This is a genomic window from Sphingomonas sp. CCH10-B3 (assembly GCF_001556185.1).
In the GTDB taxonomy this organism is placed as follows: domain Bacteria; phylum Pseudomonadota; class Alphaproteobacteria; order Sphingomonadales; family Sphingomonadaceae; genus Sphingomonas; species Sphingomonas aquatica.
In genome coordinates, this window is record NZ_LSIJ01000026.1 from 1 (window position 1) to 56,479 (window position 56,479).

Below are 56,479 nucleotides of genomic sequence, written 5' to 3' on the forward strand. Positions count from 1 at the left end.
GATCTGGAGGAGGAGGGGGAGGAGGAAGAGGGGCATCAGGTCGTCTCCGTCATGCTGAACTCGTTTCAGCATCCACCGTGCTGCGAGCCATGTGCTAGCCATAGTGACAATGAGCAAGCAGCCTTGCACCTATATTCTGGCGAGCGGCCCGCTGGGAACGATCTATGTCGGCGTGACGTCCGACCTGATGGCGCGTCTGCACCAGCACCGCGCTGGCCAGGTGCTGGGATTCACGTCGCGCTATGGCGTGATTCGGCTGGTTCGATACGAGATGTTCGATGACATGGTTTCCGCGATTGCGCGCGAGAAGCAGCTGAAGCGCTGGCACCGGGATTGGAAGATCAACCTCATCGAATCGGAGAATCCGCATTGGGATGATTTGGCGGTGGGTCTGGGGTTTGATCCGATACCGGCCCGTCCTCCCCGCCCAAGGGGCTGACGGACACGCAAACGACGATCGTCATGCTGAACTTGTTTCAGCATCCACCGCGCAACGGGCATTGGCGGGAGTGGTGGCACATTGGACCCTGAAACAAGTTCAGGGTGACGGCGGGGGTGGATGGAGCATTGTCACACCCTCACATCCGGAACACCCCGAACCGGGGGGCGTCCGCAATCGGCGCGTTGAGGCAGGCGGCGAGGCTCAGCCCCAGCACATCGCGCGTCTGCGCCGGATCGATGATCCCATCATCCCATAGCCGCGCCGTCGCGTGCCAGGGGTTGCCCTCGTCCTCATATTTCTGCCGGATCGGGGCCTTGAACGCCTCGGCCTCCTCCGGCGTCCAGGTCTCCGCGTCGCGGTGGACCGTTGCCAGCACGCTCGCCGCCTGTTCGCCGCCCATCACCGAAATCCGTGCATTGGGCCAGGTGAACAGGAAGCGTGGCCCGTAAGCCCGCCCGCACATGCCGTAGTTCCCCGCGCCGAACGACCCGCCGATCAAGACGGTGATCTTGGGCACGCTCGCGGTCGCCACTGCCGTCACCAGCTTGGCGCCGTGCTTGGCGATCCCTTCGGCCTCATATTTCCCGCCGACCATGAAGCCCGAGATGTTCTGGAGGAACAGCAAAGGCACCCGGCGCTGGCAGGCGAGTTCGATGAAATGCGCGCCCTTCTGCGCGCTCTCGCTGAACAGCACGCCGTTGTTGGCGAGGATCGCGACCGGCATGCCCCAGATATGCGCGAAGCCGCACACCAGCGAGGTGCCGTAGAGCGCCTTGAACTCATGGAACTCAGACCCGTCGACCAGCCGCGCGATCACTTCGTGCACGTCGTACGGCGCGCGCACGTCCTGCGGCACGATGCCGTAAAGTTCGTCAGCGTCATATTTGGGCGGGCGAGGGTCCTTGAACCGTGTCTCGACTTCGCTCGACACTAACGGGTTGCCCAAATGCGAAACGATGTCGCGCACGATCGTCAGCGCATGCTCGTCATTCTCGGCGACGTGATCGACCACGCCCGATTTGCGGCCATGCGTGTCGGCGCCGCCCAGCTCCTCGGCGGAAATCACTTCGCCGGTCGCGGCCTTCACCAGCGGCGGCCCGGCAAGGAAGATCGTGCCCTGCCCGCGCACGATGATCGTCTCGTCGGACATGGCGGGCACATAGGCGCCGCCCGCAGTGCAGCTGCCCATCACGCAGGCGATCTGTGGAATGCCGAGCGCCGACATATTGGCCTGGTTGAAGAAGATGCGGCCGAAATGGTCGCGGTCGGGGAATACCTCGGCCTGATGCGGCAGGTTCGCCCCGCCCGAATCGACCAGATAAATGCACGGCAGCCGGTTTTCCTGCGCAATCTCCTGCGCGCGCAGATGCTTCTTCACCGTCAACGGATAGTAAGTGCCGCCCTTCACCGTCGCATCGTTGCAGACGATCATGCACTGGCGGCCCGACACGCGGCCGATCCCGGCGATCATGCCCGCGCCCGGAATGTCCTCGCCATACACCTCATGCGCGGCGAGCTGGCCGATCTCGAGAAACGGCGAGCCCGGATCGAGCAGCCGCTCGACGCGGTCGCGCGGCAGCAGCTTGCCGCGCGCCGTGTGGCGCTCGCGCGACTTCTCGTTGCCGCCCAGCGCCGCCTTGGCGACATCGGCGCGCAGCCGCTCGGCCAGCGCGCGGTTGTGCGCGGCATTGGCGCGGAACAGGTCGCTCTCGACCGAAATTTTGGTGTCGAGCACCGGGGCGCTCATGCGGCTTCCTCTCTGCTTTCGTAGCGCCTGACTAGCCTTGCCGATCGCGGTTGGGAAGCTGGCGCGCGCCGCGCGGCCGGTGTAATCCCGCCGTCACAAGATCAGGGAGAAACAGGATGAAGCGTCAGGCAATTTTGGCAGCGATGCTGCTCGCAAGCGCAGGCGCGGTGGCGCTGGCGGCACCGGGCAAGGCGCCGGTGACGCTGCCGGCCGGCGTCGACACCGCCGGCATCGACAAGAGCGTCAAGCCGGGCGACGATTTCGACGCTTATGCAAACGGAGCATGGCGCGCCAAGACCGAGATTCCCGCCGATCGTGCGTCGACCGGCGCGTTCCTACAAGTCGTCAATCTCGCCGAAGCGCGCAACCGCGCGATCGTCGATGCCGCCATCGCCGCCAAGGCCGCGCCCGGCAGCGACCAGCGAAAGATCGCCGACTATTACCGCGCCTATACCGATACTGCGGCGATCGAGGCACGCGGCCTTGCGCCGCTGAAGCCCGAGCTCGACGCCATCGCCGCGCTCGCCGACAAGCGCGCGCTGTCGGCAATGCTCGGCGCCGATGTGCGTGCCGATGTCGACCCACTCAACGCGACCAATTTCCACACCGCGCATCTGTTCGGCGTGTTCGTCGCGCAAGGGCTGGAGGCGCCGACCAAGACCGTCCCCTATCTGTTGCAGGGCGGGCTCGGCATGCCCGAGCGCGACTATTATCTGTCGACCGAGAAGGAAGCGGTCGCTACCCGCGCGGCTTACCGCGACTATGTCGTCAAGATCTTCACGCTGGCGGGGATGAGCGATCCGGCGGCGCGCGCCGACCGGGTGATCGCGCTCGAAACCAAGATCGCGACCGCGCATCTCGACAATGTCGCCGCGCAAGACGTGCACAAGGCGAACAATCCCTGGCAGCGCGCCGATTTCGATACCAAGGCGCCCGGGATCGACTGGAACGCCTTCTTCGGCGCGGCGCAGCTCGGCAGCCGGCAGGACTTCATCGTCTGGATGCCCGATGCGACGACGAAGCTGTCGGCGCTGGTCGCGAGCGAGCCGCTGGCGAGCTGGCAGGACTGGCTGGCGTTCCACCATATCGACGCAGTGACGGCGGTGTTGCCGAGCGCGTTTGATCAGGCATCGTTCGATTTCTACGGCAAGACGCTGTCGGGCACGCGCCAGCAGCGGCCACGCGACAAGCGGGCGCTCGCCAGCGTCAACGCCAATCTCGGCGATGCGGTCGGGCGGATTTACGCCGCGCGCTATTTTCCCGCGTCGTCGAAGCGCGACATCCAGACGATGGTGACCAACATCCTCGCCGCGTTCGACAAGCGCGTCGCCGCGCTCGACTGGATGGCGCCTGCGACCAAGGCCGAGGCGCGCAACAAGATCAGGACGATGCGCGTCAGCATCGGCTATCCCGAACGGTGGCGCGATTATGCGGCGCTCGAAATCAAGGCCGATGATCCGGTCGGTAACGCGAAGCGCGCCCAGCTTGCCGAATATCGCTGGCAGCTCGCCAAGCTGAACGCGGCGCCCGACAAGGGCGAGTGGTGGATGTCGCCGCAGACGGTCAACGCGGTCAACTTGCCGCTGCAGAACGCGCTCAACTTCCCGGCGGCGATCCTCGAAGCGCCGATGTATGACCCGAAGCGCGATGCCGCCGCCAATTACGGCTCGATCGGCGCCGTGATCGGTCACGAAATCAGCCACGGCTTCGACAATCTGGGTGCCGGATTCGATGCGAGCGGGCGCATGCGCGACTGGTGGACGCCGGCTGACTTTGCCCATTTCAAGGAGCAAAGCGCGGCCCTCGTCGCGCAATATAGCGCCTACGAAGCGCTGCCGGGGCTGCGGATCAACGGCGAGCAGACACTGGGCGAGAATATCGCCGATGTTGCCGGGCTGGCGGCGGCCTATGACGCCTATCATGCATCGCTGAAGGGCAAGCCCGCGCCGGTGATCGGCGGGCTGACCGGCGACCAGCGCTTCTTCCTCGCCTTTGCGCAGGCATGGCGGTCGAAGATGCGCGATCAGGCGCTGCGCGGGCAAGTCGCAACCGACGGGCATTCGCCCGCCCGCTTTCGCGCGCTGACGGTGCGCAATCAGGATGGCTGGTACAAGGCGTTCGGCGTCAAGCCCGGCGACAAGCTGTATCTGGCGCCCGCAAAGCGCGTGAAGGTCTGGTAAGCCTCAAGGGTAGGAGGCGCGGCGCTTGCCAGCACGCTGCGCCTCGCTTACCACCTGTAGCAATCGCTACAGGGAGAGTCGCTCGTGACCGGATTTCGGATTCTGCTCGTCGCCATCTTCGTGCTGATCACCGCCTACACGCTGCCAGTGATTGCGCAGCATGGGATGGGACTGGTGCCGCTGTTCTTTGGCGCGATCGGCGAGATGGGCTGGCAGGGGCAGTTCAACGTCGACTTCGCGTGCTTCCTCATCCTGTCGGGACTGTGGGTCGCGTGGCGCCACAATTTCTCCGCCGTCGGGCTGGCGCTGGCGCCGGTCGCGAGCCTGGGCGGCGCGACCTTCCTGTCGATCTATCTGCTGGTCGTCAGCTTTCAGGTGCGCGGCGATATGGCGGCACTGCTGCTGGGTGAGCGTCGGGCAGCAGCGCTCGGCCGCTGACTCACCCCGCGCCGATCAGCTCGCGGCCGATCAGGAAGCGGCGGATTTCGTTGGTGCCCGCGCCGATGTCGTAGAGCTTGGCATCGCGCAGGAAGCGTTCGACCGGCCATTCCTTGGTATAGCCCGCGCCGCCCAGCGCCTGAATCGCCTCAAGCGACACCTTCACCGCATTCTCGCTCGCCAGCAGGATCGCGCCGGCGGCGTCGAAGCGCGTCGTCTTGCCCGCATCGCACGCGCGCGCGACTGCATAGACATAGGCGCGGGCCGAATTGAGCGCGACATACATGTCGGCGACCTTGGCCTGGATCAGCTGGAACTGGCCGATCGACTGGCCGAACTGCTTGCGGTCGCGGACATAGGGCAGCACCACGTCGAGGCACGCCTGCATGATGCCGAGCGGCCCGGCGGCGAGCACGGCGCGCTCGTAATCGAGGCCCGACATCAGCACGCCGACGCCGCCATTGGTCGGCCCCATCACATTCTCGGCGGGGACTTCGCAATCCTCGAACACGAGTTCGGCAGTGTCCGACCCGCGCATGCCCATCTTGTCGAGCTTTTTCGACACGCTGAACCCGGCCATGCCCTTTTCGATCAGGAAAGCGGTGATCCCGCGCGATCCCGCCTCGGGCTCGGTCTTGGCATAGACGACGAGCGTGTCGGCTTCGGTCGAATTGGTGATCCAGAATTTGGTGCCATTCAGCACATAGCGGTCATTGCCGCGCCGCTCGGCCTTCAGCTTCATCGACACCACGTCCGACCCTGCGCCCGCTTCGGACATTGCCAGCGATCCGACATGCTCGCCCGAAATCAGCTTGGGGAGATATTTGGCCTTCTGTTCGGGCGAACCCCAGCGGCGAATCTGGTTGACGCAAAGGTTGGAGTGCGCGCCATAGGAGAGCCCGATCGACGCTGAGGCGCGGCTGACTTCCTCCATCGCGACGCAATGTTCGAGATAGCCGAGGCCGAGCCCGCCCCATTCCTCCTCGACAGTGATGCCATGCAACCCGAGCGCGCCCATCGCGGGCCAGAGCGAGCGGTCGAACTTGTTCTCGGCGTCGATCGCGGCGGCCTTGGGCGCGATTTCAGCGCCCGCAAAGCGCTGGGTCGTCTCGCGGATCATGTCGGCGGTCTCGCCGAGCGCGAAGTCGAGCGTCATGTCCATCTTGTCCATCTCCGTTCGCCCGAACTTGTCGTCGGGCCGCATTTCCTTTCTAACCCCCTGACGAAAATGCGACGCTTCGACAAGCGCGACACCGAGGGGGACGATAAATTTGGCCAGCCTGTTCCGAACCAAAGCGATTCTGACGGGCGATGATCAGCCCGAGCATCATCGGCTGGCGCGCACGCTCGGCTGGCCTAGCCTGGTCGCGCTCGGCGTCGGCGCAATCGTCGGCACCGGCATCCTGACGCTGATCGGCGTGGGCGCCGACCGGGCGGGGCCAGCGGTCCTGCTGAGCTTTGTCGTCGCGGGTGCGATCTGCGCGTGCGCGGCGCTGTGCTATGCCGAAATGGCGACGATGATTCCGGCGTCGGGCAGTGCCTATACGTATAGCTACGCGGTGCTGGGCGAGATTTTTGCCTGGGTGGTCGGGTGGAGCCTGATCCTCGAATATTCGCTGGTCGTGTCGACGGTGGCGGTCGGCTGGTCGGGCTATGCCGTGGGTTTCCTGCAAGGGCTGGGGGTAACGGTACCGCCGGCACTCGCCAACGGCCCTGCGCTGGGCGGCGTGGTCAATCTGCCCGCGGTCGCGATCATCGCGGTGGTGGCCGGGCTGTTGATGCTCGGCACGCGCGAAAGTGCGCGGCTCAACATGGTGCTGGTCATCCTGAAGATCGCGACGCTGGCGCTGTTCGTTATGGTTGCGCTGCCCTATTTCGACGCCGCCAATTTCACGCCGTTCGCGCCACGCGGCTATGGCAGCGTCGCGGGCGACGGCGGGGTCAAATACGGCGTGATGGGTGCCGCGGCGATCATCTTCTTCGCCTTCTACGGATTCGATGCGATCTCGACCGCGGCCGAGGAAGCCAAGCGGCCCGAGCGTGACCTGGCGATAGGCATCATCGGCTCGATGCTGGCGTGCACGGCGATCTATCTGGTGGTTGCGGCGGTTGCGGTCGGCGCGCTGCCGGTGTCGCAGTTCGGCAAGAGCGCCGAGCCGCTCGCGCTGATCCTGCGCTCGATCGGGCAGGGCGGCATTGCGACGGTCGTGGCCGCCGCCGCGGCGATTGCGCTGCCGACGGTGCTGCTTGCCTTCCTCTACGGCCAGAGCCGCATCTTCCTGGTGATGGCGCGCGACGGCTTCCTGCCGCAGGGACTGGCCAAAATCTCGGCGCGGGGCACGCCGGCGCGGATCACGGCGCTGACCGCCGTGCTGGTCGCCATCGTCGCGGGGCTGATGCCGCTCGATGAAATCGCAAGTCTTGCCAATGCCGGCACGCTGATCGCGTTCATTGCGGTCGCGGCCTGTGTCTTGGTGTCGAGAAGACACGAATCGGACACCAAGCGACCGTTTCGCACGCCATTTGCGTGGTTTGTCGCGCCGGCCGCGATTCTTGGCTGCATCTATCTGTTTACCAGCCTCCAGACCAAGACACAGATTTCGTTCGTGATTTGGAACGCAGTCGGCCTCGCCGTCTATTTTCTGTACGCCCGGTCGCGCGCCCACGCTGGCAGCGCCTGACAAAATCAATTACGGATTTGTGTCGAGCGAGGTTAAGGGGAATTAAGATGATGCAGGGGGAGACCTCGCGGCGCGCGCTGATCAAGTCGGCGGTGGCCTGTGGCGCAGCGATGGGGCCGCTGGGTCTGCTCGGCGGCTGCTCGAATGACCTCGGCAGCGCCTCGGCGCTCAGCGTGGTGCCCGAGGCCAAGGGCGTCAGCTTCGCCGCCGCGGCCACTGCCTCCAAAGCCCAGACCGAAACCGAATATTGGTCGGCCGCCGTCGGCCAGACCTTCAAGATCACGGGCCCCGAAGGTCCGATGTACGGCACGCTGACCTCGGTGGTGGCGCTCGCCATCGAGGGTGAGCGTCCGGCAGATCTGCGGCCGCAGCCGATGACGGCGGTCTTCACTTTCGATCGCCGCGACAATCCGCTCGGCGAGCTGGTTTATGCGCTGGTCAAGGGCAATGAGAGCGAGTCGTCGCTCTATCTGCAGCGCGGCGGTACCGTCGAGGCGCCGACGCTGGTCGCGCAGTTCAACTAGCCGCGCCGCTCAGCGCGCCCGGCTTCGCGCGAGGCCGATCAGCGTCACTACACCGATCGCCATCCACGCGATGTTGAGCGCCGCCGACGGCAGCGCGCCGTGCCAGCCGCTGTTGAGGATGAAGCCGGCCGCGCCAACGACGTTCATCCACTGGAACGTCGGCGACCGCCCGTCGAGCCGCCCGGTCGATACCAGCAGATAGGAAGCGAGGATGAGCAGCGCGGCTGCCCATCCGACGACTTCGATGAGCGTGTTCACGCTCATCCTTCCCAGCTTCGCCCATCGACGTGGCGGATGTCGATCGCTTCCCAGATGGCCGGGTCGAACAGGCGCAGGTTCACGCCCATGCGATCATAGGCGGGATCGATCGCGCGCCAATGCGTCGTCGATCCGCAGCGCGGGCACCAATGGGTGGCGAGCGCGGGCTCTTTCAGGTCGGCGCGGATATAGCGGCTGGTCTCGCCGGTAATGACGACGTTAGCGGGCGGGAAATATCCCCACAGGCCGCCGCGAGTGACGCAAAGCGAGCAATTACAGTCGTTGAGATAATCCGGCGCGGCCGGAATGGTGATTCCGACCGCGCCGCAATGACAGGTGGCGGAAAGCGCTTCGCTCACGCCCCCGCGAGGTTCCTCAGCACATAGTGCAGGATGCCGCCGTTGAGGAAATATTCGAGCTCGTTGATGGTATCGATCCGGCACTTCGTCAGGAACGTGCTGGTGGTGCCGTCTGCGCGCGTCAGAGTGACCTCGACATCCTGACGCGGTTTCAGTTCAGCGACGCCGGTGATGGTGAAGGTCTCGGTCCCGTCGAGGCCGAGCGTCTTGCGATCGGTGCCTTCGGCGAACTGGAGTGGCAGCACGCCCATGCCGACGAGGTTCGAGCGGTGGATGCGCTCGAAGCTCTCGGTGATGACCGCGCGCACGCCGAGCAGGTTGGTGCCCTTCGCCGCCCAGTCGCGCGACGACCCGGTGCCATATTCCTTGCCCGCGACGACCACGAGCGGCGTGCCGTCGGCCTTGTAGCGCATCGCCGCGTCATAGATCGGTATGACTTCACCGGTCGGGATGTACTTGGTCACACCGCCTTCGATGCCGGGCGTCATTTCGTTCTTGATGCGGATGTTGGCGAAGGTGCCGCGCATCATTACCTCGTGGTGGCCGCGCCGCGCGCCATAGGAGTTGAAGTCGGCCTTCGAGACCTGATGCTCCTGCAGAAACTTGCCCGCCGGGCTGTCGGCCTTGATGCTGCCGGCGGGCGAGATGTGGTCAGTGGTGATCGAGTCGGCAAACACCGCGAGCGGGCGCGCGTCGATGATGTCGGTGACGGGGGCGGGCGTCATCGTCATGCCCTCGAAATAGGGCGGGTTGGCGATGTAGGTCGACCCTGCGCGCCAGACATAGGTGTCTGATCCGGTCACGTCGATTGCCTGCCACTTGGCGTCGCCGGTGAAGACCTGCGCATAGCGCGACTGGAACATGCCGCGGTCGATGTTGGCGTCCATCACCTGGCGGACTTCGGCATTGGTCGGCCAGATGTCCTTCAGATACACGTCGGTGCCATCGGTTGCCTGGCCGATCGGGGTCGCGACGAAATCTGTCGTCACCGAGCCCTTCAGCGCATAGGCAACCACCAGCGGCGGGCTGGCGAGGAAGTTGGCGCGCACGTCGGGCGATACCCGGCCTTCGAAGTTGCGGTTGCCCGACAGCACCGAGGCAGCGACGATGTCATTGTCGTTGATTGCTGCCGAAATCGCGGGCGCAAGCGGTCCCGAATTGCCGATGCAAGTCGTGCAGCCATAGCCGACGAGATTGAATCCGATCGCGTCGAGATCGGCGGTCAGCCCGGCCTTGTCGAGATAGTCGGTGACGACCTGCGATCCCGGCGCGAGCGACGTTTTGACCCAGGGCTTGGGCTTCAGCCCCAGCGCATTCGCCTTGCGCGCGACGAGCCCGGCGGCCACCAGCACCGAGGGGTTCGACGTGTTGGTGCAGCTGGTGATGGCGGCGATGACAACGTCACCGTCGCCGATGTCATGATCCTTGCCCTCGACCGCGACGCGCTTGGGTTCGGCATGCTTGTAGACGCCGGACAGGTCGGCGTTGAACACATCGTCGACCTGCGTCAGCACGACCTTGTCCTGCGGGCGCTTCGGCCCTGCCAGCGACGGCACCACCGAGCCCATGTCGAGCTCCAGCGTGTCGGTGAAGACCGGATCGGGCGCGTCGGCGAGGCGCCACATGCCCTGCGCCTTGGCATAGGCTTCGACCAGCGCGATCTGCTCGTCGCTGCGGCCGGTGAGGCGCAGATAAGTGAGCGTCGCGTCGTCGACCGGGAAGAAGCCGCAGGTCGCGCCATATTCGGGGGCCATGTTGGCGATCGTCGCGCGGTCGGCGAGGCTGAGCGCGTCGAGGCCGGGGCCGTAGAATTCGACGAAGCGCCCGACCACGCCCTTGGCGCGCAGCATCTGCGTCACGGTCAGCACCAGATCGGTCGCGGTGATGCCCTCGGCGAGTGTGCCGGTCAGCTTGAAGCCGACGACTTCGGGGATCAGCATCGACACCGGCTGGCCGAGCATTGCCGCTTCGGCCTCGATCCCGCCAACGCCCCAGCCGAGCACGCCGAGGCCATTGACCATCGTCGTGTGGCTGTCAGTGCCGACGCAGGTGTCGGGATAGGCGATCGCGTCGCTGCCGTTTGCCGACGACCACACCGCCTGCGCGATGTTTTCCAGGTTTACCTGGTGGCAGATGCCGGTGCCCGGCGGCACCACCTTGAAATTGTCGAGCGCTTTCGATCCCCATTTCAGGAATTCATAGCGTTCGTTGTTGCGCGCATATTCGAGCTCGACATTCTCCTCGAATGCCTTGGGCGTGCCGAATTCGTCGACCATCACCGAGTGATCGATCACGAGGTGCACGGGCACCAGCGGATTGATCTTCTGCGCGTCGCCGCCAAGCTTGGTGATCGCGTCGCGCATCGCCGCGAGATCGACGACGCAGGGGACGCCGGTGAAGTCCTGCATCAGCACGCGCGCCGGGCGATACTGGATCTCGCGGTCGGGCGCCTGCGGGTTCTTCTGCCAGTCGACCAGTGCCTGAATGTCCTCGACGCTCACCGTCTTGCCGTCTTCGAAGCGCAGCAGGTTTTCGAGCAGCACCTTCATCGAAAAGGGCAGGCGGCTGACGTCGCCGAGCTTTTCGGCCGCTTTGGACAGGCTGAAATAGCTGTAGCTCTTGCCGCCCGCGTTCAGCGTGGCGCGGGTGTTCAGGCTGTCCTGTCCGATGGCGGTCATGTCCGACTCCTCTATGTTTGGCCCGGATGCGGCGGGGAGGCGGCAGGAAGCCGCACGCGCGCGGGCGTCGATCGCGAGCGCCTTAGCAAGCAGTATCGCGAGGGGGAAGGGGCGCGCGGAAGCTAGAACAACCTAGTTCGTATCTCTCTTCAACCGTTCGTGCTGAGCTTGTCGAAGCACCGTTCTTCTTTTGCGAGCCGCGGGCAGAAGTAGGACGGCCCTTCGACAAGCTCAGGGCAAGCGGTTGGATAGCGCATCCGGCAAAGCGCAATCCTAGGAAAGAAACGCCGCCCGGCTGTCGTCACGGTGGCGCGCGAGATAGGTGAGGAAGGGCGTGCCGCCGGTACCGGTCTCGCCATCGCCGCCCGAAGTCGCGGCCTGCGCGCTGATGTAGGTCGCCGCCAGCCGCAGATGCGCGGTGCGGAATTGTGCAAGTTGCGTCAGGCAGGCGTTATAGGCGTCGCGCAAGGGGGCGCTGGTTGCGGCGACCTCGCGCACCTTGCTCGCCCGTAAATCCTCGATGAAAGTGCGGTGGCGTGGCGCGCGATAGCCGTGGATTTCGTCGAGGAACGCGCTAAGCGCGCTCGCGCCGTGCGGCACGCCGAGCGCGGCGTCGATCGCGGGCACGATGCTGCTCTGCGAGCCGGTCTGGCCGCGCAGGGACACGGGCCTGCCGCCGAGCGTCGCGACGCCTTCATAAATCAGCCCGTCGCCCGGCCAGCCGAACAGATAGGGCCGCACGCGGTGATAATAGACATGCGGGTCGCACGCCGCCGCCATCGGCTCGAGCCCGGCATTGATCGCCCCGAGGGCCATTTCCATGCCGCCGAGCAGCGTCTCGACTGCCGGCCCATCCTGCCTGTCCGCCGCGTTGACCAGATCGACGGCGGTTTCCAGCGCGCGGCCCGCAATCGCCTCGATCGCGACATGGACCAGAATGAAGCCGCTCTCGTCGCGACCGCCCGCAAAATGCTGGTCGATTGCCAGATTGCCGAGCGTGATCTCGCCCGCCTTGTCGAGCCGGAACCAGTTATCGAGCACATAATGCTGATAGGTCATGATCGGCTTGAGCCCGAGCCGGTCGGCAAGCGCCACCAGCGGCACCGCGAGATTGGCGGGCAGCCGGGCGGTCGGCTCGGCCTCCCCCCACACCCAGGCCTGCGCGAGAAAGCCGTAGCGCAGCATCGCGACGCCCGCCTCGGCATCGTCGGCAGCAGCGATGAAGTCGGCAATGTCGGGTGTGGGCACTCGCGCGAGCCAATGCCGCACGCGCCCGGTGGCGAGATAGTCGGGCAGCATCGCCGCAGCGTCCTCGACCGCGTCGAAATCGGGCGGCAGTGCGACTTCGTCGATTTCGTGCGGCGACAGGAAGCCGTGGCTGGCCGAGAGGCCATAATGGTCAAGCGAGCGCATCGCGCGGCTCTAGGCCTTCAGCGAAAGGGCAGCAACGCTTCGTAGTCGAACCCGGGCTCGGCGCCGACCGCGCAGACGCCGTGGCGCAGCAGGAAAGCGTGGCGGACGATCTCGCCCTGCTGCTCGATGCCATAGCGCTCGAACGGGCGCCCGGGCTGGATGCGGTAGCGATAGCGGCAGAAGGGATGACGCTGGAGCGGCAGGAAAAGGCCGTTCTGATGCTGCCAGACATGCACCAGCTCGTGGATCAGCAGCCCCTGCTCGCCGAGCGAGCCCGCCGCGAAATCGTCGCGATAGCCAGTGCCGAGCGGGTGGAAATGGACATTGCCGAGCGGTGCCATCACGGTTTCGCGCGGTTGGAAAAAGGCCCATTTACCGCGTACGATCCGCGGCTGCGCATAATCGATCGCGTCGCCGAACATGCTGCGGGCAAGCGCGACTTCGCCCAGCGTCAGCGGGCGCCCCTTCATTTGGGCGGCGGATCGCCCGCTGCGATCACTGGCGCTTCGACTTCGATCCGCTCGTTGTTCGAAAAGGTAAAGACCAGCGTCATCTTGCCGCCGGCCTGCACGCTCTTGTTGATGTCGTACAGCATGACATGCTTGCCGCCGGGGGCGAATTTGAGCGTGGCCTTGGCCGGCACCGGCACTTCGCCGATCGGGGCCATCGATGCCATCCCGCCTTGCGACATGCTTTCGTGCAGCTCGCTTTTGACGACGCGCGGCGACGTGACGCTGATCAGTGTCGCTGCGTCCTTGCCGCCGTGGACCGTGAAATAGGCGACACCCGGCCGTCCCGCGACCGCCGGCAGCCGGACATAGGCACCATCGACGTAGAGCTGGGCGGGCTGGCCGCAGGCCGTGACAGCAGCAAGCGGCACGGCGGCGAACAGGAGCGTGAAGGCGGGGCGCATCGGCCAGTTATTCCCGAATGTGGATTTCGACCCGATTCTTCTAGGCGGGCGCCAATCTTGCGGCAAGCAAAAGCCCCCCTATATCGCGGACATTGGACACGGCGCTCGGGGGAACTGGCGTCGTGACGAAGCAGACATTCATTTGGATATGGGGGCCGACGGAGGACCATGGCTAAAGTTATCGGTATCGATCTTGGGACGACCAATTCTTGCGTTGCAGTGATGGAGGGCGGCAAGCCCAAGGTCATCGAAAACGCCGAAGGCGCGCGCACCACGCCGTCGATCGTCGCCTTCGCCAAGGATGGCGAGCGGCTGATCGGCCAGCCGGCCAAGCGCCAGGCGGTCACCAACCCCGACAATACCGTATTCGCGGTCAAGCGCCTGATCGGCCGCCGCTTTGATGATCCAATCACCAAGAAGGACACCGAACTGGTGCCCTATCACATCGTCAAGGGCCCGAACGGCGACGCGTGGGTGAAGGCCGGCGGCGAGGATTATTCGCCGGCGCAGATCAGCGCCTTCACGCTACAGAAGATGAAGGAAACCGCCGAGAGCTATCTGGGCGAGACGGTGACGCAGGCGGTGATCACCGTACCGGCGTACTTCAACGACGCGCAGCGCCAGGCAACCAAGGACGCCGGCAAGATCGCGGGCCTCGAAGTGCTGCGCATCATCAACGAGCCGACCGCGGCGGCGCTCGCCTATGGGCTGGAGAAGCAGGACGGCAAGACGATCGCGGTCTATGACCTTGGCGGCGGCACGTTCGACATCTCGATCCTCGAAATCGGCGACGGCGTGTTCGAAGTGAAGGCGACCAACGGCGACACCTTCCTGGGTGGCGAGGATTTCGACAACAAGCTGCTCAACTTCCTGTCGGAAGATTTCAAGAAGGCCGAAGGCATCGACCTGACCAAGGACAAGCTTGCGCTGCAGCGGCTGAAGGAAGCGGCTGAAAAGGCCAAGATCGAGCTGTCGTCGGCAGCCACCACCGAAGTCAACCTGCCCTTCATCACCGCCGACCAGAACGGGCCGAAGCACCTCGTCAAGTCGATCACCCGCGCCGATCTCGAGCGGCTGGTCGACGACCTGATCCAGCGCACGCTCGAGCCGTGCCGCAAGGCGCTGGCTGACGCTGGCGTCAAGGCGAGCGGCATCGATGAAGTCGTGCTCGTCGGCGGCATGACCCGCATGCCCAAGGTGCGCCAAGTTGTGAAGGACTTCTTCGGCAAGGAACCCCACTCGGGCGTCAACCCCGATGAAGTCGTGGCGATGGGTGCCGCGATTCAGGCAGGCGTGCTGCAGGGCGACGTCAAGGACGTGCTGCTGCTCGACGTGACGCCGCTGTCGCTCGGCATCGAGACGCTGGGCGGCGTGTTCACGCGCATGATCGACCGCAACACGACGATCCCGACCAAGAAGTCGCAGACCTATTCGACTGCCGACGACAATCAGCAGGCAGTGACGATTCGCGTGTTCCAGGGCGAGCGCGAAATGGCCGCCGACAACAAGCTGCTCGGCCAGTTCGACCTCGTCGGTATCCCGCCGGCGCCGCGCGGCGTGCCGCAGATCGAAGTCACGTTCGACATCGACGCCAACGGCATCGTCAATGTGTCGGCGAAGGACAAGGGCACCGGCAAGGAACAGCAGATCCGCATCCAGGCCTCGGGCGGCCTGAGCGATGCCGACATCGAGCAGATGGTCCGCGATGCCGAGCAGTTCGCCGAAGAGGACAAGAAGCGGCGTGACGCGGCCGAGGCGAAGAACACCGCCGAAAGCCTGATCCACACGACCGAGCGCCAGCTGGCCGAGCATGCCGACAAGATCGACGCGACGCTGAAGGGCCAGATCGAAACCGCACTGCGCGAAGCCAAGGCCGCCGTCGAATCGGGCGATGCCGAGGCCATGAAGACCAAGTCGGGCGAGTTGCAGCAGGTTGCGATGAAGCTCGGCCAGGCGATTTATGAAAAGCAGGCGCAGGCCGATGCCTCGCCCGCTGCCGATGCTGCCCCCGAGGCACCCAAGGAAGACGTGGTCGACGCCGAATTTTCGGAAGTCGATGACACCAAGGCGTAACAGCTTGGAACGCACCGACCGTTATCCCGGCCTGCGCCGGGATGACGGGTTCGAGGGCGGGGGCCATCGATGACATCTCAGGTCGATTATTACGAACTGCTCGAATGCGAGCGTGGCGCCGATGATGCCACGCTGAAATCCTCATACCGCAAGCTCGCGATGCGCTGGCATCCCGATCGCAATCCGGGCGACCACAGCGCCGAGGCGAAGTTCAAGGCGATCAACGAAGCCTATGATTGTCTGAAGGACCCGCAGAAGCGCGCCGCTTATGACCGCTTCGGCCATGCCGCCTTCCAGCAGGGCGGTGGCGCGGGACCTCAGGATTTCAGCGGCTTCAGCGATATCTTCGAGAATATCTTCGGCGAATTCATGGGCGGGCGCGGTGGCGGTCGGCCGTCGGCGCAGCGCGGGGCCGATCTCCGCTATGACATGGAAATCACGCTAGAAGACGCCTTTCATGGCCTGTCGCGCGAGATTACCGTCGATGTGTCGGGCGTTTGCGATCCATGCGGCGGCAGCGGCGCGCGGCCCGGCACCGCGGCGCGAACCTGCACCACCTGCGGCGGCATGGGCAAGGTGCGCGCGCAGCAGGGTTTCTTCGTGGTCGAGCGAACCTGCCCTAGCTGTCACGGCATGGGCCAGGTGATCGCCGATCCCTGTCCCAATTGCCGGGGCGAAGGCCGCGTCGACAAGACCAAGACGCTGACCGTCAACATCCCGCCCGGCGTCGACGAAGGCACGCGCGTGCGGCTGACCGGCGAAGGCGAAGCGGGGATGCGCGGCGCGCCACCGGGCGACCTCTATATCTTCCTGCACGTCGCCCGGCATGCGATCTTCGAGCGCGAAGGGACCACGCTTTATGCGCGCACGCCGATCAGCTTCACGACGGCTGCGCTCGGCGGCACGGTGACGATTCCGGGCTTCGACGGCGAGCATCACGAAATCCGGATCGCGCCGGGGATGCAATCGGGCCGCGAATTGCGCCAGCGCGGCGCCGGCATGCCGGTGCTGCAGGGGCGCGGTCGCGGCGATCTGGTGGTGCGGATCGAAGTCGAGACGCCGACCAAGCTGACGCCCAAGCAGCGCGAACTGCTCGAAGCCTTCCGCGCGACCGAAACTGGCCATGAATGCCCGCAAACGAGCGGTTTTTTTCAGAAAGTGAAGACCGCACTCGGCGGTTGAAATGCCGCGCCAACCCGCCCCTTTTTGCAAAAAGGGGCGGAGGGCCAGTGACTAAAGGGTGAAAACTCCAGCCACCAGCACAAGGCTCAGCAGGGTCAGCACGGTGCTGCCCGCTGCGTCGACATAGCGCATGATGGGTCTCCAAGGCCGGACAATACCGGCTGCGCAACAATTGGCGATCGTTGCGCGCTCTTGCAATTTTATTACACGAAATCGCACTTGCGTCTGATGCATTACCCAGAATGGGCCGATTAACCCTGTCCGTTAGAAGGGTGATGACAATGATCTGCGCATCCATTGTCCACCGATGTCATCGGGTGGGCAGGGGATTTTTTCCGTGGATTTCAACGGCCGGGACTATCAGAGCGACGATTCATTCCTGCAGGGCGACTGGCGCGCACCGGGGACCGGGGGACGCGTCGCCGCGCCACGACCAGCGCCGCGCGCGAGCCTGGGCCCGGCCGCGCTGCACCTCGGCGCGCGCCGCGCCTCGGTCGCGCAGGAACGCAATCGTGCGCGCGAGATCGTGTCGGTCGCCAAGGAACAGATCACCTCGACGTTCGAGGATGTGCGCTTTGGCCGCAACATCAACGTCAAGGCGCTGTGGCCGCTGGTGAGCAGCATCACGGCGTCGGTCGAACGCCATGCCGGCGCGATCATGGGGGTGACGCGGATCAAGGACCGGCACGAGTACACCTATCTCCATTCGGTCGCGGTCTGCGGCCTGATGATCAACCTCGCACGGCGGATGAACATCGATCCGTCGTTGCATCACACGATCGGCCTCGCGGGGCTGCTGCACGACGTGGGCAAGGCGCGTATCCCGACGACGTTGCTCGATAAGGCGGGGCCGCTGACAGCGGAGGAAACCGCCGTGATGCGCACGCATTGCGAACTCGGCCACGATATTCTGACCAGCGGCGACGATCGCTTGCCTGACCTTGTGCTCGATGTGGTGCTGCACCATCACGAACGGCTCGACGGCACTGGCTATCCCGACTTCAAGGATCGCAACAGCCTGTCGACCTATGCGCGGATGGCGGCGATCTGTGATGTCTATGACGCGGTCACCTCGGCGCGGACGTACAAGGCGGCATGGTCGCCGGCTGAGGCGATCGAGTGGATGGCGTCGGAACCGGGCCAGTTCGACCCGCAGATCCTGAGCGTGTTTTCGGGGATGATTGGCATCTTTCCCGTCGGCGCAATGGTGCGGCTGCAAAGCGATCGGCTGGCGGTCGTGCTCGACGATCCCGATGGCGATCCGCTAACGCCGCCGGTTTGCCCCTTTTACTGCATCATGAGCAAGCAAGCCTTGCCGTGGCGCCTGTCGCCGCCGGGGATGGACCCGATCGTCGGGATCGAATCCCCCGATCGCTGGCGGCTGACCAACTGGAACGAAATGCGCACCGCCATTCTGTCGCATTTCGAAGCGAGCAACTAAGGCGGTCCGGGTGCGTGCGCGATGATCCCTTCGGCGTGCGATAAGCCGCCGATCTGCCCAGAATTCCGCGCTTTTGCGACTAAAGGATGATGGTTGCGCCCCCTGATCCGGGGCGCATTTTAGTTAATGGTTAGGCGCCGCCGCCTAGATCGGTTGATGAGTTTTTCACCATCCGACAGGGTTGCACAACGTGAGCGCCGACCGTCAGAATCTTGATCCTTACAGCACGCTCATTCCCGCCGACTGGCGGCCGCTGACCCAACCCATCGCCAGCGCGCTCGCACCGCAAGCCCTGGCCGAAACGGCCTTGCCGCCGCCGCCGGCGCCGCGGCTGCACATCACCTCGCGCCGCAGTACGGTGGCGCAGGAGCGCGCTCGCGCCCGCGAGATCGTGGCCGTCGCCAAGGGGCGCATCAAGGCAGCCTTTGACGATGTCCGCTTTGGCCGGGCGCTCGACGTCGAGCCGCTCTGGCCGATCGTCAGCGGCATCGCTGCATCGGTCAAGCGCCATCCGGGTGCCGTGATGAGCGTCATCCGCATCAAGGACCGCGACGACCATGTCTATATGCACTCGATTGCGGTGTGCGGGCTGATGATCAACCTTGCGCGGCGGCTCGGGCTCGATCCCGCGCTCGACCATGATATCGGCCTGGCGGGGTTGCTGCACGATGTGGGCGAGGCCATGGTGATGCCGCAACTGTTCGTGAAGCCCGGCCCGCTCACGCCGAAGGAAACCGATATGGTGCGCGGCCACTGCGCGATCGGGCACCAGATTTTGAGCGCGGGCGAGCGACTGCCGCCGATCGTGCTCGACGTTGTCCTTCACCACCATGAAAAGCCGGACGGCAGCGGCTATCCCACCGGGCTGGGCCGCGACCGGCTGTCGCTGCACGCGCGGATGGCGGCGATCTGCGATGTGTATGACGCGGTCACGTCGCCGCGCGCGCACAAGGATGCTTGGTCACCGGCGCGCGCGCTCGAATGGATGACGAGCGTCCCCGACCAGTTCGATCCGCAGATCCTGACGGCTTTTGCCGGCATGATCGGCATCTTCCCGCCGGGTACGATGGTCCGCCTGCAAAGCGGGCGGCTGGCGATCGTGCTTGACGATCCCGATGCCGATCCGACCAAGCCGCCGGTCTGCCCCTTTTACTGCATTATCACCCGCCGGGCGCTGCCGTGGCGCTATTCGCCATCTTCGTTTGATCCGATCGTGGGGATCGAGCGGCCGTCGCGGTGGAATTTTCCCGATTGGGAGGACGTGCGCGAGGCGATCCTCGCCGAATTCGCACCTCCGACGCTCGACGAGTAAGGCCCGGGGGCGCACGCCCGATCAGTCGCCGAAGACGCGCGCGAACACGGCATCGACCTGCGCGAAGTGGTAATCGAGGTCGAAGCGCGCGTCGATCTCGGCGGACGTCAGTGCCGCCGCAACCTGCGGATCGGCCTTGAGCAGGTCGCGCAGCGACAGCGCGCCGTCGGATTCCCACACCTTCATCGCGTTGCGCTGGACGAGCGCATAGGCATCTTCGCGGCTGACGCCTGCCTGCGTCAACGCCAGCAGCACGCGCTGCGAATGGACGAGCCCGCCCATCCGGTCGAGGTTGGCCTGCATCCGCGCCGGATAGACGACGAGCTTGTCGACCACGCCGGTCAGCCGCGCGAGCGCGAAATCGAGCGTGATCGTCGCATCGGGACCGATATAGCGTTCGACCGACGAATGGCTGATATCGCGCTCGTGCCACAGCGCGACATTTTCGAGCGCGGGCGTTACATAGCCGCGCACCATCCGCGCAAGGCCCGTCAGATTCTCGGTCAGCACCGGGTTGCGCTTGTGCGGCATTGCCGATGAGCCCTTTTGCCCGGGCGAGAAATATTCCTCGGCCTCGAGCACTTCGGTGCGCTGCAGGTGGCGGATTTCGGTGGCGAGACGTTCGATCGACGACGCGACGACGCCGAGTGTCGCGAAGAACATTGCATGGCGATCGCGCGGGATGACTTGTGTCGAGACTGGCTCGACGCTGAGGCCAAGCTTGGCGGCGACATGCGCCTCGACGCGCGGGTCGATGTTGGCGAAGGTGCCGACCGCGCCCGAAATCGCGCAGGTCGCGATTTCGGCGCGTGCCGCCACCAGCCGCGCTCGTGCGCGCTGGAATTCGGCATGATAGCCGGCGAGCTTGAGCCCGAACGTGACGGGCTCGGCGTGGATGCCGTGGCTGCGCCCGATCGTCGGCGTCAGCTTGTGCTCGAAGGCGCGGCGCCGGATCACATCGAGCAGCGCATCGACATCTGCGATCAGCAGGTCGCTTGCGCGCGCGAGCTGCACCGCCAGTGCGGTGTCGAGCACGTCGGACGAAGTCATGCCCTGATGCATGAAGCGGGCTTCGTCGCCGACCTGCTCGGCCACCCAGGTCAGGAAAGCGATCACGTCATGCTTGGTGACGGCCTCGATCGCGTCGATCGCGGCGACGTCGATCGCCGGTTCGGTCGCCCACCAGCGCCACAACGCGGCGGCAGCTTCCTTCGGTACCACGCCCAGCTCGGCAAGCGCGTCGGTGGCATGCGCCTCGATCTCGAACCAGATGCGAAAGCGCGCCTCGGGCGACCAGATCGCGGTCATTGCCGGGCGGGAATAGCGGGGAACCATCCAAAATCCTCTGGTGTTCGAAGCACGGCTCGTCGCGCCAGCGCAACAGGCGCGCGACCAGCCGCCCCCTAGCAAAGCCCAGCCGCCGTAACAAACAACATTGTTGCGCATCAATTTGGACAGTCCTCAGTTCTATTCGCGAGGGCAGTCGAGAAATGACCGAGCCTTCAGCGAATATTGCTGAAACATGAACGGAGAAGAGTTATGATTAAGTACGGTCTTCTTGCCAGTGCCATGCTGATCGCATCGCCCGCGCTGGCACAGCGGGCGCCAACAACAGCGCCCGGTTCGACGCCGACGGCGCCGACAACCACGGATGGCATGCCGCAGACGGCGCCGGTGCAAACCAGCCCCGGTCAGACGGCCACGCCGCAGTCGACCGACGCGATGCCCGCCACAGATCAGGCGGCGCCGACATCGCCCGAAGCCAAGGTTGCGCAGGTGGTCGAAGCCGATTTTCCGACCTATGACAAGGATGGCGACGGCGCGCTCAGCAAGTCGGAATTCGGCGCCTGGATGGCATCGCTGCGCGCGAATGACCCGGAAGCCAAGCCCGGCAGCGCCGCGCTGAAGAAGTGGGTCGACCAGGCGTTCGTCCAGACCGACACCGACAAGAGCAAGTCGGTGTCGAAGACCGAACTGGCGAGCTTCCTTGTCCAGGGTCAGGGTCAGGCCCAGGGCTGATCCCGGCCCTAGCGCATCCTTCCAACACCGGGGCCGCATGCAGGGCGCATGCGGCCCCATTTGGCGCAGGTCGCACCAATCCTGGCGTGCCCCAATTCGCGTTCGCACAATTATTCGCTCAAATCTGATCGCCGAGTGAATTTTGCGTCAACCGCAGGCTGATCGCCCAGCGTCATTAGTGATTTGATAACAGGGTTGAATCTCACGAACTGCCAGACTGTGTCGCTGAACTGTCGCTCGATGATCACCGATCAGTCAAGGTTGTGCAGCGCAACATTCACATGGCGTCCCCAAGGGCTGCAGCGTCCAAATGGGGGAATCACCAATGAATGTTCGTCGCTTCGCTATCGCTTCGCTCATGCTGTCGACGGCCAGCATCGCGCACGTCGCCAAGGCCCAGGTTGCACCGGCGAACGAGGATGCCGAAAACGGCACCGAAGTGATCGTGACGGCGCAGAAAGTCGAACAGCGCGCGGTAGATGTGCCGATCACGATTTCTGTCAACACTGGCCCCCGGCTGCGCGAACTGGGCGTGTCCGACCTGGACGAACTGTCGAATTTCGTCCCCGGCCTGAACATTCAGGAACAGAGCGCCAACAACCCCGGCGTTGTCATTCGCGGTATCACGTCGGACAGCGGCTCCGCCCAGCAGGGGCCGCGCGTGACGCTCTACTACAACGGGGTCGACATCTCGCGCTCGCGTGGTTCCTATCAGGCGATTTTCGACGTTGATCGCGTCGAAGTCATCAAGGGGCCCCAAGCCACCCTGTTCGGGACCGCTTCGGCGGTCGGCGCCATCAGCATTATCTCTGCGAAGCCCCAGAGGGGCGCTTCGGGTGCACTGACGCTCGGCTATGGCAATTTCGATGCAAAGCTCGCCTCGGGCTTCGTCAACTATGGCGGAGACACGCTCGGCGTCCGCTTTGCAGGCGAGTATAAGAACCGCGACGGCTATGTGCGCAATCTCTCGACGGTACAGCGCGACCTGTATTCGCAGGATCAGTTGGGACTGCGCGCTTCGCTCCGCTACCAACCGGTCGATGCGTTCACGCTCGATTTCGTGGCCACCTATGATCGGCAGCGCAACGGCGGCACGCCGTTCATTTCGAGCCGTCTTCCGACCGAAGCTGGCCCGCCCAATCCCTTCGGCCCGGCCAATCTGAGCGGCTCGCCACGCTCGGCTGCCGATCTTGGTGCGCCGCTGCTCGGCCTGACCCGCAACGTCTATGATGCCAATCTGACGGCGTCCTATGACTTTGCCCCGGGGTGGAACTTCACGACCGTCAACGGTTTCCGCCGCTTCGACAGCCTCGAAATCTTCGACGCCGACGGGTCGCGAGCGACTTTTCTGGAATTCGCCGAAAACGCCTTTGGTTATCAAGTCAACCACGAAGGACGCTTCACCTATAAGGATTCGCACATCCGCGCGGCATTTGGCTGGAACTACTTCCGCGAAGACAGCGAGCAGGTCGTACCCTTTTCGACCAACGAACGCGTGTTCTTCGCTTGCCTAGGCGGTGGCCTGGGGCCGACGTGCGTAGCGGCTAATGGCACGGTACCTGCCGATGCCCAGACGCCGATTTTCTACCGTTCGGTATTCGGCAACGGTGGCCGCAACGACACTTATTCGGTCTTCACCGACATCGCCTGGACGCCGACGCCGCGGCTGGAACTGACAGCGGGCGTGCGTATCCAGATCGAAAAGCGCCGGTCGACCTTCTTCGCGACTGTGCCGCGTTCGGGCCTCACCGGCGGTGCGTCCGTGATCCCGGGGCAAGTCGACACACGCGGCCAGACCTTTCAGGCAGAAGATAGCTTCACGGCCATCCTGCCGCGCTTCAACGCGCTTTTCCGGCTGACCGACGACATCAACCTCTACGCGACGATCTCGAAGGGGCGTCGCTCGCCGGTTGTGCAGCTCGGCGCGGCATCGACCCCCGCCGGTCCGGTCCCGGCGCTCACGCCGGTCGGCGAAGAAGTCGTCTGGAACTATGAAGGCGGCATCAAGGGCCGGGTTGGCCCAGTGTCGGGGTCGCTCGGCATCTATTACCAGCAGTATTTCAACTTCCAGGTTTCGGTGCAGCTGCCGACCGGCCAGACGGTGACACAGAGCGCCGGATCGGCCAACAATCTGGGTGTTGAAGCCGAATTGAACCTGAAGCTCGCGTCGTGGGCGAACCTGTTCGGCAATATCGGCTACATCAGCGGCGGGATCGACAATGTCGCTGCAAATGGCCGCTTTGCCGGCAATCGCTTCCGCTTGCAGCCCGAAATTCAGCTCGCCGGCGGCTTCACGATCGATGCGCCGATCGGCGGCGGCGTGCGCGTGTTTGCGACGCCGACCGTCACCTATCGCAGCCGGTTGTTTTTCGAATTGCCGAACAATCCGCTGATCGCGCAAGGCCCGGTGACCCTGCTCAACGCCCGCGCCGGGTTGAGCTTCATGGATGGCCGGTACGAGGTGTCGGCATTCATCCGCAACGCGACCAGCGAACGCTATCTGCTGGACGCGGGCAATACCGGCGGCGCTTTCGGCGGGGCGACGCTGATCCCCGCTGAACCGCGCTTCTTCGGGGGCCAGATCACCGCAAAGTTCTGATCGGGGCACGGGCCGGGCGTTTGCAGCGCTCGGCCCTGCCGATCAGAGCAACCCCTGCGCGCGCAGGCTGACATGGCCCTGCGCGCCGACGATGATGTGGTCGTGAAGTGCAATGCCCGGCACTTTCAGCGCCGCCGCAATCGACCGGGTGAGCTCGATATCGGCGCGGCTCGGTGACGGATCGCCGCCGGGGTGATTGTGGACGAGGATGATCGCTGCCGACCCAAGCTCGATCGCGCGCTTCAGGATTTCGCGGACATGGACGGCGGCCTCGTCGATGGTGCCCTGCGCCACCACTTCGTCGCGAATCAGCATGTTGCGGGTGTTGAGGTGGAGGACGCGGACGCGCTCGACCGGGTGGAAGGCCATGTCGGCGCGCAGATAATCGAGCAGCGCCTGCCAGTTGGCGATCACCGGCTTGGCTGCGACATCGGCACGGAGCAGCCGCTGCGCAGTCGCCTGGACAATGCGGATCGCCGCGACCGATGTGTCGCCCATGCCCTTGATCCGCAACAGCGATTCGGGTGAGGCCGCCATCAGCCCGCCGATCCCGCCGAATTCGGCGAGCAGCGCCTTGGCAAGCGGCTTGGTGTCGCGGCGTGGTATGGCGAGCGCGAGCAGATATTCGATCAGCTCATGATCGTGCAGCCCTTCGCCGCCATGATCGACCAGCCGCTGGCGCAGGCGTGCGCGGTGGCCGTGATAATCGGGCGCCGCCGGGTCGGCCCCGTTCCGATCGGCGGGAACAGTCATGCAGGTTCGCGAATTAAGCCTTGTCGGCTGGGGTGGCAATTGCGCGATGGCCGGGCAGGGCTATGGTGGCAGCGCCGAAGGACGTGGGAGCAAGCGTGACCGAATCGACCGGGGTGGTCCCGCGCCGCAACAGGCGCGCGCGCTGGATGGGCGGTTCGCTGGCTGTGTTGGCGCTAGCGGCGGTGGGGTTGTGGATCGAACGACGGCCGATCGCCACGCATTTCGTCGATCGCGAGCTCGCCCGTCGCGGCGTTCCGGCGCGCTATGCCATTGCCGACATCGGCGTGCGGACGCAGCGGCTGACCGATGTCGTGATCGGCGATCCCGCGCGACCCGATCTGGTCGCGGACTGGGTCGAACTGACGACCGATGTCTCGCTGGCGGGGGCCAGCGTCTCGGCGGTACGTGCGGGCACGGTACGCGTGCGCGCGCGGTTCGCGGACGGTCGACTGAAGCTTGGCGCGCTCGACCGGCTGTTGCCGCAGACGCCCGGCAAGCCCTTCGCCCTGCCGCAGATTGCCGTCGATGTCGCTGACGCGCGGCTGCGGCTCGAAACACCGGCCGGGATCATCGGCGCCAAGCTCGCCGGGCGTGGGCGGCTCGACAATGGGTTCAGCGGACGGCTGGCACTGATTGCCGATCGGCTGGGGGATAAGGACTGCACGGCCCAGCGGGTCGCGGCGCTGCTCGCGGTGCGGATCACCGAGCGGCAGCCCGGCATCACTGGCCCGGTGCGCGCCGGCACGGTGACCTGCGCGGGCATCGCAGCAACCGGGGCGGTGACGGACATCGACGCGCTGCTCGACGCCCGGCTCGATCGGTGGCGAGGGCAGGGGCGAGTCGCGCTCGACCGCGTGCAGGCGCGACAGGGGCGGCTGAGTACGCTGGCCGGTGCGATCGATTTCGACGGTGGTCCGAAACGGACGGCGGGGCGGCTCGACCTGCACTCCGGGGCGGCCGACACCGCCGACGCGCGCGCGGCGGCGCTGCGGCTGACCGGGCAATATCATGTCGGCACGGCGGGCTATGGCTTCGACGGCACGGCATCGGCGCAGCATGCCGCTCTTGGCCCGCGCTGGCTCGCTGCGCTGTCGCGGGCAAGGGCGGCGGGGCAGGGCACGCCGGTCGGACCACTGCTGGCGCAGGCGGCAAGCGCGACATCGGCGGCAGCGCGCGACTTTGCGGCCAGTGCCGATGTGCGGTTGACCGGCGCGGGCAGCGACTTTGCGCTCAACCTGGCCAATGCCGATCTCGCCAGCCGCACCGCGCTCCGGGCGACGCTCAACGGCGGCGAAGGCGTCGCGATCGATTCGCGCGGCATTCGCGTCGATGGGCTGTTCGCGCTGACCGGGGGCGGCTTGCCGGGCGCGGTGATGCGGCTGTCGCAGGCGAGCCCGCGCGCACCGATTCGCGGCAGCGGTTTCGTGCGCCCCTATGCGGTGGGCGACGCGCGGCTGGCGCTCGGCGATGTCGATTTCAGTGCGGCGCCGGGTGCGACCCGGATCACTGCCAATGCCGTGCTGAGCGGCCCCTTGGCCGATGGGCGCGTCGAAGGCGCGCGGGCGCCGATCGAGGCCTATTGGAACGGCCGCAGTCTGCGGATCAACCCGGGCTGCACTGCGCTTGCTTTCGAATCGCTGCGGGTAGGCTCGCTCGCGCTCGACGCGAGTCGGCTGAAGCTGTGCGCCGAAGGCGATGCGCTGGCGCGGATCGACGGCAATCGGGTGAGCGGCGGCTTGCGGCTGGGCGCGACGCAATTGAAGGGGCGGCTGGGCGGCAGCCCGCTGCTGCTGACTGCCGCAAGCGCGCGCTACGGCCTTGCCGACAACCGCTTTGCGGCGACCGGACTTGATGCACGGCTGGGTGCCGATGACCGAGTGACGCACATCGCGGCCGCCGCCTTCGACGGGGCGCTTGCCGATCGCGGCGCGGCGGGCAGGTTCAGTGGCGCCAGCGGCGCGATCGCCAAGGTGCCGCTGTTACTGAGCGGAGGCACCGGCGGGTGGCGATTCGACGGCAAGACATTGGCGCTAGATGGCGCGCTGCAGGTGGCGGACGCCGACCCGGAGCCGCGCTTCTACCCGCTCGACACCCGCGACGTCGCGCTGACGCTGGCCGACAACCGGATCGCGGCGACGGGCACGCTGACGACGCCAGCCGGTGGCACGACCGTCGCCCGCGTCACGATCGCGCATGATCTCGACAGCGCAAGCGGCCATGCCGATCTCGTGGTGCCCGGGCTGCGCTTCAGCGAAGCATTCCAGCCCGACAAGCTGACGCGCTTCACCTACGGTGTCGTTGCCGAAGTGAAGGGTGACGTCACGGGCGCGGGTCGGATTGCATGGACGGGCGACTCGGTGACGAGCGAGGGCGTGTTCCGAACGCCGGGCATCAATCTCGATGCTGCCTTTGGCCCGGTTGAGGGACTGGCAACCGAGATACGGTTCACCGACCTGCTCAATCTGGTCAGCGCGCCGGGGCAGCAAGTGGCGCTGGCGAGTGTCAATCCGGGCGTACCCGTCGAAGGCGGCGTCATCCGCTACCAGACGCTCGCCAACCAGCATGTCCGGATCGAAGGCGGGCGCTGGCCGTTCGCCGGCGGCACGCTGATTCTCGAACCCGCCGAGCTCGATCTGGCGATCAGCGCCGAACGGCGGTTGACCTTCCGGCTCGAAGGGGTCGACGCGGCGCAATTCCTGCAGGAGCTTGATTTCAAGAACCTAAGCGCGACCGGCACGTTCGACGGGGTGCTGCCGATCATCTTTGACGCCAAGGGCGGGCGGATCGAAGGCGGCGAGCTCAACGTCCGTGAAGGCGGCGGGACGATAGCCTATGTTGGCGAGGTGACTCAGGAGAACCTTGGTTTCTGGGGCAACACGGCGTTCCAGGCGCTCAAGTCGCTACGCTACAAGCGGCTGGCGATTGCCATGAACGGTGCGCTCGCGGGCGACATGATCACCGAAGTGCGTTTTTCAGGCGTCAGCCAGGGCGCGGGCGCCAAGAGCAATTTCCTGATCCGCCGGCTGCAGAAGCTGCCCTTTCTGTTCAACGTGCGGATTCAGGCGCCTTTCCGGCAATTGTTCGACCTGTCCGATCCGGGCGGCTATGCACGCCGGGTATTGTCGGAAAGCATGTTAGCGCCGGAGACGAGCGCCGCACCTGTTCAGCCGCGCGCAAGCGAGCCTGTGCCAAAGGGGGAGACGAAATGAAACGAGCGAGCATGGCAATGATGGCCGGTTTCGGCACGGGACTAGCGGCGGCACTTGGCGGCTGCGTCAATGTCACGGCACCCGACAAGCCGATCGTCATCAACCTCAACATCAACGTGACGGCGCAAGTGGTGCTGAAACTCGATGGTGAGGCCAAGAAGGTAATCGAACAGAACCCGGGGATTTTCTGAGATGAACAAGATCCTGATTGCAGCGCTTGCAGCCCTGGTCGCGGCCGCCCCCGCCACCGCGCAGCGCGATCCCGCTTATGCCGATGCACGCGCCAAGGGGCAGGTCGGCGAACAGCCCGACGGCTATCTCGGCATCGTCGGCACGCCCACCGATGACCTGCGCCGGATCGTCAGCAACATCAACATCCAGCGCAAGGCCGCCTATACCCGCGGCGCGGCGGATGGGGGCACCGTCGAGCAATTCGCCTTCGTGTCGGGCTGCAACCTGATTCTGAAGACCGTGCCCGGCGAAAAATATCAGGCGCCCGACGGCAGCTGGCACACCCGCACCGACGCCGCGCCTGAGCGCGACCCGCGCTGTCTGTAAGCACGAACCGGGCGAATTCCGCCCGGTTCGGCGCTGCGGTTGACTTGGCAGATTGGGCTTTCTAAACGGGCGCCGCAACGCGGGGCTTGGGCTTCCGCGTAGCTCAACCGTCGCCCGCACCAATGCGCGGCGGCGTTTCTTTATCAGGATGGGCTGTGAGCTTCGCGTTGGCCGATAATCGCCAGAACGGACATGACGACCTCGACGCCCGGATTGCGCGCGCCAAGGCCGAGCATCTGCGCCCGTCGGCGAAGGACAAGCTGGCGGAAACGCGCGGCTGGTCGGTCGCGATCGAATTCGTCGGCATGGTGCTGGTGTCGGCGGCTATCGGCTACGGCATCGACACTTACGCCGGGCTCGGCACGCGTCCTTTTGCGATGATCGCGATGCTGGTGCTAGGCTTTGCCGGCGCGGTCTATCGCACCGTCCAGGATTCGCAGAAGTTCGACGCTGCGCCCGACAACGACAAGAAGGATTGAGGCGACCGATATGGCCGGCCCGATGGAACAGTTTGCGCTCAAGGTGATCACGCCGCTTGCGGTTGGAGGCTATGACGTCTCGTTCACCAACTCGTCGCTGTGGATGGCGGTCGCGACGGTCGCGATTGCGGTTTTCCTGTTCGTCGGCACCGCGCGGCCGCAGCTGGTGCCCGGTCGCTGGCAGGCGGCGGTCGAATATCTCTATGATTTCGTGCGCAACATGCTCGACGAAAATGTCGGGCCCGAAGGGCGCCGCTATGCGCCGCTGATCTTCACGATCTTCATTTTCGTGTTGGTGTGCAACCTGCTCGGCCTGATCCCCTGGGTCGGTGCCTTCACCCCGACCAGCCATGTGTCGGTCACGCTGGGGCTGGCGATGATCGTCTTCGTGACGGTGTGCGTCGTCGGCTTCGCGCGACACGGCCTGCACTTCTTCTCGCTGTTCTGGCCGCATGGCTCGGGCGTGGCGCTCGGCGCGTTCGTGTTCGTGATCGAGATCCTCTCCTTCCTCAGCCGCCCGTTCACGCTCGCCATCCGACTGTTCGCGAACATGACCGCGGGCCACGTGCTGCTGAAAGTGTTCGGCACGTTCGTCGTCGCGCTCGGCTCGTTCGGGGCGCTGCCCTATGTGTTCGGTGTGCTGCCGCTCGCGGTGAACGTCGCGCTGTCGGCGCTCGAAGTGCTGATCGCGGTGGTGCAGGCCTATGTGTTTGCGCTGCTCGCGTCGCTGTACCTCAACGACGCGGTCAATCTGCACTAAGATTTTGTTCTGTTTGTTGTTTTCAAGCGAAAGGTTATCGAAATGGACGTTGGTTCGGCAAAGGTTATCGGTGCAGGTCTGGCCGCAATCGGTGCGGGTCTCGCTGCGATCGGCGTGGGTTCGATCTTCGGTCAGTATCTGAACGGCGCGCTGCGCAACCCTGAAGCGGATGCCAAGATGGGCGGCCGCCTGATCTTCGGCTTCGCGGTGACCGAAGCGCTCGGCCTGATCGCGGCCGTCGTCGCGCTGGCGCTCGCCTTCTCGTAAGAGCAGCGCTCGCCTTTCGACCCCAGCTTTTGGAGAGGCCGCCCCGGCCATGCCGCAGTTCGATTTCACTCATGTCTTCTGGCCGCAAATCGCGTGGCTGGCCGTCTTCTTCGTGATCCTCTACTTCGGGGTGGTCGGTCCCACTTTACCCAAGCTGGGCAAGGTGATGGGCGAGCGCGAAGCCAAGGTCATGGGTGACATCGCCTCGGCAGAAGCCGCCAAGGCGACGTCCGACCAGCTGGCGGCCGATTACCAGGCGGGCGTGACCGCCGCGCAGGACGAGGCGCGCGCGCGCCTCGCCAAGGCGCGTTCGGATGCGGCAGCAGCACTCGACCAGAAGCTGAAGAGCGCCAATGCCAAGATCGACACGGACACCGAAGCGGCGACCGCAGCACTCGCCGACGCCCGGGCGAAGGCAATGACGGAGATCGAGGCCGTGGCAGCCGATGCTGCGGCGTCGATTGTCGAGAAGCTGACGGGCGCGCGCCCGGCCGAGCCGGTCGCGGCCGATGCCGTGCGCGCGGCGCTGGCATAAGGGGCGGATGCGATGATGACATTGATCCTCGCGGCCGGCGGTGCCGCCCATCACGAAGAACATGGCCCGACGCTGCTCGGCCTCAGCGCCGAAGGCTGGGTCTATGTCGGCCTGACGATTTTCATTCTGCTGGCGATCTTCGTCGCCAAGGCGCCGCAGCGGATCACGCAGGCGCTGGATGCGCGGATTGCCGACACGCGGCGTCAGCTCGACGAAGCGGCGCGGCTGCGCGCCGAAGCCGAGGCCCTGCTTGCCGACGCCAAGGCCCGTAGCGCCGCGAGTGCCGGCGACGCGGCGGCGATCATTGCGCAGGCCGAGGCCGAGGCGCAAGCAATGCTCGCCAAGGCCGAATCGGATGCCAATGATCTGGTCGCGCGGCGTACCAAGATGGCCGAGGACAAGATCGCTGCCGCCGAACGCGGTGCGATTGCCGAGGTTCGTGCGGTTGCTGCGCGGGCGGCTGCGACCGCTGCGGGCGCGATCATTGCCGGACAGCATGGCGCAGATGCCGACCGCGCGCTGGTCGATCGCACGATTTCTGGGTTGTCGCGCCCCAATTAAGCGCGGGCGGCGCCGAATTGCGCTGGCGTTGGCGATGAAAATCGGGTGAGATTGCGGCGCGGTTATTTCGTGACCGTTCCTAGCACCCCGAGGATTGTATGAAGCTTATCGCCCTTGCCGCGCTGGTCTCGATCGCCGCGACCCCTGCTTTCGCTCAGACTGCCCCGGCGCCCACCACGCCGGCGCCCGCCACCGCTGCCACGGCAGCGAAGTTCAACCTCGACACGCCGATCGAGCAGCTCGTCGCCGACGAAAAGGCGAAAGCGGTCCTGATGACCGTGCTCGGCAGCGACATCACGCAGAATCCCTTCTACGATCAGATCAAGGCCATGAGCTTTGCGCAGGTACAGCCGCTCTCGCAGGGCCAGCTGACCGACGATACGATGAAGAAGCTCGCCGAAGGTCTCGCGGCGATCAAGTAAGTCTGGCACATCGTCGGCGCGTGTGTCGCGCGCCGACGATGATCCCTAGTATCTCAGCATCACGCGCCGCGCGACTGCAGGCGCAAGATTGTGCACCCCGTTCAACAGCTTGACCATCCCGACATGGGCCTCGCTGCGTCCGGCAGCTATCGCCTCGGCGATTTCGCGCGCGCAGGCTTCCGGCGCCATCTTGCGATGCGGGTTGTCGGCGGTCATTGCCGTATCGACAACCGGCGGCAGCACTTCGAGCACGCTGATAGGGCTGTCGGACAGCTGCGCGCGCAGCGACTGAGTGAAGCTGCGCAGCCCCGCCTTGGTCGCGCAATAGACCGGCGAGCGGGCATTGGGGGCAATCGCCAGCCCTGAGGTCACGTTGACGATCATCGCCTCGGGCCGCTCGCGCAGCGCGCCGATCAGCCGCGTGACGAGATGGATCGGCGCGGTCAGATTGAGCGCAATCGCGCGGTCGATTTCGCCCAGATCGATCAGCGTGCCGATATCATAGGGCGCGCCGATCCCGGCATTGTTGACCAGAATGTCGATCGGCCAGCTATGGACGGCATTGACGATCGTGTCGCGCCCGGTGTCGGTCGCGAGATCCGCGGCGACGGCCTCCAGCCCTTCGGCACGCGCGCTTTCGAGCCGATCGGGCGTGCGGCCGCACACCATCACCGCGACGCCGCGCCCGCGCAGCTCGCGGGCCAGCGCCAGCCCGATACCGTCGGTGCCGCCCGTGACGAGCGCGCGCTTGCCTTCGAGTTTCATGCTCTGCCCCCGCGCCAACCGCCGTTTGTTGCGTCCCTAACATGATGCCCCAGCGGCGCAGCGATCGCCAGAAGTTACTTGGGTTTAGCGGTCGGCAGGCAAAAGGTCGGGCAGTCAGCATTCACCGGCGCGGCATCGCCATCATGGCCAGCTGCCGATGTTGCCGGGCCGGGCGGCGGCGCCTAAATCGTGCCGGTGCAGGAACCGCAATCGCCCGACCGCTTCAACGAGGAAAAAGCAACTTACGCCGTGCGCGGCGCCGATGCGCCTGATCTGGCGGGCGGGGTCGCGGCGATCCGCAACGTGCTGGCGACATTGCCCGCGCGACCGGGCGTGTACCGGATGCACGACGCACGTGGTGATGTCCTGTACGTCGGCAAGGCCCGCGCGCTGAAGAACCGCGTCACCAACTACACCCAGGTCGACCGGCTGCCGAAGCGGCTCCAGCGGATGGTGGCGCTCACCCGGTCGATGACGATCGTCACCACCAATAACGAGGCCGAAGCGCTGCTGCTCGAAGCGCAGCTGATCAAGCGCTATCGTCCTGCGTACAACGTGCTGCTGCGCGACGACAAAAGCTTCCCCTTCATCCTGCTGCGCGCCGACCATGAGTTCCCGCGCATCCAGAAGCATCGCGGCGCGCGGCGCGCCAAGGGCAATTACTACGGCCCGTTCGCCAGTGCGGGGTCGGTCAACACCACGCTCAATGCGCTGCAGAAGCTGTTTTTGCTCAGGAGTTGCACCGACGGCTTCATGAAGCGGCGCGACCGGCCGTGCCTGCTCTACCAGATCAAGCGCTGCTCGGCGCCGTGCGTCGGGCGGATCAACGCCGATGACTATGCCGAACTGGTCGCCGACGCGAAGGCGTTCCTCGCAGGCAAATCGACCGAAGTGCAGGCCAAGCTGGGCGCGCAGATGCAGGCGGCAGCCGAGAATATGGACTTCGAGCTCGCCGCGATCCTGCGCGATCGGCTGCGGGCGCTGACGTTCATTCAGGGGAGCCAGGCGATCAACGCCGATGGCGTCGGCGACGCCGACATTTTCGCGATGGCGTGCAAGAATGGCGTGATCGGCATCCAGGCATTTTTCATCCGCGGCGGGCAGAATTGGGGTCACCGCAGCTTCTTCCCCGCCCACACCGCCGATGTGCCCGAGGACGAGGTGCTGACGAGCTTCCTCGGCCAATTCTATGAAGAGGTCCCGCCGCCGCGCACGGTGTTGGTCGATCGCGCGCTGCCCGAGGGCGAGCTGCTCGGTGAAGCGCTCGGCGCGCGGGCTGGGCACAAGGTGAGCTTTGCGGTGCCGGCGCGGGGTGTGCGGCGCAAGCTGCTTGATCAGGCGCGGCGCAATGCCGAAGAAGCGCTCGACCGCCGCCTTGCCGAATCGACGACGCAGGCGAAGCTGCTGCGCGAAGTCGCCGAGCTGTTCGACCTGCCCGAGCCGCCCGATCGCATCGAAATTTACGACAACAGCCATATTCAGGGTACCAATGCGCTCGGCGCGATGGTCGTCGCCGGGCCGGAGGGGTTCCGCAAAAGCCAGTATCGCAAATTCAACATCAAACGGCCCGAGACCGTGGCGGGCGATGATTTCGGCATGATGCGCGAAGTGCTCCAGCGGCGATTCGCGCGCGCGCAGGACGAGGACCCCGATCGCGACGCAGGCGACTGGCCCGATCTGGTGCTGCTCGACGGCGGGCGCGGGCAGTTGAACGCCGCGCGTGCCGCGCTTGAGGAACTGGGCATCGAGGATGTCTGCCTTGTCGGCATCGCCAAGGGGCCGCATCACGGCCGCGACGGGCGTGAGGTATTTCACCTGATGGACGGGCGCGAATTCCAGCTGCCGGTCAATGCGCCGGTGCTGTTCTACCTCCAGCGCTTACGCGACGAAGTCCACCGCTTCGCGATCGGCGCGCACCGCGCGAAGCGGGCCAAGGCGATCGGCGCTAGCCCGCTCGACGAGGTCCCCGGCATCGGCCCGGCTCGCAAAAAGGCGCTGCTGATGCATTTCGGCACGGCGCGGGCCGTGCGCGGCGCGAGTTTGGAAGATTTGCAGAAAGCACCCGGTGTCAGCGCGGCGGTGGCGCAGCAAATCTATGATTTCTACCACGCCCGCTAGGTGTGTATGGCGAACCAGCAGCGCGGCACAGAGTTTGGGGAATTTTCATGTTCTGCGGCTAAGCCGGACACATGCCGACGCCCGTTTTTTTCACTATCGATACCGAAATCATCTGGCGTCACCATGCCGCGGGGCATGATCTGGCGACGCTGTACGAGCGGTCGTTCGAGCCGGCGGGCGTCGGGGTATCCTATCAACTGGCAACGCTGGCAAAGCATGGGCTGAAGGCCTGCTTCTTCATCGATCCGATGCCGGCGACGATTTTCGGGCTCGATCCGATCAAGCGCATTGTCGACAGGGTGTTGAGCGCGGGGCAGGGCGTCCAACTCCATCTCCACCCGAATTGGACCGGCGCAGCAGCGGGCGACCGGGGCAGCAGCTATGCCCGGTTCCAGATGTGCGAATTCACTCTGGCCGAGCAGCGCGAACTGATTGCGCAGGCGCGCGACCTGCTCGTCGCCGCCGGAGCACCGGCGCCGCTCGCGTTTCGTGCCGGCAGCTATGCCGCCAACGACGATACTTTGGTGGCGCTGGCTGAACTCGGCTTTGCCTATGATTCGAGCCACGACGGATCGAACCATCCCTGGCCAAGCAATATCGGCCTGCCGCCGCGCCAGATCGCCCCGGTTGCGCGGCTGGGCCTGACCGAAATACCGGTGACCGTGATCGAGGATAGCCCCGGCAAACTGCGCACGGTCCAGATTTGCGCGCTGTCGACCACCGAAATGCGCGCTGCGCTCGACCATGCAGCGGCGCAGGGGCATCAGGCCGTGACGATCGTCAACCATGGTTTCGAACTGGCCAATCGATCGGGCACGGCCCCCAATGCCGTCCATGTCCGCCGCTTCAATGCACTCTGCGCGTTTCTTGAGGCGCATCGCGACAGGCTGCCGACGACGCACTTCAAGGACCTTCCGGGCATCCCGCTGGAGCTGGGCCGCAGCGACGTGCCGCTCGCCGCCAGCGCCATGCGACGGCGCTGGCGCCAGGCCGAGCAGCTCTGGTCGAATCGGGTGGCCGAGCGCGCTGCATGAGCGCCACTCGACAGGCGCTGCGCTTTCAGGTCGGGGCGCGGACGATTTTCGCGATCGACCGGGCGCTGGTGCGCGTGGCGCTGTCGCTCGACGATGCGCTGGCAGTCCGCGCGCCGACTTTACCGACGCTCGACCGCGACGCCGATGGTTATGCCATCACGTCGCTGCCCGAAGCGCGTGTTGCCGATGTGGCGACTGGCGGGCTGTTTGCCTTCGTCCGCCAGCACTATACGCGGCATTACATCGACCTGACGATCGGCCATGACGCCTATCTCGCCGGGCTGAGCGCGAACACGCGGTCTGGCATCAAACGCAAGGCAAAGAAGCTCGCGCAGGCGAACGGCGGCACACTCGACGTGCGGCGCTTCCGGACGCCGACGGAGATCGAGGCATTTCACGAAGTGGCGCTGACGCTGTCGCGCAAGACCTATCAGGCGAAGCTGCTCGGCGGCGGCTTGCCCGAGGACGCGCGCTTCGTGCGATCGATGCTCGAACTGGCGGCGGCCGATGCGGTGCGTGCGTGGCTGCTCTATCTGGATGGCCAGCCAGCAGCCTATCTCTACTGCCCGGTCGATCATGGCACGGTGCGCTATGACCATGTCGGCCATGATCCTGCCTTCGCCGATCTGTCGCCGGGCAGCGTGCTGCAGATGGAAGCGATGCGCGACCTGTTCGCCGAGGGTTGCCACCGCCGCTTCGACTTCACCGAAGGCGAGGGGCAGCATAAGCGGCAGTTCGCGACCGATGGTGTCGCCTGCGTCGACTTGCTGCTGCTCCGCCCGACAATTGCCAATCGCGCGACGGTGGCGGCGCTCGGGGCGTTCGACGGCGGCATGGCACGGGCCAAGCGGATCGTGAACCGGCTCGGCCTGCAGGCACTGGCGAGGCGCATCCGCCGCTGATTTCCGTGCCGTGCCGGCGCGCGCTATAGCGAGGGCATGCATATCCGCGTCGAAGCCCTAATCCTCGCCGTGCGCGCGCATGGCGAGCATGGCGCGGTCGTGCGCGCGCTCACTGCCGATCACGGCCTGCAACCCGGCTATGTCCGCGGCGGACGGTCGACCCGGCTGCGACCGGTGCTGCAACCGGGCAATCTGGTGGTCGGCGACTGGCGCGCGCGCACCGACAGTCAGCTTGCTGCGCTGACGGTCGAGCTGGTGCACAGCCGGGCGCCGATGTTCGCCCAGCCGCTGCCCGCCGCCGCCATCGACTGGATCGCAACGCTGACGGCGACTGCCTTGCCCGAAGCGCAACCCTATCCGATCCTGTTCGCGACGCTGGCGGCGGTGCTTAACGCAATCGAGGCGGCGCCCGCCGCGCGCGATTGGGCGGCGGCGCTGGTGCGCTACGAGCTCCTGCTGCTGGCTGAGCTTGGCTTCGGGCTCGATCTTGGCCAATGCGCCGTGACTGGCGCCACCGAAGACCTCGTCTGGGTCAGCCCCAACAGCGGCGCGGCGGTCAGCGCGGTAGCAGGCGCGGCATATCGTGACCGGTTGCTGCCGCTGCCTGGTTTTCTGCGCGAGGGCGGCGCAGGGGATTGGCCGCAGGTGATCGCGGGACTGCGGCTGACCGGCCATTTTCTGGCGCGCGATCTGCTGAGCGGCCGCGCGGCCGAAGCTCTGGCAGCGCGCGAGCGACTGATCGACCGGCTCAACAGAGCGGTTGCGTGACGCTATCGCGGTCGGCAAGGGTGGAGCGATGCTCGACACCTTAACCACCAGCGATCAGCAGGCGACGTTGCTCCACGTGGCGATTGTGATCCCGACCTTCAACGAAGCCGCCAATGTGCCCCGGCTGGTCGAAAAGCTGAATGCGGCGCTGGCGGGCCTCGCCTGGGAAGCGATCTTCGTCGACGACGACAGCCCCGACGGCACCGCCGATGCGGCGCGGGCGCTGGCGCGGGCCGACCGGCGGGTGCGGGTGATCCAGCGCATCGGACGGCGCGGCTTGTCGTCGGCGTGCATCGAGGGGATGTGCGCCACGGCGGCGCCCGTGGTCGCGGTCATCGACGGCGATTTGCAACACGACGAGACGCTGCTGCCGCAGATGCTGGCGGCCCTGCACGCCGATGCCGCGCTCGACGTGGTGATCGGCTCGCGCTTTGTCGAGGGCGGCGGCACCGGCGACTGGGATCGCGACCGCGTAGCCAAATCGGCCTTCGCCACAAGGCTGTCGCGCCGCGTACTGAAGGCGGACCTGACCGATCCGATGAGCGGCTTTTTCATGATCCGCAGCGATGTCGTTCGCCGGATCGTGCCGAACCTGAACGCGATCGGCTTCAAGATCCTGCTCGATATCATGACCGCGAGCCCGCAGCCGCTGAAGTTCGTCGAGCTGCCCTACACCTTCCGCACGCGTGATGTCGGCGAGAGCAAGCTCGATCACGTTGTCGCGATGGAATTCCTGATCGCGCTCTACGACCGGATGTTCGGGCGGATCATCCCGGTGCGCTTCGCGATGTTCTCGGCAATCGGGCTGATCGGCGTCGGCGTGCACATGGCAGTGCTGTTCCCGATCGTCCGGCTGTGGGGCGAAGGAGCGTTTCTGGTCGGGCAAATCCTGGCCGCGGTCGTCGCAATGACCGCCAATTTTTTCCTCAATAACGCGCTCACTTATCGCGACCGGCGGCTGAAGGGAGTGAGGGCGCTGTTCGACGGCTGGGTGTCGTTCTGCGTGGTGTGTTCGGTCGGGCTGGTGGCGAACATTGGCGTCGCGGGGTTCCTCCACAACGCGCGCGACGGGAGCTGGGCCGTGTCGGCGCTGGTTGGAGTGCTGGTCGGCGCGGTGTGGAACTATGCGCTGTCGTCGCGCTTCGTCTGGGGTCGGTATTAACGCCAGCTCGCGAACCACATCCAGCGCAGGAACGCCTGATCGCCGTCGAGCGGTGCGGCCGAAATGATCGGGAAAAAATACGCGAACAGCGCGAAGGTCAGCACCAGCGCCGCTTCGCTGGCATATTTGAAGCGCGGTTCGGCATAGCGTTCGAGCGCGGCGGCAATCGCCAGACCGAGGAACACACTCGGCAGGTAATAATAATAGAAGAAGCCAATCTTCTTCGGGATCAGCACCCACATGCCATAGGAGCCCAGCCACAGCAGCGCGATCGCCAGCATCGGCTGCACGCGCTCGCGAATCCCCGCATAGAGGCAGGCGCCGACCGCGATCAGCCCGCCCCACATAACCGCCGGATTGCCGAGCAACAGGATGCCGCGCTGCACGCCTTCGACCGGTTCGTAGAGATACCACATCGGCCGCAGGTCGAGCGCCCAGCTCCACCACGGCGACTGATAGGGATGCAGCGGCAGGGGGGCGGTCTGCTGCGCGAAGATGCGGAACTGGTGGGGAATGAAGGTCGCGATCGTCAACGGCTCATAGCGGTAGAAAAAGGCAGGCGCGAAGGTCAGCGCATAAGTGGCGATGCTCACCAGCCCCAAGATCGCCAGCCCCGGCACCAGATCAATGCCGGCGAAATAGGTGCGGTTGCCGCGCAGCTTGAGCCAGATCATCGCCAGCCCCGCAAAGGCAACGAACGGAATCGCCGTCCATTTCGCGCCGACCGCCAGTCCGAGCAGGACGGCGCTGACCAACAGCCAGCGCCGGGCGGTGTCAGCGGGTGCGCGCGCGGCGGTTATCATCGTGACAATCGCCAGCATCACAAACGCCGCCATATAGCCGTCGAGCATCGCGATCCGCGCCTGGATATAGACGATGAAGTTCAGCAGCACGAAAATCGCGGCGTACAGCGCGGGGCGAACACGGCGGAACAGCTGCCAGCCGATCGCGAACACGCTCATGATCACAACCGCGCCCGCAATCGTCGAGAAAAAGCGCCAGCCGAAGCTGGTGTCGCCGAACAACAGGATCCCGCCGGCCATGATCGTCTTCGCGAGCAGCGGATGTTCGATGTTGTACGGCCCGTGCAGGTTGGCGATCGTTCGCGCCGCCTCCGAATAATAGACCTCGTCGAACACAGGCTTGGCCGGGATCGCGAGATTGGCGAGGAACAGCAGTTCGGCGGCGATGCCGAGCGCGAGTGCGATCAGGAACGGGCGTTGTGCTTGCGAATCGGTCGTCATCGCCCGGGCCTCTCCCATTTCGGCGGGCGCGGTTCAAGCGCCCCTGACCATTGACGGCAGGGCCCGCGAACCGGCAAACGGTCGGCGATGAAACGTCATACCGGACAATCCGACTCCGCCCGTCACTGGCGCCCCGCGACACAAGCCGTGCGCGGCGGCACCGCGCGCAGCGAATGGGGCGAGACGAGCGAGGCTTTGTTCCTCACCTCGGGCTATGCCTATGACTGCGCGGGCGATGCGGCGGCGCGCTTCGCTGGTGAGCAGGCGGGCATGACCTATTCGCGGCTGCAGAACCCGACGGTCGAAATGCTCGAGCACCGCATCGCCTTGCTCGAGGGCGCCGAGGCGTGCCGGACAATGGCGACCGGCATGGCGGCGATGACGGCGGCACTGCTGTGCCAGCTCCAGACCGGCGACCATGTCGTCGCGGGGCGCGCTGCGTTCGGCTCGTGCCGCTGGCTGGTCGACACACTGCTACCAAAGTTCGGGATTGCGACGACGACGGTCGATGCCCGCGATCCACAGGCGTTCGTCGATGCGGCGCGGCCCAACACCAAGGTGTTCTTTTTCGAAACCCCGGCCAATCCGACGATGGACATCGTCGATCTGAAAGCGGTGTGCGACATCGCGCGCGCGCGGGGCATCACGACGGTGGTCGACAATGCCTTTGCGACACCCGCGCTTCAGCGGCCGATGACGTTCGGCGCCGATGTGACCGCCTATAGCGCGACCAAGATGATGGACGGGCAGGGGCGCGTGCTGGCGGGCGCGGTGTGCGGGACCGCCGCCTTCATCAACGACGTGCTGTTGCCATTCACCCGCAACACCGGGCCGACGCTGTCGCCGTTCAATGCCTGGGTGGTGCTGAAGGGGCTCGAGACGCTCGATCTGCGCGTCCGGCGGCAGAGCGAGAATGCGCTTGCGGTCGGCCGCTTCCTTGAGGCGCGGGTGCCGCGCATCCTCCACCCCGGCCTCCCCAGCCACCCCCAGCATAATCTGGCGATGACCCAGATGAGCGCGTGCGGGCCGATCTTCGCCTTCGAGGTCGAGGGCCGCGCACAGGCGCACGGCCTGCTCGACGCGCTCGAACTGATCGACATTTCCAACAACATCGGCGATTCGCGTTCGCTGATGACGCACCCGGCTTCGACCACCCATTCGAGCGTTGCCGAGGATAAACGGATCGAAATGGGCATCGGTGAAGGCATGCTGCGGATCAATGTCGGCCTCGAAGATCCTGCCGACTTGATCGACGATCTTGATCGCGCGCTCGGCAAGGTCGGGCTATGATCGACGCGATGAAGTCCTTGTTTCCCAATGTCGCCGAGACGCAGGGCGTGATCGTGCGGGTGTCGGTCAGCTATCTGCCGGAGCAGAGCGACCCGCGCCGCGGGCGCTGGTTCTGGGCCTATCATGTGCGGATCGAGAATGAGGGCGACGTCGCGGTCCAGCTGCTGACGCGGCACTGGGTGATCACCGACGGGCGCGGCCTGCGCCATTCGGTCGAGGGCGAAGGCGTGGTCGGCGAACAGCCGCAGATCGCGCCGGGCGCGAGCTTCGACTATGTGTCGGGCTGTCCGCTGCAGACGCCGACGGGGTCGATGCAGGGCAGCTATCACATGATCGCCGCTGACGGCACGGCGTTCGACGTCGACATCCCCAAATTCGCGCTTATCGCGCCTGCCGTCGCGAGCTGAGCCCCCGATGAAGCGTACCCATTTGCCGCTCAACGGTCTGCGCGTGCTCGACGCCGCCGCGCGCCACCTGAGCTTCACCCGCGCCGCCGACGAACTCGCAGTGACGCCGGCGGCGGTCGGCCAGCAGATCCGCGCGCTGGAGGATACGCTGGGCGTGGTGCTGTTCCGGCGCACGACCAAGGGGCTGGAACTGACGCCCGAAGGCGAAGCGGGCCTCAGCGCGTTGCGCCACGGGCTGCTCCAGTTCGAAGAGTCAGTGCGCGCGATGCAGGCTGGCCAGTCGAGCAAGTCGCTGACCATCGCCGCCCCGCGCGACCTGACCGAGAAGTGGCTGCTGCCGCGCCTCGCCGAAATCGCGCATCAGGACCGCGAGCTGCGGTTCGCGCTGGTCAATGCCGATGAAGCTATCGACTTCACCGAGGCGAACCTCGACCTCGCGATCCGCTGGGGCGAGGGGCCGGGCGAGCATGAAGGCGAATCGCTCGAATCCGAAGGCATGGTGACGGTCGAGCGGCCGGGCGGCGGCGCCGATACCCGCATTTCGTGGCCCGGCTGCCTCAACGATCCCGAAGTATCGCTGGTGCGCGTCGGCGACGCCGGCCTCGCGCTCGATGCCGCCGCGGCGGGTATCGGCCGCGCAACCGTGCCCGAATTGCTGGCGCGTGCCGACATTGCCTCGGGCCGCGTCGTGGTAATCGGCGAGCCCAAGCCCTATCGGCTCGGCTATTGGCTGGTCGCGCCGCTGCCGCAGTGGCGGCAGAAAAAGGTCAAGGCGCTGGTGGAGGCGCTCTGCGCGTGAACGACCGGTTCGCGAGCGCGCGGCTCTGCATGCGTCCGCAAACCACCGGCGATGCCGAGGCGCTGTTTGAGGCTTACTCGGACGCCGATTTGATGCGCTACTGGTCGAGCGCGCCGCACACCGACCTCGACGAGACGCGGGCGTATCTCGGGGAGCGCGTGGACGACGCCAAATGGCGCGGCTGGTCGATCACGCTGAAGGGCGACGACCGTGCGATCGGCACGCTGGCAGCGGGCGAAGTGCGGCCCGGCGTCGCCGAGATCGGCTATCTGCTCGCGCGGCGCCATTGGGGGCAGGGGATTGCGCGTGAAGCCGTGACGCGGCTGCTCGACCTGTTGTTCATCGAGGAGGGCTGGCGCCGCGCCTGCGCCGATACCGATCCCGATAACGAAGCGTCGAACAAGCTGCTCCGCGCGCTGGGCTTCACGCTCGAAGGGCGGCTGCGCGGCGAATGGGAAACGCACATCGGCATCCGCGACAGCTTCATCTGGGGGCTGCTGCGCGAAGAGTGGCCGCGATGATTCCTAGCTTGCGGGTTTGACCTTCGCGGGGATCGGGTCGTTCGACAGGTCGAGCATTTCGATCTGCGGCGCGGCCGAGCGCTGGCGGATTCGCGTGCCCAGCTGCTCTTCCCAGCGCGATGTCAGCGTGTAGCGCTCGATCCGCAGGATACCGGGATCGCTCGGATCGCGCTTGAGCGGCGCATAACGGCGGGCACTGATCGTCGCGATGATCGGCTTCACCCAATCGTCGCCGTCGAGCTTGGGGCTCGCCCGAAGGACGCCCGCGTCGGTGACATGGCCGTCGGGGGCGACGTAGAAACTGATGTCCACCCACTGCTCGTCATAGTTTCGCAGCGCAATCCGGTTGAGCGCGCCGCCGCCGCTCAGCTCGCGGGTCGATGGCCGCAGTTCGGGAATCGGCGGGGCAAAGAGCAGAACGGGCCGGTCGCCCGCGCCTTCGTCCCTGAATTCGGCCAGCAACGCATCCAGCGCGCGCGTGTCGCCGGTGCGGGCGGCATTGCGCGCCTTGTACAGTCGGGCGGCGCGTACGAATGGCTTCAGACGAGGGTCGGGATTGGCGATCAGCTCGTCGAGCGCGCGACGTGCGCCGCTGGCATAGGTCGCCGGATCGCCAACCGCGTAGCTGCTGTAGAGCGCGCCCACGCGCAGCAGCGCAAAGCCCTCGACCGTCGGCAGGTCGAGTTCATGCGCGCGCCGGGCGACGCTGCGATAGGCCTCTTCGGCCGGTTCGAAGCGACCGAAACGCGCGAGCATGTCGCCGACTTCGATTCGAGCGCCGAGGATGCGGGGATCATCGGCTGGCAGCCCGGACTTGAGCGCGCTCAGCGTGTCATAGGTGCTGACCTGATAGGCCTCGCCCTCGCCGAGGTGCGCAGCGATCCTTGCGTTCGCGCGCAGCAGTTCGGAGACCGGCAGCGGATAATCCTTGGCAAAACGCTTGTTGCGGCCCCGCCCGGCGAGCAGCGTGCGACGCGCATCGGCATATTTGCCCGCCACGAACTGATTTTCCGCATGGCGCAAGGTCGCGGCGACATCCTGATCGACCGGACATTTGCGTGCGATGCATTCCTGCAGCGCGCGGTCGGTGTCGCGCAGCCGCTGCGCCGTGACGGTGACATCGGTGGGCGCCGGGGCGGGCGCAGGGCCGGACGGTGTCGTTTCGGGTGCCTGTTGGGCCAAGGCAGCGACGGGCAGCGCGAGCGCCACGGCAAGGCAAATGGTCCGCACGCGTTAGTCTCCCGGCGAGCAAGCGCTTGAGTGCGCGCGCGTCCCTAGCGCGGCGAGGGACGCCCGGCAATCAAGGTGTCAGATCGATCCCTTGCTGGGCTCGGGCGGGGCCGGATCGATCGACAGATCGAGCGTTTCGATCCGCGGCTCGGGGCCACGCTGGCGGATGCGCGTTCCGATGCGCGCTTCCATCAGCGACGTCAGCGTATAGCGTTCGACGCGCAGGATGCCTGGATCGGTCGCATCGCGATTGAGCGGCAGATAACGCCTGAGCGCGATCGATCCCAGGATCGGCTTGACCCAGTCCTCGCTCTCCAGCTTACCGCTGCCGCGCAAAATGCCGACGTCGGTCACATGACCGTCGGGCGCAACGTAAAAGCTGACGTCGACCCATTGGTCATCGTACAGTCGGAGCGGCAACCGCGCATATTCGTTGATGACCGACACACCGATGCCGAAGGGGTTGCCATTGGCCCGGTTATCATCACTTTGATAGGCGCCACGTGCGGAGTCGCGGATTGAGGGGATCGGCGGGGCATAGACCAGCACCGGCCGTTCGGTCGCGCCGTCACGGCGCAGATCGGCGAGCACAGCGTCAAAGGCCTTGGTGTCGCCGCGTCGCAATTGCCGCCGGGCCTGAAGCACCCGCGCCGCCTGCACGAAGACGCGGTAGCGCGGGTCGGAATTGGTCAAGATCGCCGCCAATGCCGCCTCTTCGCCGGCACGATATCTGGCGGGATCGTTTTCCGCATAGCCGCCGTAGAGCACTGCCAGACGAAGTTCGGCAAGCCCCTGCACCTGCAACAGTCCGACCTCCTTCGCGCGCCTCGCCACGGCGCGATAGGCTTCCTCCGCGGCCTCGAACCGGCCAAGCCGGGCATAGGCGTTGGCGAGCTCGATCCGTGCGCCCAGCACCCGTGCATCGTCGCGCGGCAGGCCGGCCTTCAGGACATCGAGCGTGTCGATGGACGAGAGTTGATAGGCTTCGCCTTCACCGAGATGCGCCGATACCGTGGCGATCGCGCGGGTGACGTTCGAAACCGGCACCGGATAGGTCTTGGCAAAGCGCCGTGTCCGGTCGCGTCCGGCAAAAAGCGTGTTGCGGGCCTGCTGATAGCGTCCGGCGACGAAAAGATTTTCGGCGTGGCGCAAAGTCGCAGCGACATCTTCATCGACCGGGCACTTGCGCGCGACACATTCCTTCAGCGCGCGTTCGCTTTCACTCAGGCGCAGACCGGTCACGACAACGGCCGATCGGGCCTTGTCGTCGGGTGCGGCGAACGCCGGAACGGCAAGCGCGCTGGCGAGCAACATGGCAAGCGAGGCATGGCGCATCATCACTTTTCCCATCCGGATAGATTGTTCGATCTCGTGAGCGTCAAATTGATTGACCGTCGGCCTTGTCACCGATGGCAGCCGGGAGCGCGGGATCGATCGACAGATCAAGATATTCGATATGCGGTGTGTCGCTCAAGCGCCGCGACCGGCCTTTGGGGCGGAAATTCTCGGTCTGGGCCACTTCGGCAGTGCCGTTGCTGATCGATGCCGTCAGCGTGTATCGTTCGACACGGCGCAGGCCCGGATCGCCCGGATCGAGCTTGAGCGGGAGATAGCGGCGGCGCTTAATACCCGACATCACCAGTTGCGACCAATCCTGCCGCCGCAGGCCAGGGCTCGCGCGCAGCAGATCTACACCACTTACCTGACCGTTCGGCTGGACAAAGAACGTCACGTCGATCCATTGCCCGGTCACCGCCTGCGACAGGCCCCTCAGTGAATTGCCGCCTTCGGCGCGCGGCAGGATCTCGTCCAGAAATGTCAGCGACGGCGTGTAGACGAGCACGGGGCGCGTCGTGCGCAGTTCGTCGCCATAACGCGCGATCAACTGGTCGATCGGGCGAAGATCGCCGAAACGCGCCTGCTGGCGGGCGAGGATCAGCTCTGCGGCGCGAGCGAATGGTCTGATCGCCGGATCGTCGCGGCCGATCAGCTCCTTGGCAGCGAGTTTCACCGCACCTGCGAAAGTGCCTGGATCGCCCTGCGCGTAGTTTTCGTAGAGCGCGACGATCCGCAGCCGGGCGAAGCCTTCGATTGCGGGCAGGTGCCGGCGTCGAGCATCGCCCGCGATGTCGCGGTAATAATCCTCCGCCGCCTGATACCGCCCAAGGTGCGCGAATGCGTCGGCGATTTCGAGCCGCCCGCCCAGCAAACGCCAATCGTCGGCGGGCAACCCTGCCTTCAGCGCGCCGAGGCTGTCGATCGCGCCGAGCCGAAATTCGTCATTGTCGCCCAGATGCACCGCCACTCGCGAGCCCGCCCGCAGCAACGTGGCAACCTGCGTCGGATAGGCAGCGGCGAACCGGCGATTGCGGTCGCGGCCCTGCCGCAGCACCGATCGCGCCGTTTCGTAATCGCCTGCCACAAACAGATTTTCCGCATGTTGCAGCGTTGCGGCAATTTCCTGATCGGCCGGACATTTGCGCGCGATGCAGTCGCGCAGCGCGCGCTCGGTCTCGCTCAGGCGCAAGCCCGTGACCACGACTTCGCGATCTTTGGCCGGCGCATCCTGCGCAAGGGCAGTCGTCGGTACAGCAATGGCAAGCAGCAGCGGAACAACAGGCGATCGCATTGGAGGTCTCCCTCGCAAAACCCGGTTCCAGCCCCCTGGAACAAGGCAACCCCTGTCGGATAAGACGTTATCGCGCCTTGTAGGATAATGAAACTACAAAAATGGTCTCGTTTTCAGCCGATTGTGAGCCTTTGGACCTCGGTGCCGATCGCATAGACGTACCGCTTGCTGCCGTCCGCAACGACGCGGAACTTGTTGGCCGCCCGCGCGACCGGAGCGGGGGCAAAGGTCTTGCCGCCATCGCGCGTCTCGAAGCCGCCCGCCGCCGTGCCCACCCAGCCGCGCGCTTCGTCGAGGAAGCCGATGCCGAACTGGCGCGCCTTTGCGTCCATAACCATCGGCAGTTCGGTCCAGCTCTTGCCGCCGTCGACGGTCTTGACGATCAGCTGCTGCGCGCGCGCCGGGTCATAGCTTTGCACGGTGGCATAGCCGACCTTCGCGCTCACGAACGATGCCTTCCAGATCAGCTCGGCGGCGCGGCCCGATTTATAGACCGGCGTCCAGTTCTTGCCGCCGTCGACCGTGCGCAAGATCAGTCCTTCGGTGGTCGCTGGATCGCGGCCGGTCGAGGCGAAGATCAGCCCGGTCTGCTCGTCGAGGAACCTGATGTCGAGGATCATCCCGGCCTGCGCGGTCAAGTCACTCACCGACCAGCTCTTGCCGCCGTCGGTCGAGCGCAGCAGCCCAGTGGGGCCGCCGACCCGTCCCGCCGCATGGACGACAACGCGCGGCTCGAGCTTGCCCTGATAGATGCGCTGCGTCTTGAGCACGTCGATCGCACACACGCCAACGATGGTCTTGCCGCCCAGGTCCGCCGGGGTCCAGGTGACGCCCCCGTCGTCGGTGCGATAGAGCGGCGTGGTGTCGGTGACGCCGGGGTAATAATCAGTGCCGATATTGCCGATGAAGCCGGTGTTCGCATCGACGAAACCCAGCGCGCGGATGAAGGTGCCAGGCTTGCTCGCGATCTTGGACCAGCTTGCGCCGCCGTCGGTGGTGCGGAACAGGTCACCTTTGCCGGTGCCATACCAGCCGTTAAGCGGATCGGCGAAGCTGATGTCGTCGCGCTTGCCGGGATAGGCCTCGGTCGGCAGCTTTTCCCAAATCGGCTCGGCTGCGCCTGCGCCGATCAGCGGCATAGCGGCGAGCGCGGCGCCCGCCGTCATCACGTCACGACGATTGAAATGAAGCATTCCATCCCTCCGAAGTAGCGCCTTGTGTATTATGAAGGCGATACAGTGAGGTCAAGAAGGCCTGCCGACCGGTCGGCGCTCAGCGCGTTACGGACGGAAAGGTCGGCTCGGGGAAACCGTTGTTCGTGTACGGAAAACCGAAATTTTGAGCGGTCGGTGTCGGAGTGTCACCCTGTCGCGTGTCGCGCGCGAGCGGTCTGTTGACATAGACAAGCATGTTGCGCGCTGCGTTCCGGATAGCTGGGCTGGTCTGCGCGTCCTTGATCACGTCCAGCAAGGCAAATCGTACCCAATCGGCCCCGCCCGCGATAAGCTGAACATACGCGGCCTTGACCTTCAGCTCATTTGCGAGCGGTCGGTCGCCGATACGGGCTGCACGACGCGAAAGCTCCAAAAGTCGCGCGCGTGTCCGATCGATGGTGGCCAAATTGCGCGGGACGAAATCGCGCTCCACCTGGCGCGCTTCGGCAACCAGCGCTTCGTGCGCCGCTGCATCTGCGACCGGGGTGGTTTGAGCGGCAAGGGCAAGCGCAAAGATGACCGACAGCATGGGGCTATCCTTCGTCTGGCAATGGCGACCAAGCTATCAAACTTGTCGGAATTCAGCAAGTCAGTTGAGAGTCTTGCGCCGATCAGAGGAGCCTCCTCTATATGCTCTCGCGCGTCTTGAAGACATGCGGCCGCGTCAATCAAGCATATGTTTCCGAGCGTTTACTGCCTGCGCTCTCGCAGCCGTTGTAACTTTTGCGCCGCGCGCCCCGAAAGTCCGGCAAATCCTGTGACCATTTTGGGGGCCTGCCGTGACCAATCGTTTTCCTGTGCCATCGACCGACAGCGCGATTGCTGCGCTGCGCTGGGCGCTGGTTTTCATCTTCCTGTTCTTCGGCATCGCCAAGTTCGCGCAATATGAGGCCGAAGGAGTCGCGCGGATCGCGAGCCAATATCCGCTGTTCGCCTGGATGTACCCGCTATGGGGTCCGCGCGTGGCGAGCAATGTCATCGGCACGATCGAGCTGGCGACGGCGACAGCGCTCGCGCTCGGTGCCTTTTCGCCGCGCATCAGCGTGATCGGCGGGCTGATGGGGATGGCGACGTTCCTCATCACGCTCAGCTTCACGCTCGGCGTGCCGCTGTGGGAGGAAGGCTATGGCTTCCCCTTCATCGGCTCGCTCGCGCAGTTCCTGTTCAAGGATGCCGGACTGCTGGCGGGTTGCTACGCGATCGCGGTGTTCTCGGCGCGCAAGGCGGGGTTCGCGCGCGCCTGACCGTCACGCGTCGATCGCGTCTTCCTCGACCCGCGCGGCATTTTCCTGGATGAAGGTGAAGCGGTGGGCGGGGTTGGTGCCCATCAGGCGGTCGACCAGGTCCTTTACCTGCGCGCGCTCCTCATACTCCTGGGGTAGCGTGACGCGCAGCAGCGAGCGCGACTTGGGGTCCATCGTCGTTTCGCGCAGCTGCATCGGGTTCATTTCGCCGAGGCCCTTGAAGCGCGCGACATCGACGTTGCGGCCCTTGAACTCGGTCGCCTCGATCCGCGCGCGGTCGGCGTCGTCCATCGCGTAGAGGCTCTTCGTCCCCGCCGTCAGCCGGTAAAGCGGCGGCTGCGCGAGATAGAGGTGCCCCCGCCGGACGATCTCGGGCATTTCCTGAAAGAAGAACGTCATCAGCAACGTCGCGATATGCGCGCCGTCGACATCGGCGTCGGTCATGATGACGATGCGTTCGTAGCGCAGATTGTCGGGGCGGCAGTCCTTGCGCGTGCCGCAGCCGAGCGCCTGGATGAGATCGGCGATTTCGGTATTGGCGCCGATCTTGGCGGCAGTCGCCGAGGCGACGTTCAGGATCTTGCCGCGAATGGGCAGGATCGCCTGCGTCTTGCGATCGCGCGCCTGCTTGGCCGATCCGCCCGCCGAATCACCTTCGACGATGAAGATTTCGGTGCCTTCGGGGCTGTCAGCCGAACAATCGGTGAGCTTGCCGGGGAGCCGCAGCTTGCGCGCCGACGTCGCGGTCTTGCGCTTGACCTCGCGCTCGGCCTTGCGCGCGAGCCGCTCGTCCATGCGTTCGATCACATAGCCGAGCAGTGCCTTGCCGCGCTCCATATTGTGGCTGAGGAAATGGTCGAAATGGTCGCGCACCGCGCGCTCGACGAGGGTCGCGGCTTCGGGGCTGGTGAGCCGGTCCTTGGTCTGGCTCTGGAATTGCGGCTCGCGGATGAAGACGGAGAGCATCAGCTCGCTGCCGGTCATCACGTCTTCGGCCGTGATGTCCTTCGCCTTTTTCTGCCCCACCAGATCGCCGAAGCCGCGGATGCCCTTGACCAGCGCGGCGCGTAAGCCCGCTTCATGGGTGCCGCCGTCGGGGGTCGGGATGGTGTTGCAGTACCAGCTGTAGCTGCCGTCGCTCCACAGCGGCCAGCTGACGGCCCATTCGACCCGGCCCGCCTGCTCGCCGTTCGGCCCGGCGGGGAAGTCCTGCGTGCCCGCGAAGAAATCCGCCGTCGCGCATTCGCGGCCCGCCACCTGTTCGCGCAAATGATCAGCAAGGCCGCCGGGAAACTGGAACACCGCTTCGGGCGGCACGTCGCCGTCGCCGATCAGCTCGGGGGCGCAGCGCCAGCGGATTTCGACGCCCGCGAACAGATAGGCTTTCGAGCGCGCGAGCTTGTAGAGCCGCTGCGGCTTGAAGTGCAGCTCGGGGCCGAAAATCTCAGGGTCGGGGGTGAAGGCGACCGAGGTGCCGCGGCGGTTCTGCACAGGGCCCAGTTCCTCGAGCGGCCCGAGCGTCAGCCCGCGCGAGAAACGCTGGCGATAAAGCTGCTTGTTGCGGGCGACTTCGACCACTGTGTCCGCCGACAGTGCGTTGACGACGCTGACCCCGACGCCGTGCAGCCCGCCGCTGGTGGCATAGGCTTTCCCTTCGAACTTGCCGCCCGAATGGAGTGTCGACAGGATCACTTCGAGCGCCGACTTGCCCGGAAACTTGGGGTGCGGATCGACCGGGATGCCGCGGCCGTTATCGGTGATCGTCAGCCGGTTGCCGGGCTCCAGCGACACTTCGATCCGGCTGGCGTGGCCTGCGACGGCTTCGTCCATCGCATTGTCGAGCACTTCGGCGGCAAGGTGGTGGAGCGCGCGCTCGTCGGTGCCGCCGACATACATGCCCGGCCGTCGCCGCACCGGCTCCAGCCCTTCGAGGACTTCGATCGAGGAAGCGTCATAGCTGCCGGGCACGGCATTGGGGGCGGCAAACAGATCGTCGGACATGGCCGATGCTATAGGAGCGCGGGAGTCACGGGCGCAAGCGCGCTCGCGAACGCACGCTGGCGGACATAGCCGCCGCGATCCGGCGCGGCCAATGCATACAAAATCCCAATGCTCTCGTTTCTGTTGCGGTCATCAACGGCAACGGAGGGAACATCCATGCGTGCATCGATCATCAAGGGGACAATTTTCGCAGCAGCAATCGGGCTATCGGCCCCGGCCCTGGCCCAGGAAGCAGCGCCGACGAGCGAATTCGAAGGATTCTATATCGGCGCGACCGCCGGTTATGGTTTTCAGCCGAACGATGGCAATGCGACGGTGTTGTTCGACCGCAATCTCGACGGCCGGTTCGGCGATACCGTGGTGACGACGGCCGGCGCCAATGCCTTCTCGCCGGGCTTTTGTGGCGGCGTGGCGCGCGGCAACAATGCGGCGGCGGGCTGCACCAATGATCGCAGCGGATTCACTTATTCGGGTCGGCTTGGCTATGATATCCAGCGCGGGCGGATCGTCGTCGGCATCGTCGGCGAAGTTGGCGACAGCCTGATCACCGACAGTGTCACGGCGTTCAGCACCACGCCCGCCAACTACATGCTTACCCGGTCGGTCAATCTGGAAGGCGGCGTGCGCGGCCGAGCTGGCTTTGCATTCGGCAAGACCCTGCTTTTTGCGACGGCAGGCTTGGGCATCATCGATATCAAGCGTACCTTCGCCACCAGCAATACGGCCAACTCATTCATCAACAATGGCGATGAGGTCCGCGTCGGCGGCCAGTTCGGCGGCGGGATCGAGCAGAAGCTGGGCAAGCATTTCTCGATTGGTGTCGAGTATCTGCACCACCGTTACAACGACACCGACTTCCGCGTCCGCGTCGGGCCGGGAACCGCACCGGCCACCAACCCGTTCCTGCTGGCCGGGGCAGGCGGCACCGATTTTGCGCGCAGCGACAATCGCTTCAACTGGAACACTGTGCGCGCAACCGTTGCTTATCGTTTTTGATCGTTACGCCCCCATAAGTAAAAGCCTCCGGTTCCTGTGAACCGGAGGCCTTTTGCTGAAAAATTCCATAGTTAAATTCGTCGAGTTGCCGATATGCAACACGCAAAATTCTTTGTGCAGCTGCGGAATACAAAGCGACCATACCGACGTTTGGCATGCACCTGTAACAACGTCGGAGTATATCATGCGTAACGTCACGATCCATTCGCTGCTGGGCGCGGCATCAATCGTCTTGATCGCCAGCCCTGCGCTGGCTCAGACCAGCGATGTCCCACCTGCCGCCGCTGAAGCCGCACCCCCGGCGCCAGTCGAGGAACGGCCGTTTCAGGGCCTCTATGTCGGCGGTTTCGTCAGCTATGACGTGCAGCCGAACGATCCGGGCGAGAGCATCGTGTTCAACCGCAACGGCAGCGCGACGGTAACGACCGCCGCAGGCGCCGATGCCTTCTCGCCCGGCTTCTGCAATGGTCGTGCGAACGGGACAATTCCCGATAATGGCTGCCGCAACGACCGCGACGATGTCGCTTATGGTGGCCGCATCGGCTTCGACATCCAGAAGCGCTGGCTCGTGCTGGGCGCGCTTGCCGAATTCGGCGACAGCCAGATCACCGACAGCGTCAGCGCGTTCAGCACGACGCCTGCGAGCTATACGATGACGCGTTCGGTCAATTGGGAAGCCGGCTTCCGTGGTCGGCTGGGTTTTGCGGCGCGCAACACGCTGTTCTATGGGACTGGCGGTGCAGGCTATGCCCGCATTCGCAGTGACTTTTCGACCACCAACACCGCCAATGCCTTTGCGACGACGGGCACGCGCAACAAATGGGGCGTGCAATATGGCGGCGGCATCGAGCAGAAGATCGGACGCAATTTCTCGATCGGGCTCGAGTATCTCTACCATGATTATGATGCGCCCGACGCGCGGGTGCTGGTGACGCAGGGGACCGCGCCGGCAACCAATCCCTTCGTGCTCGGCGGCACGACGACCACTTTCGCGCGCAGCGATAACAAGTTCAACTGGCACTCGCTGCGGCTGACGGCGGCGTTCCGCTTCTAAACAGCCCGGTCTGGCTGCCCCGATGAACCCCCGGCGCCCGCGCGCCGGGGGCTTTCGCATTTGCGATCAAGGCATGGCAAGCAGCGCTGCCAGTTGCTATACGCAACCCATCACGCAGCGAAACAATGGGATGCAGGATGTCAGTCGTCGCCAAAGTCAACGGCAAGCCCGTCACCTTCAACGTCGAGCCTGACACCCCGCTGCTGTGGGCGATCCGCGAGGCGCTGGGCATGACCGGCACCAAATTCGGCTGCGGCATCGCGGCGTGCGGCGCTTGCAGCGTCCATATCGACGGTGAAGTGATGCGCTCGTGCAGCGTGCCGGTGAGCGACGTCGCGGGCAAGTCGATCACGACGATCGAGGGGCTGGCGCAGCCCGACGGCACGCTCCACGCGCTGCAGGCGGCGTGGATCGCGCATCAGGTGCCGCAATGCGGCTATTGCCAGTCGGGCCAGCTGATGGCGGCGGCTGCGCTGCTCGCGGCGACGCCGAAGCCGACCGACGCGCAGATCGACGAAGCAATGACCAACATCTGCCGCTGCGGCACTTATCCCCGTATTCGCGCGGCGATCCACGCCGTCGCCGGCCAGGCCTGAGGAGCGCACACGATGGGCATTGTTCGCAGGACTTTCCTGATCGGTGGCGCGGCCGTGATTGGCGGCGGCATTTTCGCGATCAAATGGGCCGATGGTTCGGCACAGTCGCAGGCCGCCGAACTCACCAACGGCAAGGACGGGCATAATTTCGCGACCTGGCTGCGGATCGGCGAGGACGACAAGATCACGCTGTTTTCGCCGCACACCGACATCGGGCAGGGCTCGAACACCGGCCTCGCGCAGATGCTCGCCGACGAGCTTGAAGCCGATTGGGCAAAGGTCGAGGTCGTCTCGGCACCGGCCGAATCGGCATTCGCCAATGTCGCGCTGGGGCGCGGCTTTCTGGCCGAGATGACCGGCTATCCGGGCGTTGTCGCGTCGCTGCCGACATCGTTGTTGTCGATGATCGCGCGGTCGATGAACCTGCAGATCACCGGCGGATCGTCGGCACTGCGCTTCACCGGGCAGAAGAGCGTGCGGGTGATTGGCGCGGCGACGCGGCAGGCGCTGGTTGATACCGCTGCCGCGCGCCTGGGCGTGCCTGCTGCCGAACTGACCGCGCGCGACAGCAAGGTCACGCACGTCAAGTCGGGCCGGTCGCTGCGCTATGGCGAACTCGCGGCAGAGGCGGCGGGGCGGTCGCTCGACAGCAATCCGCCGCTCAAGGACCCGAAGAATTTCCGCTTCATCGGCAAGCCGGTGCCGCGCTTCGACATTCCCGCGAAGGTTAATGGCACCGCGCAGTACGGCATGGACGTCATCAAGCCCGACATGCGTGTCGCGACCGTGATTGCAGCACCGATTCGCGGCGGCAAGCTGACCTCCGTCGATCCGGCGCCGGCAATGGCCGTGCCAGGCGTGGAAAAAGTGATCAAGCTCGACGCCGCCGTGGTCGTGGTCGCCAAGGGCTATTGGCAAGCGCTGAAGGGCGCGCGCGCCCTGTCACCGAAGTTCAGCGACGGCGGCAACGGCGCGATATCGACCGAGTCGATCTTTGCCGAACAGGCCAAGCTGCGCGGAGCCAACAAGCCCGATGCGACCAAGGGCAAGGGCGATGCCGAGGCAGGCCTGAAAACGGCGGGCGCCAAGCTGGTCGATGCCGAGTATCGGTTGCCGTTCCTCCACCACGCGATGATGGAGCCGTTTGCGCTGACCGCGCATTACAAGGACGGCAAGCTCGACATCTGGGGCGGGATGCAGGATCCGCTCGCCTCAAAGATGGGCGCTGCGGCCGCTGCCGGACTCGCGCCCGACAAGGTAACCTTCCACCCGATGCTGATCGGCGGCAGCTTCGGGCGGCGCTTGCCGATGTACATGGAAATCGTCGATCAGGTCGCACGCGTCGCGGTGCAGCTGCCCTATCCGGTCAAGCTGATCTGGGCGCGCGAGGAAGAAGTGACGCAGGGCGCCTATCGTCCGCAAAGCTCGGCACATCTGAAGGGCGCGATCGGGAGCGACGGCAAGATCGCGGGGCTGCGTTATGATTTCGCCCAGCCCGAGGATGGCCTGGCCGAAGTCCCGCTGTTCTATGATCTGCCCGCTGCGACCCGGCGGCATTTCAAGCAGGTGTCGAACCAGACCGTTGGCGCGTGGCGATCGGTCAATGCCACGCAGCATGGCTTTTACACCGAAAGCTTCATGGACGAGCTGGCGCACGCGGCAGGCGTCGACCCGGTCGAGTTCCGCAAACGCCACCTGAGCCCGGGATCGCGGCATCTCGCGGTGCTCGAACAGGCGGCCAAGCTTGGCGGCTGGGGGACCCCGCTGCCTGCTGGTGTCGGGCGTGGCGTTGCGATCGTCGAATCGTTCAACACGATCGCGGCGCATGTGACCGAAGTGATGCTGAAGGACGACGGCACCCCCAAGGTGCTGAAGGTCACGGCGGTCGTCGACTGCGGCACGGTGGTCAACCCGCGCAATGCCGAAGCGCAAGTGATGGGCGGCATCGTCATGGGGCTGTCGACCGCCATCGGCGAGGCAATCACGCTCGACAAGGGCGCAGTCGTGCAGCGCAACTTCAGCGATTATGAAGTGTTGAAGCTCGCCGATGCGCCCGCGATCACCGTGCATTTCATCAACAGCGGGCATGACATGGGTGGCTTGGGCGAGCCCGGCCTGCCCCCCGCCGCGCCCGCGCTCGCCAATGCGCTGTTCGCGGCGACCGGCAAGCGCGTGCGCAACCTGCCGATCCGGGATCAGGCGAAGGCTTGAGGTTCCGGGACCCCTCCCCTTCAGGGGAGGGGCTTTGTGCGAGAAATCAATCTCTAGCGAACCCGCGGTCCGCCGAAGGGCAGCGGCGGCGGCGGACGGCGGTCGCGACGTGGCAGCTGCGCCTGATAGGCATGGCCGCAATGTTCCACGCAATAAGGGAAACCCGGATTCACCTTTTCGCCGCAGAAATGGAAATCGGGCTCGCCGGGGTGCCCGATCGGCCATTTGCAGATCCGGTCGTTGAGATCGAGCAACGTCGTCTTGCCCGCCATGTCTGACGACGGACGAGCCGGGACCAGTCGACGCGGCGGCGCGGGCGCGATCGGCGCCTGCTGCTCGCCGGGTGCCTGACGCAGGAAGCCGCCGGGGCCGACCGAGCGCATGACGACCGCAGGCGCCTTCGCCACTTCGGGAGCGGGCGCTTCGCTTTCAGCGGGCTCGGGCTCGGCAACCGGGGCGGCAGCAACCGGGGCTGGCTTCGGGGCAGGCGC

53 protein-coding genes are annotated in these 56,479 nt (G+C 65.5%); 34 read left to right on the forward strand and 19 right to left on the reverse strand.

Annotation, left to right across the window (positions count from 1 at the left end; all coding sequences use genetic code 11):
• Positions 1 to 109 precede the first annotated feature (109 nt).
• Positions 110 to 439 carry a GIY-YIG nuclease family protein gene (locus tag AX672_RS05810; RefSeq protein WP_066649695.1) on the forward strand — a complete coding sequence of 110 codons (330 nt, stop codon included), beginning with the start codon at positions 110 to 112 and terminating at the stop codon, positions 437 to 439.
• Between the two features lie 139 nt (positions 440 to 578).
• Here the strand turns inward: AX672_RS05810 and AX672_RS05815 are convergent, their stop codons facing one another.
• Positions 579 to 2,189 (reverse strand): carboxyl transferase domain-containing protein, encoded by a 1,611-nt coding sequence (locus tag AX672_RS05815; RefSeq protein ID WP_066649697.1) that lies wholly within the window; start codon positions 2,187 to 2,189, stop codon positions 579 to 581.
• A 116-nt stretch (positions 2,190 to 2,305) separates the two neighbouring features.
• Between AX672_RS05815 and AX672_RS05820 the strand changes: the two genes are divergently transcribed.
• Positions 2,306 to 4,369 carry a M13 family metallopeptidase gene (locus AX672_RS05820; protein ID WP_066649699.1) on the forward strand — a complete coding sequence of 688 codons (2,064 nt, stop codon included), beginning with the start codon at positions 2,306 to 2,308 and terminating at the stop codon, positions 4,367 to 4,369.
• An 84-nt stretch (positions 4,370 to 4,453) separates the two neighbouring features.
• Positions 4,454 to 4,807 carry a hypothetical protein gene (locus tag AX672_RS05825; RefSeq protein ID WP_066649718.1) on the forward strand — a complete coding sequence of 118 codons (354 nt, stop codon included), beginning with the start codon at positions 4,454 to 4,456 and terminating at the stop codon, positions 4,805 to 4,807.
• Position 4,808: 1 nt separating this feature from the next.
• On the opposite strand, the gene AX672_RS05830 is transcribed toward AX672_RS05825, so the two are convergent.
• Positions 4,809 to 5,969, reverse strand: coding sequence for an isovaleryl-CoA dehydrogenase (locus tag AX672_RS05830; protein WP_168727364.1), 1,161 nt, complete (start codon positions 5,967 to 5,969; stop codon positions 4,809 to 4,811).
• Positions 5,970 to 6,078: 109 nt separating this feature from the next.
• Here AX672_RS05830 and AX672_RS05835 point away from each other — a divergent pair, with 109 nt between their 5' ends.
• Entirely contained in the window at positions 6,079 to 7,488 is a 1,410-nt protein-coding gene (locus AX672_RS05835; protein ID WP_066649720.1) for an amino acid permease, read from the forward strand.
• Between the two features lie 47 nt (positions 7,489 to 7,535).
• Positions 7,536 to 8,012 (forward strand): hypothetical protein, encoded by a 477-nt coding sequence (locus AX672_RS05840; RefSeq protein ID WP_066649722.1) that lies wholly within the window; start codon positions 7,536 to 7,538, stop codon positions 8,010 to 8,012.
• Between the two features lie 9 nt (positions 8,013 to 8,021).
• On the opposite strand, the gene AX672_RS05845 is transcribed toward AX672_RS05840, so the two are convergent.
• The 6 genes from AX672_RS05845 to AX672_RS05870 all read right to left on the reverse strand — a co-directional run bounded on the left by AX672_RS05845 (position 8,022) and on the right by AX672_RS05870 (position 13,633).
• Positions 8,022 to 8,276: a CBU_0592 family membrane protein gene (locus AX672_RS05845; RefSeq protein ID WP_066649725.1), complete on the reverse strand. Its 255-nt coding sequence runs from the start codon at positions 8,274 to 8,276 to the stop codon at positions 8,022 to 8,024.
• Positions 8,273 to 8,629, reverse strand: a complete 357-nt coding sequence (locus tag AX672_RS05850; protein ID WP_066649728.1) for a GFA family protein — start codon at positions 8,627 to 8,629, stop codon at positions 8,273 to 8,275. Before AX672_RS05850 ends, AX672_RS05845 begins: the two co-directional genes overlap by 4 nt.
• Complete coding sequence (acnA, locus tag AX672_RS05855; protein WP_066649731.1) at positions 8,626 to 11,307, reverse strand: aconitate hydratase AcnA; 2,682 nt, start codon at positions 11,305 to 11,307, stop codon at positions 8,626 to 8,628. Before acnA ends, AX672_RS05850 begins: the two co-directional genes overlap by 4 nt.
• A 273-nt stretch (positions 11,308 to 11,580) precedes the next feature.
• The gene (locus AX672_RS05860) at positions 11,581 to 12,720 is read right to left on the reverse strand and encodes an indoleamine 2,3-dioxygenase (protein ID WP_066649734.1); all 1,140 of its coding nucleotides are present in this window, start codon (positions 12,718 to 12,720) and stop codon (positions 11,581 to 11,583) included.
• A gap of 17 nt (positions 12,721 to 12,737) precedes the next feature.
• On the reverse strand, positions 12,738 to 13,190 hold the full coding sequence (locus AX672_RS05865) for a vgr related protein (RefSeq protein ID WP_066649743.1): 453 nt from the start codon (positions 13,188 to 13,190) through the stop codon (positions 12,738 to 12,740).
• Positions 13,187 to 13,633 (reverse strand): copper chaperone PCu(A)C, encoded by a 447-nt coding sequence (locus AX672_RS05870; RefSeq protein WP_066649752.1) that lies wholly within the window; start codon positions 13,631 to 13,633, stop codon positions 13,187 to 13,189. The genes AX672_RS05865 and AX672_RS05870 overlap by 4 nt, the downstream gene beginning before the upstream one ends.
• Before the next feature lie 168 nt (positions 13,634 to 13,801).
• Between AX672_RS05870 and dnaK the strand changes: the two genes are divergently transcribed.
• The 4 genes from dnaK (at position 13,802) to AX672_RS05890 (ending at position 19,641) form a co-directional block, all read left to right on the forward strand.
• Positions 13,802 to 15,706, forward strand: coding sequence for a molecular chaperone DnaK (gene dnaK / locus AX672_RS05875; protein ID WP_066649755.1), 1,905 nt, complete (start codon positions 13,802 to 13,804; stop codon positions 15,704 to 15,706).
• A gap of 69 nt (positions 15,707 to 15,775) precedes the next feature.
• Positions 15,776 to 16,888 (forward strand): molecular chaperone DnaJ, encoded by a 1,113-nt coding sequence (gene dnaJ / locus AX672_RS05880; protein WP_066649758.1) that lies wholly within the window; start codon positions 15,776 to 15,778, stop codon positions 16,886 to 16,888.
• A 337-nt stretch (positions 16,889 to 17,225) separates the two neighbouring features.
• A complete protein-coding gene (locus AX672_RS05885; RefSeq protein WP_066649761.1) occupies positions 17,226 to 18,329 on the forward strand; it encodes an HD-GYP domain-containing protein in 1,104 nt (367 codons plus the stop codon).
• Positions 18,330 to 18,519: 190 nt separating this feature from the next.
• A complete protein-coding gene (locus tag AX672_RS05890; RefSeq protein ID WP_168727357.1) occupies positions 18,520 to 19,641 on the forward strand; it encodes an HD-GYP domain-containing protein in 1,122 nt (373 codons plus the stop codon).
• 21 nt (positions 19,642 to 19,662) lie between these two features.
• Here the strand turns inward: AX672_RS05890 and purB are convergent, their stop codons facing one another.
• Positions 19,663 to 20,976, reverse strand: a complete 1,314-nt coding sequence (purB, locus tag AX672_RS05895) for an adenylosuccinate lyase (protein ID WP_066649766.1) — start codon at positions 20,974 to 20,976, stop codon at positions 19,663 to 19,665.
• A 204-nt stretch (positions 20,977 to 21,180) separates the two neighbouring features.
• On the opposite strand from purB, the gene AX672_RS05900 reads away from it, so the two are divergent.
• Together AX672_RS05900 and AX672_RS05905 are read left to right on the forward strand one after the other, a co-directional pair.
• On the forward strand, positions 21,181 to 21,660 hold the full coding sequence (locus AX672_RS05900) for an EF-hand domain-containing protein (RefSeq protein ID WP_066649769.1): 480 nt from the start codon (positions 21,181 to 21,183) through the stop codon (positions 21,658 to 21,660).
• 325 nt (positions 21,661 to 21,985) lie between these two features.
• A complete protein-coding gene (locus AX672_RS05905; RefSeq protein WP_066649772.1) occupies positions 21,986 to 24,259 on the forward strand; it encodes a TonB-dependent receptor in 2,274 nt (757 codons plus the stop codon).
• Positions 24,260 to 24,301: 42 nt separating this feature from the next.
• On the opposite strand, the gene radC is transcribed toward AX672_RS05905, so the two are convergent.
• Positions 24,302 to 25,012 carry a RadC family protein gene (radC, locus tag AX672_RS05910; RefSeq protein ID WP_066649775.1) on the reverse strand — a complete coding sequence of 237 codons (711 nt, stop codon included), beginning with the start codon at positions 25,010 to 25,012 and terminating at the stop codon, positions 24,302 to 24,304.
• Between the two features lie 95 nt (positions 25,013 to 25,107).
• Between radC and AX672_RS05915 the strand changes: the two genes are divergently transcribed.
• The 9 genes from AX672_RS05915 to AX672_RS05955 all read left to right on the forward strand — a co-directional run bounded on the left by AX672_RS05915 (position 25,108) and on the right by AX672_RS05955 (position 31,803).
• On the forward strand, positions 25,108 to 28,221 hold the full coding sequence (locus AX672_RS05915; RefSeq protein ID WP_202189250.1) for a YdbH domain-containing protein: 3,114 nt from the start codon (positions 25,108 to 25,110) through the stop codon (positions 28,219 to 28,221).
• Complete coding sequence (locus AX672_RS05920) at positions 28,218 to 28,412, forward strand: YnbE family lipoprotein (protein WP_066649778.1); 195 nt, start codon at positions 28,218 to 28,220, stop codon at positions 28,410 to 28,412. Before AX672_RS05915 ends, AX672_RS05920 begins: the two co-directional genes overlap by 4 nt.
• A 1-nt stretch (position 28,413) precedes the next feature.
• On the forward strand, positions 28,414 to 28,779 hold the full coding sequence (locus tag AX672_RS05925) for a YdbL family protein (protein ID WP_066649781.1): 366 nt from the start codon (positions 28,414 to 28,416) through the stop codon (positions 28,777 to 28,779).
• A 155-nt stretch (positions 28,780 to 28,934) separates the two neighbouring features.
• The gene (locus AX672_RS05930; protein WP_066649784.1) at positions 28,935 to 29,258 is read left to right on the forward strand and encodes an AtpZ/AtpI family protein; all 324 of its coding nucleotides are present in this window, start codon (positions 28,935 to 28,937) and stop codon (positions 29,256 to 29,258) included.
• Entirely contained in the window at positions 29,254 to 30,018 is a 765-nt protein-coding gene (locus AX672_RS05935; protein WP_202189253.1) for a F0F1 ATP synthase subunit A, read from the forward strand. The genes AX672_RS05930 and AX672_RS05935 overlap by 5 nt, the downstream gene beginning before the upstream one ends.
• A gap of 42 nt (positions 30,019 to 30,060) precedes the next feature.
• Positions 30,061 to 30,285, forward strand: coding sequence for a F0F1 ATP synthase subunit C (locus tag AX672_RS05940; protein ID WP_066649790.1), 225 nt, complete (start codon positions 30,061 to 30,063; stop codon positions 30,283 to 30,285).
• Positions 30,286 to 30,334: 49 nt separating this feature from the next.
• Positions 30,335 to 30,820, forward strand: coding sequence for a F0F1 ATP synthase subunit B family protein (locus tag AX672_RS05945; RefSeq protein WP_066649793.1), 486 nt, complete (start codon positions 30,335 to 30,337; stop codon positions 30,818 to 30,820).
• Between the two features lie 12 nt (positions 30,821 to 30,832).
• On the forward strand, positions 30,833 to 31,381 hold the full coding sequence (locus AX672_RS05950) for a F0F1 ATP synthase subunit B family protein (protein ID WP_066649796.1): 549 nt from the start codon (positions 30,833 to 30,835) through the stop codon (positions 31,379 to 31,381).
• 98 nt (positions 31,382 to 31,479) lie between these two features.
• Positions 31,480 to 31,803 carry a hypothetical protein gene (locus AX672_RS05955; RefSeq protein WP_066649798.1) on the forward strand — a complete coding sequence of 108 codons (324 nt, stop codon included), beginning with the start codon at positions 31,480 to 31,482 and terminating at the stop codon, positions 31,801 to 31,803.
• Between the two features lie 45 nt (positions 31,804 to 31,848).
• On the opposite strand, the gene AX672_RS05960 is transcribed toward AX672_RS05955, so the two are convergent.
• On the reverse strand, positions 31,849 to 32,568 hold the full coding sequence (locus tag AX672_RS05960) for an SDR family oxidoreductase (protein WP_066649802.1): 720 nt from the start codon (positions 32,566 to 32,568) through the stop codon (positions 31,849 to 31,851).
• A 195-nt stretch (positions 32,569 to 32,763) separates the two neighbouring features.
• On the opposite strand from AX672_RS05960, the gene uvrC reads away from it, so the two are divergent.
• The 5 genes from uvrC (at position 32,764) to AX672_RS05985 (ending at position 38,552) form a co-directional block, all read left to right on the forward strand.
• Complete coding sequence (uvrC, locus tag AX672_RS05965; RefSeq protein ID WP_066649805.1) at positions 32,764 to 34,686, forward strand: excinuclease ABC subunit UvrC; 1,923 nt, start codon at positions 32,764 to 32,766, stop codon at positions 34,684 to 34,686.
• Between the two features lie 71 nt (positions 34,687 to 34,757).
• Positions 34,758 to 35,720 (forward strand): polysaccharide deacetylase family protein, encoded by a 963-nt coding sequence (locus AX672_RS05970; RefSeq protein ID WP_066649808.1) that lies wholly within the window; start codon positions 34,758 to 34,760, stop codon positions 35,718 to 35,720.
• Entirely contained in the window at positions 35,717 to 36,622 is a 906-nt protein-coding gene (locus AX672_RS05975; protein WP_082730406.1) for a GNAT family N-acetyltransferase, read from the forward strand. The genes AX672_RS05970 and AX672_RS05975 overlap by 4 nt, the downstream gene beginning before the upstream one ends.
• A gap of 36 nt (positions 36,623 to 36,658) precedes the next feature.
• Complete coding sequence (recO, locus tag AX672_RS05980; RefSeq protein WP_066649814.1) at positions 36,659 to 37,390, forward strand: DNA repair protein RecO; 732 nt, start codon at positions 36,659 to 36,661, stop codon at positions 37,388 to 37,390.
• A gap of 28 nt (positions 37,391 to 37,418) precedes the next feature.
• Positions 37,419 to 38,552, forward strand: a complete 1,134-nt coding sequence (locus tag AX672_RS05985) for a glycosyltransferase family 2 protein (RefSeq protein WP_066649817.1) — start codon at positions 37,419 to 37,421, stop codon at positions 38,550 to 38,552.
• Here AX672_RS05985 and AX672_RS05990 read toward each other — a convergent pair.
• On the reverse strand, positions 38,549 to 39,796 hold the full coding sequence (locus tag AX672_RS05990; RefSeq protein ID WP_202189251.1) for a phospholipid carrier-dependent glycosyltransferase: 1,248 nt from the start codon (positions 39,794 to 39,796) through the stop codon (positions 38,549 to 38,551). The genes AX672_RS05985 and AX672_RS05990 overlap by 4 nt on opposite strands.
• Before the next feature lie 87 nt (positions 39,797 to 39,883).
• Here AX672_RS05990 and AX672_RS05995 point away from each other — a divergent pair, with 87 nt between their 5' ends.
• From AX672_RS05995 to AX672_RS06010, 4 genes are read left to right on the forward strand one after another with little or no spacing between them, the layout of a single operon-like run.
• Positions 39,884 to 41,086, forward strand: a complete 1,203-nt coding sequence (locus AX672_RS05995; protein WP_066649841.1) for a trans-sulfuration enzyme family protein — start codon at positions 39,884 to 39,886, stop codon at positions 41,084 to 41,086.
• 8 nt (positions 41,087 to 41,094) lie between these two features.
• Complete coding sequence (gene apaG, locus AX672_RS06000) at positions 41,095 to 41,493, forward strand: Co2+/Mg2+ efflux protein ApaG (RefSeq protein WP_066649900.1); 399 nt, start codon at positions 41,095 to 41,097, stop codon at positions 41,491 to 41,493.
• A 7-nt stretch (positions 41,494 to 41,500) separates the two neighbouring features.
• On the forward strand, positions 41,501 to 42,292 hold the full coding sequence (locus AX672_RS06005; RefSeq protein WP_066649848.1) for a LysR family transcriptional regulator: 792 nt from the start codon (positions 41,501 to 41,503) through the stop codon (positions 42,290 to 42,292).
• A complete protein-coding gene (locus AX672_RS06010) occupies positions 42,289 to 42,813 on the forward strand; it encodes a GNAT family N-acetyltransferase (RefSeq protein ID WP_331711174.1) in 525 nt (174 codons plus the stop codon). The genes AX672_RS06005 and AX672_RS06010 overlap by 4 nt, the downstream gene beginning before the upstream one ends.
• 3 nt (positions 42,814 to 42,816) lie before the next feature.
• Here the strand turns inward: AX672_RS06010 and AX672_RS06015 are convergent, their stop codons facing one another.
• The 5 genes from AX672_RS06015 to AX672_RS06035 form a co-directional block, all read right to left on the reverse strand.
• Positions 42,817 to 44,043 carry an energy transducer TonB gene (locus AX672_RS06015; RefSeq protein WP_168727360.1) on the reverse strand — a complete coding sequence of 409 codons (1,227 nt, stop codon included), beginning with the start codon at positions 44,041 to 44,043 and terminating at the stop codon, positions 42,817 to 42,819.
• A 78-nt stretch (positions 44,044 to 44,121) separates the two neighbouring features.
• Complete coding sequence (locus AX672_RS06020) at positions 44,122 to 45,381, reverse strand: hypothetical protein (protein WP_168727361.1); 1,260 nt, start codon at positions 45,379 to 45,381, stop codon at positions 44,122 to 44,124.
• Positions 45,382 to 45,421: 40 nt separating this feature from the next.
• Positions 45,422 to 46,672 (reverse strand): hypothetical protein, encoded by a 1,251-nt coding sequence (locus AX672_RS06025; protein WP_066649862.1) that lies wholly within the window; start codon positions 46,670 to 46,672, stop codon positions 45,422 to 45,424.
• A gap of 113 nt (positions 46,673 to 46,785) precedes the next feature.
• On the reverse strand, positions 46,786 to 47,865 hold the full coding sequence (locus tag AX672_RS06030; RefSeq protein WP_168727362.1) for a WD40/YVTN/BNR-like repeat-containing protein: 1,080 nt from the start codon (positions 47,863 to 47,865) through the stop codon (positions 46,786 to 46,788).
• 79 nt (positions 47,866 to 47,944) lie between these two features.
• A complete protein-coding gene (locus AX672_RS06035; RefSeq protein WP_066649866.1) occupies positions 47,945 to 48,415 on the reverse strand; it encodes a hypothetical protein in 471 nt (156 codons plus the stop codon).
• A gap of 250 nt (positions 48,416 to 48,665) precedes the next feature.
• On the opposite strand from AX672_RS06035, the gene AX672_RS06040 reads away from it, so the two are divergent.
• The gene (locus tag AX672_RS06040) at positions 48,666 to 49,130 is read left to right on the forward strand and encodes a DUF417 family protein (protein ID WP_066649873.1); all 465 of its coding nucleotides are present in this window, start codon (positions 48,666 to 48,668) and stop codon (positions 49,128 to 49,130) included.
• A 3-nt stretch (positions 49,131 to 49,133) separates the two neighbouring features.
• Here AX672_RS06040 and parE read toward each other — a convergent pair whose 3' ends face one another.
• The gene (gene parE, locus AX672_RS06045; RefSeq protein WP_066649876.1) at positions 49,134 to 51,131 is read right to left on the reverse strand and encodes a DNA topoisomerase IV subunit B; all 1,998 of its coding nucleotides are present in this window, start codon (positions 51,129 to 51,131) and stop codon (positions 49,134 to 49,136) included.
• Positions 51,132 to 51,287: 156 nt separating this feature from the next.
• On the opposite strand from parE, the gene AX672_RS06050 reads away from it, so the two are divergent.
• The 4 genes from AX672_RS06050 to AX672_RS06065 all read left to right on the forward strand — a co-directional run bounded on the left by AX672_RS06050 (position 51,288) and on the right by AX672_RS06065 (position 55,988).
• Complete coding sequence (locus AX672_RS06050; RefSeq protein ID WP_066649878.1) at positions 51,288 to 52,127, forward strand: outer membrane protein; 840 nt, start codon at positions 51,288 to 51,290, stop codon at positions 52,125 to 52,127.
• A 184-nt stretch (positions 52,128 to 52,311) separates the two neighbouring features.
• Entirely contained in the window at positions 52,312 to 53,181 is an 870-nt protein-coding gene (locus AX672_RS06055; protein WP_066649880.1) for an outer membrane protein, read from the forward strand.
• Positions 53,182 to 53,318: 137 nt separating this feature from the next.
• Positions 53,319 to 53,777 (forward strand): (2Fe-2S)-binding protein, encoded by a 459-nt coding sequence (locus AX672_RS06060; RefSeq protein ID WP_066649883.1) that lies wholly within the window; start codon positions 53,319 to 53,321, stop codon positions 53,775 to 53,777.
• A 12-nt stretch (positions 53,778 to 53,789) separates the two neighbouring features.
• Positions 53,790 to 55,988 (forward strand): xanthine dehydrogenase family protein molybdopterin-binding subunit, encoded by a 2,199-nt coding sequence (locus tag AX672_RS06065; protein WP_066649885.1) that lies wholly within the window; start codon positions 53,790 to 53,792, stop codon positions 55,986 to 55,988.
• 53 nt (positions 55,989 to 56,041) lie between these two features.
• Here the strand turns inward: AX672_RS06065 and AX672_RS06070 are convergent.
• On the reverse strand, positions 56,042 to 56,479 hold a 438-nt coding region (locus AX672_RS06070; RefSeq protein ID WP_231731169.1), incomplete at its 5' end, for a GcrA family cell cycle regulator.

Excerpts from the sequence above, each read along its gene's own strand:
- AX672_RS05810 (WP_066649695.1), top strand. The coding sequence starts at position 110 with ATGAGCAAGCAGCCTTGCACCTATATTCTGGCGAGCGGCCCGCTGGGA.
- AX672_RS05815 (WP_066649697.1), bottom strand. The coding sequence starts at position 2,189 with ATGAGCGCCCCGGTGCTCGACACCAAAATTTCGGTCGAGAGCGACCTG.
- AX672_RS05820 (WP_066649699.1), top strand. The coding sequence starts at position 2,306 with ATGAAGCGTCAGGCAATTTTGGCAGCGATGCTGCTCGCAAGCGCAGGC.
- AX672_RS05830 (WP_168727364.1), bottom strand. The coding sequence starts at position 5,969 with ATGGACATGACGCTCGACTTCGCGCTCGGCGAGACCGCCGACATGATC.
- AX672_RS05840 (WP_066649722.1), top strand. The coding sequence starts at position 7,536 with ATGATGCAGGGGGAGACCTCGCGGCGCGCGCTGATCAAGTCGGCGGTG.
- AX672_RS05845 (WP_066649725.1), bottom strand. The coding sequence starts at position 8,276 with ATGAGCGTGAACACGCTCATCGAAGTCGTCGGATGGGCAGCCGCGCTG.
- acnA (WP_066649731.1), bottom strand. The coding sequence starts at position 11,307 with ATGACCGCCATCGGACAGGACAGCCTGAACACCCGCGCCACGCTGAAC.
- AX672_RS05860 (WP_066649734.1), bottom strand. The coding sequence starts at position 12,720 with ATGCGCTCGCTTGACCATTATGGCCTCTCGGCCAGCCACGGCTTCCTG.
- AX672_RS05865 (WP_066649743.1), bottom strand. The coding sequence starts at position 13,190 with ATGAAGGGGCGCCCGCTGACGCTGGGCGAAGTCGCGCTTGCCCGCAGC.
- AX672_RS05870 (WP_066649752.1), bottom strand. The coding sequence starts at position 13,633 with ATGCGCCCCGCCTTCACGCTCCTGTTCGCCGCCGTGCCGCTTGCTGCT.
- dnaK (WP_066649755.1), top strand. The coding sequence starts at position 13,802 with ATGGCTAAAGTTATCGGTATCGATCTTGGGACGACCAATTCTTGCGTT.
- dnaJ (WP_066649758.1), top strand. The coding sequence starts at position 15,776 with ATGACATCTCAGGTCGATTATTACGAACTGCTCGAATGCGAGCGTGGC.
- purB (WP_066649766.1), bottom strand. The coding sequence starts at position 20,976 with ATGGTTCCCCGCTATTCCCGCCCGGCAATGACCGCGATCTGGTCGCCC.
- AX672_RS05900 (WP_066649769.1), top strand. The coding sequence starts at position 21,181 with ATGATTAAGTACGGTCTTCTTGCCAGTGCCATGCTGATCGCATCGCCC.
- AX672_RS05905 (WP_066649772.1), top strand. The coding sequence starts at position 21,986 with ATGAATGTTCGTCGCTTCGCTATCGCTTCGCTCATGCTGTCGACGGCC.
- radC (WP_066649775.1), bottom strand. The coding sequence starts at position 25,012 with ATGACTGTTCCCGCCGATCGGAACGGGGCCGACCCGGCGGCGCCCGAT.
- AX672_RS05920 (WP_066649778.1), top strand. The coding sequence starts at position 28,218 with ATGAAACGAGCGAGCATGGCAATGATGGCCGGTTTCGGCACGGGACTA.
- AX672_RS05925 (WP_066649781.1), top strand. The coding sequence starts at position 28,414 with ATGAACAAGATCCTGATTGCAGCGCTTGCAGCCCTGGTCGCGGCCGCC.
- AX672_RS05940 (WP_066649790.1), top strand. The coding sequence starts at position 30,061 with ATGGACGTTGGTTCGGCAAAGGTTATCGGTGCAGGTCTGGCCGCAATC.
- AX672_RS05945 (WP_066649793.1), top strand. The coding sequence starts at position 30,335 with ATGCCGCAGTTCGATTTCACTCATGTCTTCTGGCCGCAAATCGCGTGG.
- AX672_RS05950 (WP_066649796.1), top strand. The coding sequence starts at position 30,833 with ATGATGACATTGATCCTCGCGGCCGGCGGTGCCGCCCATCACGAAGAA.
- AX672_RS05955 (WP_066649798.1), top strand. The coding sequence starts at position 31,480 with ATGAAGCTTATCGCCCTTGCCGCGCTGGTCTCGATCGCCGCGACCCCT.
- AX672_RS05960 (WP_066649802.1), bottom strand. The coding sequence starts at position 32,568 with ATGAAACTCGAAGGCAAGCGCGCGCTCGTCACGGGCGGCACCGACGGT.
- AX672_RS05970 (WP_066649808.1), top strand. The coding sequence starts at position 34,758 with ATGCCGACGCCCGTTTTTTTCACTATCGATACCGAAATCATCTGGCGT.
- AX672_RS05975 (WP_082730406.1), top strand. The coding sequence starts at position 35,717 with ATGAGCGCCACTCGACAGGCGCTGCGCTTTCAGGTCGGGGCGCGGACG.
- recO (WP_066649814.1), top strand. The coding sequence starts at position 36,659 with ATGCATATCCGCGTCGAAGCCCTAATCCTCGCCGTGCGCGCGCATGGC.
- AX672_RS05985 (WP_066649817.1), top strand. The coding sequence starts at position 37,419 with ATGCTCGACACCTTAACCACCAGCGATCAGCAGGCGACGTTGCTCCAC.
- AX672_RS05990 (WP_202189251.1), bottom strand. The coding sequence starts at position 39,796 with ATGACGACCGATTCGCAAGCACAACGCCCGTTCCTGATCGCACTCGCG.
- AX672_RS05995 (WP_066649841.1), top strand. The coding sequence starts at position 39,884 with ATGAAACGTCATACCGGACAATCCGACTCCGCCCGTCACTGGCGCCCC.
- apaG (WP_066649900.1), top strand. The coding sequence starts at position 41,095 with ATGAAGTCCTTGTTTCCCAATGTCGCCGAGACGCAGGGCGTGATCGTG.
- AX672_RS06005 (WP_066649848.1), top strand. The coding sequence starts at position 41,501 with ATGAAGCGTACCCATTTGCCGCTCAACGGTCTGCGCGTGCTCGACGCC.
- AX672_RS06020 (WP_168727361.1), bottom strand. The coding sequence starts at position 45,381 with ATGATGCGCCATGCCTCGCTTGCCATGTTGCTCGCCAGCGCGCTTGCC.
- AX672_RS06025 (WP_066649862.1), bottom strand. The coding sequence starts at position 46,672 with ATGCGATCGCCTGTTGTTCCGCTGCTGCTTGCCATTGCTGTACCGACG.
- AX672_RS06030 (WP_168727362.1), bottom strand. The coding sequence starts at position 47,865 with ATGCTTCATTTCAATCGTCGTGACGTGATGACGGCGGGCGCCGCGCTC.
- AX672_RS06035 (WP_066649866.1), bottom strand. The coding sequence starts at position 48,415 with ATGCTGTCGGTCATCTTTGCGCTTGCCCTTGCCGCTCAAACCACCCCG.
- parE (WP_066649876.1), bottom strand. The coding sequence starts at position 51,131 with ATGTCCGACGATCTGTTTGCCGCCCCCAATGCCGTGCCCGGCAGCTAT.
- AX672_RS06050 (WP_066649878.1), top strand. The coding sequence starts at position 51,288 with ATGCGTGCATCGATCATCAAGGGGACAATTTTCGCAGCAGCAATCGGG.
- AX672_RS06055 (WP_066649880.1), top strand. The coding sequence starts at position 52,312 with ATGCGTAACGTCACGATCCATTCGCTGCTGGGCGCGGCATCAATCGTC.
- AX672_RS06060 (WP_066649883.1), top strand. The coding sequence starts at position 53,319 with ATGTCAGTCGTCGCCAAAGTCAACGGCAAGCCCGTCACCTTCAACGTC.
- AX672_RS06065 (WP_066649885.1), top strand. The coding sequence starts at position 53,790 with ATGGGCATTGTTCGCAGGACTTTCCTGATCGGTGGCGCGGCCGTGATT.